The sequence below is a fragment of the Flavobacterium taihuense genome (assembly GCF_019351435.1).
GTDB classification, from domain to species: Bacteria; Bacteroidota; Bacteroidia; order Flavobacteriales; family Flavobacteriaceae; genus Flavobacterium; species Flavobacterium taihuense.
The window spans coordinates 173,015-230,685 of sequence record NZ_JAHWYN010000003.1 but is presented as its reverse complement, the minus strand read 5'-3'; the positions used below and the strand labels follow the sequence as shown (position 1 = coordinate 230,685).

The 57,671-nt window shown below is 33.6% G+C and carries 51 protein-coding genes and 3 tRNA genes (2 of these 54 running past the window's edge); 20 read left to right on the top strand and 34 right to left on the bottom strand.

What is annotated here, in order from left to right; all coding sequences use genetic code 11:
- The 3 genes in view from KZH69_RS04460 to KZH69_RS04450 are tightly spaced (at most 4 nt apart) and all read left to right on the top strand, a layout consistent with a single transcriptional unit that may run on beyond the window.
- On the top strand, positions 1–40 hold the 3' end of the coding sequence (locus tag KZH69_RS04460) for a helix-turn-helix domain-containing protein (RefSeq protein WP_219316257.1). It extends 242 nt beyond the left edge of the window; the window shows 40 of its 282 coding nt (coding positions 243–282); the start codon falls outside the window, past its left edge; it ends in the stop codon at positions 38–40.
- 4 nt (positions 41–44) lie between these two features.
- Entirely contained in the window at positions 45–356 is a 312-nt protein-coding gene (locus tag KZH69_RS04455; RefSeq protein ID WP_219316256.1) for a hypothetical protein, read from the top strand.
- A gap of 3 nt (positions 357–359) precedes the next feature.
- Positions 360–2,726, top strand: a complete 2,367-nt coding sequence (locus tag KZH69_RS04450; RefSeq protein WP_219316255.1) for a hypothetical protein — start codon at positions 360–362, stop codon at positions 2,724–2,726.
- An 881-nt stretch (positions 2,727–3,607) separates the two neighbouring features.
- Here the strand turns inward: KZH69_RS04450 and KZH69_RS04445 are convergent.
- From KZH69_RS04445 to KZH69_RS04375, 15 genes are all read right to left on the bottom strand, one after another.
- Positions 3,608–3,681, bottom strand: a tRNA-Arg gene (locus KZH69_RS04445).
- Positions 3,682–3,766: 85 nt separating this feature from the next.
- Positions 3,767–4,216: a GatB/YqeY domain-containing protein gene (locus KZH69_RS04440; protein ID WP_219316254.1), complete on the bottom strand. Its 450-nt coding sequence runs from the start codon at positions 4,214–4,216 to the stop codon at positions 3,767–3,769.
- A gap of 345 nt (positions 4,217–4,561) precedes the next feature.
- The gene (gene ftsZ, locus KZH69_RS04435; RefSeq protein ID WP_219316253.1) at positions 4,562–6,520 is read right to left on the bottom strand and encodes a cell division protein FtsZ; all 1,959 of its coding nucleotides are present in this window, start codon (positions 6,518–6,520) and stop codon (positions 4,562–4,564) included.
- A gap of 93 nt (positions 6,521–6,613) precedes the next feature.
- The gene (gene ftsA, locus KZH69_RS04430) at positions 6,614–8,005 is read right to left on the bottom strand and encodes a cell division protein FtsA (RefSeq protein ID WP_219316252.1); all 1,392 of its coding nucleotides are present in this window, start codon (positions 8,003–8,005) and stop codon (positions 6,614–6,616) included.
- A 6-nt stretch (positions 8,006–8,011) separates the two neighbouring features.
- Complete coding sequence (locus tag KZH69_RS04425) at positions 8,012–8,734, bottom strand: cell division protein FtsQ/DivIB (RefSeq protein ID WP_219316251.1); 723 nt, start codon at positions 8,732–8,734, stop codon at positions 8,012–8,014.
- Positions 8,721–10,070: a UDP-N-acetylmuramate--L-alanine ligase gene (gene murC / locus KZH69_RS04420; protein WP_219316250.1), complete on the bottom strand. Its 1,350-nt coding sequence runs from the start codon at positions 10,068–10,070 to the stop codon at positions 8,721–8,723. Before murC ends, KZH69_RS04425 begins: the two co-directional genes overlap by 14 nt.
- A 26-nt stretch (positions 10,071–10,096) precedes the next feature.
- On the bottom strand, positions 10,097–11,200 hold the full coding sequence (gene murG / locus KZH69_RS04415) for an undecaprenyldiphospho-muramoylpentapeptide beta-N-acetylglucosaminyltransferase (RefSeq protein WP_219316249.1): 1,104 nt from the start codon (positions 11,198–11,200) through the stop codon (positions 10,097–10,099).
- Positions 11,201–11,280: 80 nt separating this feature from the next.
- Complete coding sequence (locus tag KZH69_RS04410) at positions 11,281–12,600, bottom strand: FtsW/RodA/SpoVE family cell cycle protein (protein WP_219316248.1); 1,320 nt, start codon at positions 12,598–12,600, stop codon at positions 11,281–11,283.
- Positions 12,601–12,651: 51 nt separating this feature from the next.
- Positions 12,652–13,983 carry a UDP-N-acetylmuramoyl-L-alanine--D-glutamate ligase gene (gene murD / locus KZH69_RS04405; RefSeq protein ID WP_219316247.1) on the bottom strand — a complete coding sequence of 444 codons (1,332 nt, stop codon included), beginning with the start codon at positions 13,981–13,983 and terminating at the stop codon, positions 12,652–12,654.
- A 1-nt stretch (position 13,984) separates the two neighbouring features.
- Positions 13,985–15,214 (bottom strand): phospho-N-acetylmuramoyl-pentapeptide-transferase, encoded by a 1,230-nt coding sequence (gene mraY / locus KZH69_RS04400; RefSeq protein ID WP_219316246.1) that lies wholly within the window; start codon positions 15,212–15,214, stop codon positions 13,985–13,987.
- 93 nt (positions 15,215–15,307) lie between these two features.
- On the bottom strand, positions 15,308–16,771 hold the full coding sequence (locus KZH69_RS04395) for a UDP-N-acetylmuramoyl-L-alanyl-D-glutamate--2,6-diaminopimelate ligase (RefSeq protein ID WP_219316245.1): 1,464 nt from the start codon (positions 16,769–16,771) through the stop codon (positions 15,308–15,310).
- Positions 16,768–18,771 carry a PASTA domain-containing penicillin-binding protein gene (locus KZH69_RS04390; RefSeq protein WP_219316244.1) on the bottom strand — a complete coding sequence of 668 codons (2,004 nt, stop codon included), beginning with the start codon at positions 18,769–18,771 and terminating at the stop codon, positions 16,768–16,770. Before KZH69_RS04390 ends, KZH69_RS04395 begins: the two co-directional genes overlap by 4 nt.
- Complete coding sequence (locus KZH69_RS04385) at positions 18,762–19,109, bottom strand: FtsL-like putative cell division protein (protein WP_219316243.1); 348 nt, start codon at positions 19,107–19,109, stop codon at positions 18,762–18,764. The genes KZH69_RS04390 and KZH69_RS04385 overlap by 10 nt, the downstream gene beginning before the upstream one ends.
- Before the next feature lie 4 nt (positions 19,110–19,113).
- Positions 19,114–20,022, bottom strand: a complete 909-nt coding sequence (gene rsmH / locus KZH69_RS04380; RefSeq protein ID WP_219316242.1) for a 16S rRNA (cytosine(1402)-N(4))-methyltransferase RsmH — start codon at positions 20,020–20,022, stop codon at positions 19,114–19,116.
- Positions 19,997–20,470 (bottom strand): division/cell wall cluster transcriptional repressor MraZ, encoded by a 474-nt coding sequence (locus KZH69_RS04375; protein WP_100842140.1) that lies wholly within the window; start codon positions 20,468–20,470, stop codon positions 19,997–19,999. The genes rsmH and KZH69_RS04375 overlap by 26 nt, the downstream gene beginning before the upstream one ends.
- 375 nt (positions 20,471–20,845) lie before the next feature.
- On the opposite strand from KZH69_RS04375, the gene KZH69_RS04370 reads away from it, so the two are divergent.
- From KZH69_RS04370 to KZH69_RS04350, 5 genes are all read left to right on the top strand, one after another.
- The gene (locus KZH69_RS04370; protein ID WP_219316241.1) at positions 20,846–21,619 is read left to right on the top strand and encodes an alpha/beta fold hydrolase; all 774 of its coding nucleotides are present in this window, start codon (positions 20,846–20,848) and stop codon (positions 21,617–21,619) included.
- Positions 21,620–21,648: 29 nt separating this feature from the next.
- Entirely contained in the window at positions 21,649–22,269 is a 621-nt protein-coding gene (yihA, locus tag KZH69_RS04365; protein ID WP_219316240.1) for a ribosome biogenesis GTP-binding protein YihA/YsxC, read from the top strand.
- 349 nt (positions 22,270–22,618) lie between these two features.
- Positions 22,619–22,957: a hypothetical protein gene (locus tag KZH69_RS04360; RefSeq protein ID WP_219316239.1), complete on the top strand. Its 339-nt coding sequence runs from the start codon at positions 22,619–22,621 to the stop codon at positions 22,955–22,957.
- Positions 22,958–22,962: 5 nt separating this feature from the next.
- Positions 22,963–23,520 carry a hypothetical protein gene (locus KZH69_RS04355; protein ID WP_219316238.1) on the top strand — a complete coding sequence of 186 codons (558 nt, stop codon included), beginning with the start codon at positions 22,963–22,965 and terminating at the stop codon, positions 23,518–23,520.
- Between the two features lie 2 nt (positions 23,521–23,522).
- Positions 23,523–24,089 carry a hypothetical protein gene (locus KZH69_RS04350; RefSeq protein WP_219316237.1) on the top strand — a complete coding sequence of 189 codons (567 nt, stop codon included), beginning with the start codon at positions 23,523–23,525 and terminating at the stop codon, positions 24,087–24,089.
- Between the two features lie 98 nt (positions 24,090–24,187).
- Here the strand turns inward: KZH69_RS04350 and gldC are convergent, their stop codons facing one another.
- Both gldC and gldB read right to left on the bottom strand, forming a co-directional pair.
- Positions 24,188–24,523, bottom strand: coding sequence for a gliding motility protein GldC (gldC, locus tag KZH69_RS04345; protein WP_219316236.1), 336 nt, complete (start codon positions 24,521–24,523; stop codon positions 24,188–24,190).
- Positions 24,523–25,479: a gliding motility lipoprotein GldB gene (gene gldB / locus KZH69_RS04340; protein WP_219316235.1), complete on the bottom strand. Its 957-nt coding sequence runs from the start codon at positions 25,477–25,479 to the stop codon at positions 24,523–24,525. The genes gldC and gldB overlap by 1 nt, the downstream gene beginning before the upstream one ends.
- 199 nt (positions 25,480–25,678) lie before the next feature.
- On the opposite strand from gldB, the gene nadE reads away from it, so the two are divergent.
- Together nadE and KZH69_RS04330 are read left to right on the top strand one after the other, a co-directional pair.
- Entirely contained in the window at positions 25,679–26,476 is a 798-nt protein-coding gene (gene nadE, locus KZH69_RS04335) for an NAD(+) synthase (RefSeq protein ID WP_219316234.1), read from the top strand.
- An 88-nt stretch (positions 26,477–26,564) separates the two neighbouring features.
- Complete coding sequence (locus KZH69_RS04330) at positions 26,565–27,194, top strand: response regulator transcription factor (RefSeq protein WP_219316233.1); 630 nt, start codon at positions 26,565–26,567, stop codon at positions 27,192–27,194.
- On the opposite strand, the gene dnaG is transcribed toward KZH69_RS04330, so the two are convergent.
- The 5 genes from dnaG to KZH69_RS04305 all read right to left on the bottom strand — a co-directional run bounded on the left by dnaG (position 27,191) and on the right by KZH69_RS04305 (position 32,790).
- Positions 27,191–29,167 carry a DNA primase gene (dnaG, locus tag KZH69_RS04325; protein ID WP_219316232.1) on the bottom strand — a complete coding sequence of 659 codons (1,977 nt, stop codon included), beginning with the start codon at positions 29,165–29,167 and terminating at the stop codon, positions 27,191–27,193. The two genes, KZH69_RS04330 and dnaG, sit on opposite strands and share 4 nt — an antisense overlap.
- A gap of 133 nt (positions 29,168–29,300) precedes the next feature.
- Positions 29,301–30,341, bottom strand: a complete 1,041-nt coding sequence (locus KZH69_RS04320; protein WP_219316231.1) for a hypothetical protein — start codon at positions 30,339–30,341, stop codon at positions 29,301–29,303.
- Positions 30,342–30,371: 30 nt separating this feature from the next.
- Positions 30,372–31,070 (bottom strand): hypothetical protein, encoded by a 699-nt coding sequence (locus KZH69_RS04315; protein WP_219316230.1) that lies wholly within the window; start codon positions 31,068–31,070, stop codon positions 30,372–30,374.
- Between the two features lie 15 nt (positions 31,071–31,085).
- The gene (locus tag KZH69_RS04310) at positions 31,086–31,643 is read right to left on the bottom strand and encodes an RNA polymerase sigma factor (RefSeq protein WP_219316229.1); all 558 of its coding nucleotides are present in this window, start codon (positions 31,641–31,643) and stop codon (positions 31,086–31,088) included.
- A 169-nt stretch (positions 31,644–31,812) separates the two neighbouring features.
- Positions 31,813–32,790, bottom strand: a complete 978-nt coding sequence (locus KZH69_RS04305) for a polyprenyl synthetase family protein (RefSeq protein ID WP_219316228.1) — start codon at positions 32,788–32,790, stop codon at positions 31,813–31,815.
- A 347-nt stretch (positions 32,791–33,137) separates the two neighbouring features.
- On the opposite strand from KZH69_RS04305, the gene KZH69_RS04300 reads away from it, so the two are divergent.
- Positions 33,138–33,998 carry a hypothetical protein gene (locus KZH69_RS04300; protein ID WP_219316227.1) on the top strand — a complete coding sequence of 287 codons (861 nt, stop codon included), beginning with the start codon at positions 33,138–33,140 and terminating at the stop codon, positions 33,996–33,998.
- An 81-nt stretch (positions 33,999–34,079) separates the two neighbouring features.
- On the opposite strand, the gene rlmN is transcribed toward KZH69_RS04300, so the two are convergent.
- Complete coding sequence (gene rlmN / locus KZH69_RS04295) at positions 34,080–35,123, bottom strand: dual-specificity RNA methyltransferase RlmN (RefSeq protein ID WP_219316226.1); 1,044 nt, start codon at positions 35,121–35,123, stop codon at positions 34,080–34,082.
- A gap of 614 nt (positions 35,124–35,737) precedes the next feature.
- On the opposite strand from rlmN, the gene KZH69_RS04290 reads away from it, so the two are divergent.
- The 4 genes from KZH69_RS04290 to KZH69_RS04275 all read left to right on the top strand — a co-directional run bounded on the left by KZH69_RS04290 (position 35,738) and on the right by KZH69_RS04275 (position 39,116).
- Positions 35,738–36,301 carry a YceI family protein gene (locus KZH69_RS04290; protein ID WP_219316225.1) on the top strand — a complete coding sequence of 188 codons (564 nt, stop codon included), beginning with the start codon at positions 35,738–35,740 and terminating at the stop codon, positions 36,299–36,301.
- Between the two features lie 28 nt (positions 36,302–36,329).
- Positions 36,330–37,724, top strand: coding sequence for a hypothetical protein (locus KZH69_RS04285; protein WP_219316224.1), 1,395 nt, complete (start codon positions 36,330–36,332; stop codon positions 37,722–37,724).
- Positions 37,725–37,726: 2 nt separating this feature from the next.
- The gene (locus KZH69_RS04280) at positions 37,727–38,281 is read left to right on the top strand and encodes a hypothetical protein (protein ID WP_219316223.1); all 555 of its coding nucleotides are present in this window, start codon (positions 37,727–37,729) and stop codon (positions 38,279–38,281) included.
- Between the two features lie 193 nt (positions 38,282–38,474).
- A complete protein-coding gene (locus KZH69_RS04275; RefSeq protein ID WP_219316222.1) occupies positions 38,475–39,116 on the top strand; it encodes an O-methyltransferase in 642 nt (213 codons plus the stop codon).
- A 176-nt stretch (positions 39,117–39,292) separates the two neighbouring features.
- Here the strand turns inward: KZH69_RS04275 and KZH69_RS04270 are convergent, their stop codons facing one another.
- The 7 genes from KZH69_RS04270 to KZH69_RS04240 form a co-directional block, all read right to left on the bottom strand.
- The gene (locus tag KZH69_RS04270) at positions 39,293–39,862 is read right to left on the bottom strand and encodes a phosphatase PAP2 family protein (RefSeq protein WP_219316221.1); all 570 of its coding nucleotides are present in this window, start codon (positions 39,860–39,862) and stop codon (positions 39,293–39,295) included.
- A complete protein-coding gene (locus KZH69_RS04265) occupies positions 39,862–40,260 on the bottom strand; it encodes a Sec-independent protein translocase subunit TatA/TatB (RefSeq protein ID WP_219316220.1) in 399 nt (132 codons plus the stop codon). The genes KZH69_RS04270 and KZH69_RS04265 overlap by 1 nt, the downstream gene beginning before the upstream one ends.
- Positions 40,261–40,414: 154 nt before the next feature.
- On the bottom strand, positions 40,415–42,658 hold the full coding sequence (locus KZH69_RS04260; RefSeq protein WP_219316219.1) for a M1 family metallopeptidase: 2,244 nt from the start codon (positions 42,656–42,658) through the stop codon (positions 40,415–40,417).
- Between the two features lie 64 nt (positions 42,659–42,722).
- On the bottom strand, positions 42,723–43,226 hold the full coding sequence (locus tag KZH69_RS04255; protein ID WP_255557635.1) for a DUF6702 family protein: 504 nt from the start codon (positions 43,224–43,226) through the stop codon (positions 42,723–42,725).
- Complete coding sequence (bamP, locus tag KZH69_RS04250; RefSeq protein WP_219316218.1) at positions 43,223–43,981, bottom strand: BamP family beta-barrel-assembly machinery protein; 759 nt, start codon at positions 43,979–43,981, stop codon at positions 43,223–43,225. The genes KZH69_RS04255 and bamP overlap by 4 nt, the downstream gene beginning before the upstream one ends.
- Positions 43,982–44,293: 312 nt before the next feature.
- Positions 44,294–45,016: a carboxypeptidase-like regulatory domain-containing protein gene (locus KZH69_RS04245; protein WP_219316217.1), complete on the bottom strand. Its 723-nt coding sequence runs from the start codon at positions 45,014–45,016 to the stop codon at positions 44,294–44,296.
- 29 nt (positions 45,017–45,045) lie between these two features.
- Entirely contained in the window at positions 45,046–45,819 is a 774-nt protein-coding gene (locus KZH69_RS04240; RefSeq protein WP_369410632.1) for a carboxypeptidase-like regulatory domain-containing protein, read from the bottom strand.
- 270 nt (positions 45,820–46,089) lie between these two features.
- Between KZH69_RS04240 and pepE the strand changes: the two genes are divergently transcribed.
- The gene (gene pepE / locus KZH69_RS04235; protein WP_219316215.1) at positions 46,090–46,797 is read left to right on the top strand and encodes a dipeptidase PepE; all 708 of its coding nucleotides are present in this window, start codon (positions 46,090–46,092) and stop codon (positions 46,795–46,797) included.
- A gap of 132 nt (positions 46,798–46,929) precedes the next feature.
- On the opposite strand, the gene KZH69_RS04230 is transcribed toward pepE, so the two are convergent.
- Positions 46,930–47,005, bottom strand: a tRNA-Gly gene (locus KZH69_RS04230).
- Between the two features lie 47 nt (positions 47,006–47,052).
- Positions 47,053–47,125, bottom strand: a tRNA-Gly gene (locus KZH69_RS04225).
- Positions 47,126–47,540: 415 nt separating this feature from the next.
- Between KZH69_RS04225 and KZH69_RS04220 the strand changes: the two genes are divergently transcribed.
- The gene (locus KZH69_RS04220) at positions 47,541–49,118 is read left to right on the top strand and encodes a L,D-transpeptidase family protein (protein WP_219316214.1); all 1,578 of its coding nucleotides are present in this window, start codon (positions 47,541–47,543) and stop codon (positions 49,116–49,118) included.
- Here the strand turns inward: KZH69_RS04220 and KZH69_RS04215 are convergent.
- Positions 49,107–49,829 (bottom strand): murein L,D-transpeptidase catalytic domain family protein, encoded by a 723-nt coding sequence (locus KZH69_RS04215; RefSeq protein ID WP_219316213.1) that lies wholly within the window; start codon positions 49,827–49,829, stop codon positions 49,107–49,109. The two genes, KZH69_RS04220 and KZH69_RS04215, sit on opposite strands and share 12 nt — an antisense overlap.
- Before the next feature lie 186 nt (positions 49,830–50,015).
- On the opposite strand from KZH69_RS04215, the gene KZH69_RS04210 reads away from it, so the two are divergent.
- The 3 genes from KZH69_RS04210 (at position 50,016) to gpmI (ending at position 56,714) form a co-directional block, all read left to right on the top strand.
- Entirely contained in the window at positions 50,016–52,409 is a 2,394-nt protein-coding gene (locus tag KZH69_RS04210; protein WP_219316212.1) for a DUF5916 domain-containing protein, read from the top strand.
- Positions 52,410–52,532: 123 nt separating this feature from the next.
- Positions 52,533–54,950 carry a DUF5916 domain-containing protein gene (locus KZH69_RS04205; protein WP_219316211.1) on the top strand — a complete coding sequence of 806 codons (2,418 nt, stop codon included), beginning with the start codon at positions 52,533–52,535 and terminating at the stop codon, positions 54,948–54,950.
- Between the two features lie 246 nt (positions 54,951–55,196).
- Positions 55,197–56,714 carry a 2,3-bisphosphoglycerate-independent phosphoglycerate mutase gene (gene gpmI, locus KZH69_RS04200; RefSeq protein ID WP_219316210.1) on the top strand — a complete coding sequence of 506 codons (1,518 nt, stop codon included), beginning with the start codon at positions 55,197–55,199 and terminating at the stop codon, positions 56,712–56,714.
- A gap of 65 nt (positions 56,715–56,779) precedes the next feature.
- On the opposite strand, the gene KZH69_RS04195 is transcribed toward gpmI, so the two are convergent.
- Positions 56,780–57,671, bottom strand: partial view of an acetyl-CoA hydrolase/transferase family protein gene (locus tag KZH69_RS04195; RefSeq protein ID WP_219316209.1) — the 3' portion only. 383 nt of this gene lie beyond the right edge of the window; 892 of the gene's 1,275 nt are visible here — the last part of the coding sequence; its start codon lies off the right edge, out of view; its stop codon occupies positions 56,780–56,782.

Below are 57,671 nucleotides of genomic sequence, written 5' to 3'. Positions count from 1 at the left end.
AACAGACATAGAGGCGTGTTTAATCCCTTTAAATCAGTAAAGCGATGGAAAGTATTAATACTAACCACCGCCCTGATAATGATATTTCAAATAAGCAAAGCAAATATACATTACCAACTACACAGTTAAAAACCATATTTCAATACTTACAAAACCACATTGCAACCGCTTCAATGACAGCCGAAGCGACGGGAATACCTCAAAAATCGATTTGCCGTTATAAAAGGGATTTAGAAAAACGTGGTTTGCTTTGCGAAGTACGAAAAGGATTTTGTGAACTAACAAAATTTAGAGCGTGGTATTTAACTACAAACCCCGATTTATTTCCAAAGTCTAACCAATTAAAAATGTTTTAGGCAATGGAAAATAGAAACAAGACCGATGTAATGACCGAATGGAAAACGGAGTTTACAAAGCGAATGCAAACCGAAAGCAAAAGCCGTAAAGAAACATTTACTTTTTATGATGCGTGGCAAAAAGAAAAATATTACACCAAACGGGATAAAGTATTTTTGTCGGTTGTTACTTTTTTAAGAAGTGAACCGTTAAGGGACAACGATTATGTAAAGTATGTTTCCTGTTACATTAAAAAGGGAACAAAACTAAATGCAAAATACTTTAGAAACAATCTCAACAAATTAGAAAGCTATTATAAAAAAGTAGATGAGGCAAAGGCAAAAGGCGAAAGATTAAACCCCTTTAGTATGGAAGCATACAAAAGGTATGTTTTGTTTATGGTTTTAAAGTTTAGCGGTGAATATACAAGCGATTTAGACGATGCGTTTGGAGTGCAAACCGTTGGACACAGGGAATACAACCCCTTAACAAATATACCGTCTGTATTGCGTGGGGAATTGCCTTTTGAGGTAAAGGAATATGATATAAAAAGAGCGTTCCCGACTTTTATAGATATTGAACTATTAACAAACCATAGAGCCACTATTTACGAAACACTAAATAAAAAAACTTTTGCCTGTTTACTTAATTCAAACGCAACTAACAAAGGAGCAGACCGAAACGCAATCATAAAAGAACTTTCAAAGGTTTACGGTAACTATGCGGACAAAGTTTGTACCCTCGATAGGTTCAACACCAAAGGAGGTGCGTTTATGGACTTTTCTAAGTACGAAAAGGAATATATCGAAAGATTTGTAACCGAAAATAATTTAGTTCATTACGTGCGATTACACGACGGCGTTTTTGTACTTGCCGAAACCGATTGTAATTTTTTTGTTTTTGATTGGGTTGAATTTTCGATTAAGGAATGTATAAAGCCAACGATTGAAAATGAAATTATAAACTTTTACACCATTGACCAAAGCGACAAAGTTTATACTTCGCCAACGATGTACGCCGAGTTTTTTATTCAAGAAAAATTTTTGAGAATTTCGACACCAGACGACAAAATATTTTTATTGCGTGATACAAATAATGTTGTTACTTATTTCAACCACAACACCGATATAGTTTCGTTTTTGAAAGACAATATAAACGAGTTTGGTAATTCATTTGATGCAGTAGCGGACACCATAGCACGGGAAAATTTTAGCGTTATTAAACAGGGGTTTTTATTAATTCCCTCGATTGAATTAAAATACTATACTGATACAAAAAACACTTTTGGACTGCCTTTTAAAAATGGTTTCTATTGTTTCGATTTGAATGACAAAGGAGTATTAAAACGAAAAGAGTACACCGATGTAAAAGGCTTTTTTGCACCTCATGAGATACAAAGCCGAGAGTTTAAATATACCGATGAGGTTGGAATGTTTGAAAAGTTTTTAATTAGGGTATCAATAGGGTTAAAAGAAGCCAAAACACAGGACACTAAAAACATTGTAGAGAGTTTTAAGACTATGTTTGGTTATTTGTGCCACAACTATAAAGACATGACAAAAAACCCATGTATCGTTCTTACCGATATGGATGCAGACGACGAAACCCGAAACGGACGGCGGGGCAAAACTTTAATTTCAAAAGCAGTACAGGAAATACAGGAATCAATTATTAAGGGAGGCAAAGAATTTGACAGCGGTTATACTCACGTATTTGCAGACCTCGAAAAAAAGCATAATGTTTACATTATTGATGATGTACCCGCAGGGTTTAAATATGATGATTTGTACACTAATATTTTGGGTGACATTTCGTGCCAAAGAAAAGGACTAAAAGCCGAAGCGATTAAATTTAAAGATACGCCAAAGTTTGCGATTACTTCAAATTGGGTAGTTCCGTATGATGAGAAAAACGCTTCGACAAACGGGCGATTTATTGAATACAAATTCACTAATTATTACAACACAAAACACAGCCCAAAAGATGAATTTAAGTGCGCCTTTTTTCAAGACTGGAACGCCGACGAATGGAATCGATTTTATTCTTTTGTTTTTCGATGCGTGAAACTGTTTTTGCAAAAGGGAATCATAAAGACCGAATACAATAAGACAGGCGATAATTACAAGGCGTATTTTAATAACGATGCAGTTTACAGCGAATTTCACAGATGTATTGACAATTTCGTCATTGATAATACTTGCTTAGAATTTTCAGTTACAGACTTTTTAAGAAAATATAACGACATCGAAAACCCTTTGCGATTTGAAAAAATGTTTACTGCCAAAAACACCAAAAAATTTATTGATGCGTGGGTTGGTAAATTTAATATTGATAAAAACGGTTTTGGCTTGGAATATACCAGCAGGCGCAAATGGATTAAAAAATATTAAATATCTGTGTTTAACACAGATGTAACACAGTTAAAAACACGGTTGCACTTCCCGTAAACACTACAATACACAGATAACACACTTAAAACTAAAGTACGCAGGTTAATAAAAAAATGAGTTCTAAAAATAGTGTTCATTTTCTTGTATAGTTTCATTTACTTTTAATCTGTGCTATCTGTGTATGTATTGAAAATCAATAAATTAACTGTGTTTTTACCTGTGCCATATCTGTGTAGTAACACACATAAAAAAATATAAAAATTAAAAATAATATAAACGTTTCCTAATAATTTAGGCTATAAATCAAAGCAAAATGAGTATAGAAAGTTGTAAAACAGTAAGCATAACCAAACGCGCGCGTAATGTAAAGATTTTGTATAATTCATTGGTATCTGTTCGCGTGTATAAAGTTCTTTTATATCGTTCAGTTCGTTCAATTAGTTTGAAAAACTTTGATTAATCAATGCTAATTTCAAGTTTGTAAAGCATTTATTACACGTTGTTAATTTTCCGCTATCTGTTACGCGTACAGGTCAAATTATTATCAAAAGTAAAACAATACGCGCGCGCGTAATGGTAAGAAAATAAAAGCTTTGCACCTATCTGTTCGCGTGCGTAATGTTTTGATTAATCAAACTTTTTTAAAGTTTAAAACTCTTTCAATCCTTAGTATTGTAGCCCTAAAATATTAACACATAAAAAAACGGGAGTTGTTCAAGCTCCCGTTTTACGTTGTTAAACGTTGGTTTATAATTGGCATCGTAAACCATTACAAATGTAATTTTTTTTTACTGTTTTAAAAAATGTCGGGCAATGGTCGGGCAGGTTTAAAAAACGAAAAACGCAAATCACTAAATTACAGCAATTTACGTTTTTAAAAGTGACCACGGCAGGGTTCGAACCTGCAACCCTCAGAGTCGAAATCTGATATTCTATCCAGTTGAACTACGCAGTCGGTATAAACTTTAGATTTCTGATTTTAGACCCGAGCCTAAAAGACTAACTGACAAAGCAATTTAAAATCAGAAATCTGTTTAATTTTAAGTCAATAATTTCTTAACGATGGTAGAAATAGTTTTTCCTTCGGCCGTTCCACCTAATTGAGCAGCCGCCAATCCCATTACTTTACCCATTGATGCGATTCCAGATGCTCCAGTTTCGGCAATAATTTTTGCAATCACAGCTTCAACTTCAGCTTCGCTTAATTGAGCTGGCAAGAATTTTTCAATTACTACAATCTGTGCCAATTCCGGTTCAGCTAAATCCATACGGTTTTGTTCCGTAAATATTCTAGCACTTTCCTTACGGGTTTTAACTAATCTTTGAAGCAATTTAATCTCATCATCAGCCGATATTTCTTCTTTTGAACCTGACGCAGTTTGCGCTAATAAAAGTTCCGATTTTATAGCTCTTAAAGCTTCTAATGCTACTGTATCTTTGGCTCTCATGGCGGTTTTGATTTCGTCCATGATTTGTATTGATAAACTCATATTCTGTATTTTAGATTTTAGATTCTTAATTTTTAATTAGGATTCAAAATGCAAACTCAATACTGCAAACTGAATACTTTGAAAACTGCCCCAGATGCAAATGAAAAGCCTTTTTGGGAGAAACTATATTTTTTCTCGAACCAGAAAAGCGACTAAAAGGAGCTCTTTCTTGTTCTTAGAAAAAAATAGTTACGACAAAAAGCTTGCAATGCACAGCTGGATAAGGCTCGACAAATTTAGAAAAATTTACTCGCATTAACAACAACTTGTTCGATGCTTTGAACTCAAAAAATAGCCCGAAAATTCAACAAAATTTTCGGGCTATCTCAAAATGGCATGAGTTAGTTAATCCACATTGTCATGTAAATAGGAATTGTTAGAACGCAACTGTAAATCATTGTTACTATCTGTTCCAACAGATATTCTTGAATTGGAATTATTAGTTTGTGAACTACTTAAATCGATACCAAATCTTTTGTAGGCCGGTTCTCTTTCTAATTCATCCACTCTTGATACATTATCATGAAACTTATAATTAAAATCTTTAAGTTTTCTTCTTCTTTCTTCAGCTCTGAATCGCAAAGTTTCTTCGATTGTCATGTCTACAGGCGAATTGTTTGCAAGGATAGGTTCTTGAGATAATGGCTCAATCACCTGTTTCATCGTAATATTCAACTCAGGCTGGATTACTTCCTCAACAACTTTAGCTACTGGTTTGCTTTCCAGCATGTCGTTCTCAACTTCCATGTATTCTTCAAGAGAGTATTTTATAATACCATTATCCGACAATTCGGTCACTGGGACAAACTGAACAGGCTGTACCACTTTGATATCACGAGTTTCATTAGTCAATTCAAACAAGAAGTTATTTGTTTCCTCTTTGGCTTGAATAGCTTCTGCTTTTTGTAATGGCAAATCAAAAGAAAATGCTGTTTGTTCTTGATTCTCTTCAAAACGAATTGGCTCTGGCTGTACTACTCTAACTTGCTCAACAACTGGATTTGTAACAAAAAAATCAGTCTCTTTCATAGGAGAAACAATTTCGAATGTCACATCTAAATTCTTTATAAATTCAGACATCCCAATTAATTCATCTTCATTGATAGGAGCTACTACAGAAGATTGAATTACAGCTTCTGGAAAAACAACATCTTCGATTAAATCAAAAACGATTCTTTTTTCTGTATTTGAAACTGGTAGTTCACTATTCAAATTAAAACCTGCAACAGTATTTTTAGACAAATCAAACACTCCCTTTTGATCCTCTCCTAGTGTATGGATGATTTTCTTAGGCTCAACATTTACAATCTCATTCTGTTGTTCTACATCAAAACCTGTAGCAATAATAGTCACTGCAATGGCATCACCAAGAGTTTCGTCTTCACCAACCCCCATGATTATATTGGCATTCGATCCTGCTTCGTATTGAATATGCTCATTAATTTCGGCAATTTCATCGATAGTAATCTCATTAGTACCAGAAACGATAAGCAACAATACATTTTTGGCACCCGTAATTTTATTATCATTTAAAAGTGGAGAATCTAAAGCCGCAATAATTCCTTCCTTGGCTCTATTATCACCTGATGAAACAGAAGATCCCATAATAGCAGTTCCGCTATTATACAATACTGTTTTAGCATCACGTAAATCGATATTTTGAGTATAGTGATGCGTTATTACTTCGGCAATTCCTCTAGAGGCAGTTGCCAAAACTTCATCCGCTTTTGAAAATCCGGCTTTGAATCCTAGATTTCCATATACTTCTCTTAATTTATTATTATTGATAACGATTAAAGAATCGACCTGCTTGCGCAATTTTTCGATACCAATAAGCGCTTGCTCCTGACGTACTTTTCCTTCGAACAAAAATGGCAAAGTAACGATCCCTACTGTAAGTATGTCTCTTTCTTTGGCTAGCTGAGCGATTACCGGCGCAGCTCCTGTTCCAGTTCCACCACCCATTCCGGCTGTAATGAATACCATTTTAGTATTTACATCCAACATTTTCTCGATGTCAGAGATGCTTTCTATAGCAGATTGGTGTCCAATATCTGGGTTTGCTCCAGCACCTAGCCCTTCAGTTAAATTCATTCCTAACTGAATTTTGTTCGGTACGGCACTATTGTCCAATGCTTGAGAATCGGTATTGCAGACGATGAAATCAACGCCTTTAATTCCTTGTTTAAACATATGGTTTATGGCGTTACTACCGCCACCACCTACTCCAATTACTTTGATTACATTTGATTGATTTTTTGGTAAATCAAATGAAATACTTCCAAATTCTGTGTTGCTTGGCATCATATGGGGTTTTAATTTTTTATTAACTTTATCTTTCACTACTCTAGGCTTGGGGCAAAAAGGAGGTTTGATAACTTTTTTATTCTTTATTTATTATTCTGCGTTGTCCAAAAAATCTTTAATCTTGTCCACATATTTATCAAAAAACGATCTTCTTATTTTATTTTCAGTTGATTCTTCCTTGAGAGAATCTACTTGAAGCACTCTTTCAGGTTGTACATAAACCTCTTCTTTAATTTCTACTTTTTCTTCAATAATAGCCTCTCTATAATAAGTTACTTTTTCAGGAGTTACAGTCGCTTGCATTTTCACAGCACTCTGTGTTTTATTTTCGATACTATTCATGACCAATCCAACCGCTGTTGCATATAATGGGCTTGAAATCTCTTCGTCAGAATTACCTGCTAAATGCTCATTTGGATAACCAATTCTGGTATCCATCCCAGTGATGTATTCTACCAATTGCTTAATATGCTTTAATTGTGCACCACCACCTGTTAGAACAATACCTGCGATTAATTTTTTACGAGGATCCTCATGTCCATAAGCTCTTACTTCTGTAAAAACTTGTTCAATAATTTCAACAACTCTTGCATTAATTATTTTCGAAAGATTCTTTAACGAAATCTCTTTTGGCTCTCTTCCTCTTAGACCTGGAATAGAAACAATCTCATTATCTTTATTTTCACCTGGCCATGCAGAACCAAATTTCACTTTCAATAATTCGGCTTGTTTTTCTATAATAGAACAACCCTCCTTAATATCATCTGTAATCACATTTCCTCCAAAAGGAATTACTGCAGTATGACGAATGATACCATCTTTAAAAATGGCTAAATCCGTTGTTCCTCCTCCAATATCAATAAGAGCTACTCCTGCTTCTTTTTCCTCTTGACTCAAAACTGCATCCGAAGAAGCCAATGGTTCTAATGTCAATCCTGACAATTCGATACCGGAACTTTGAATACATCTGCCTACGTTTCTAATAGAAGATGCTTGTCCAACCACCACATGAAAGCTGCTTTCCAGTCTTCCACCGTACATTCCAATTGGTTCTTTAATGTCCGATTGACCATCAATTTTAAATTCTTGTGGTAATACATGAATAATCTCTTCACCTGGTAACATGGCCAATTTATGAACTTGATTGATTAACAAATCAATATCATTTCCGCCTATTACTTCTTCCGGATTACTTCTACTGATGTAATCACTATGTTGAATGCTTCGGATATGCTGCCCGGCAATACCAACAACAACATCTTTAATTTTATAACCGGAATTATTTTCCGCTTCAAGGATTGCTTGTTGAATAGATTGAATAGTTTGCGTAATATTATTAACTACACCTCTTGCCACACCTAAACTTTTAGATTTACCAACACCCAAAATTTCAAGTTTTCCATACTCATTCTTTTTGCCTATCATGGCAACAATTTTCGTCGTCCCAATATCTAGACCTACTGCAATATTCTCTTTTTCCATTTTCTATTATTTTGTGCAAACTACTTGTTCCGTAAATCTCAGATCTATTTTTTTATATTTATTCAAAGAACTATCCAAACTTACTTTTTGAAAAAAAGCTTTATAGTTTTGGAATTTTCGTTCAACATTTATCAAACTTCCAAAATCAATTTGATAATTATAATTTCTATTGAGCATTAATAAGCTACCATTAGGCATAATTTGTATGCCAATGATGTTTTTTCGCAAAAACGCATCATCATAAATTATCTTAAATAATTTAAATAAATCTTTGTTGTTTTTCTTGTTAATCTCCCCAGAAACAAGTGGAACACGAGCTGTAAAATTAGCCGACAAAGGCATGGTATTTCCCTCACTGTCAATATAAAAGGAACCCTCGTCATTAAAGACCCTAGCTATAGGTGTCTTTTGTTTTACAACTGCCTTTAGAACACCATCGATACTCACATACACATCTGCCTTATCGATCATTTCTTGAGCATTTAATACTTGCTCCAATTTATTCAAATCTAGCCTATCTTTTCTTATGGTTGAAGCGTTCCCATTATTTTCTATCAACAATTTATTAACCGTTTCACCTTTTAGAAAAAGAGCGTTTTCACCCACAAAAATAACCTCTGATTTGATTAATTTTCTTTTAGAATTTCGTTTGGATGTAAACGAAAAAAGAAAAATCACCAAAACAAACATTAATAATAATCTTATATTATTCAAATTAAAGACTTTCATATAATGCTTTTTTAATTAAAGGAACCATTTCACCCAGATCACCTGCACCAATCGTTACAATTACACGAGCGTCATTAGCTAAAATTTCCGTAATTAAATCCTCTTTACTAACTATTTTTTTATGTTCATTTGTCATTTTATTCATAAGCCATTGAGACGTAACACCTTCCATTGGCAATTCACGAGCTGGATAAATTTCCATCAAAAACACTTCATCAAAAGCCGATAAACTTTTTGCAAAATTATCCGCAAAATCTCTCGTCCTGCTAAATAAATGTGGTTGAAAAATGGCTAATACTTTTTGATCAGGATACAATTCACGAACGGCTTGATGCACTGCGTTTATTTCGGTAGGATGGTGCGCATAATCATCTATATATACTAAATTTTCTTCCTTTATCTGGTATGAAAACCGTCTTCTAATTCCTTTGAAAGAAGCCAAAGCGTTGGCAATAACATCGGTTGGGGTGCCGTATGTTACTGCCATTGCTAATGCCATTAAAGCATTCATCAAATTATGTTTTCCTGGCAATCCAAAACGCAAATCTTTCAACATTCCGCTTGGGGCTTTAACATCAAAAACATAACTACTGTTTTCTATTCTTACGTTGAAGGCTTCAAAAACTGCTTCTTCATTAACCGCACAAATAACACCTTCAATAGGTAATTCATTGGTTATAAAAAGCTTGCATTTATCTTCAACTTTATTCGCAAATTCTACAAATGAAGCTTCAATTGCGGCGCTTGTTCCATAAATATCCAAATGATCGGCATCCATAGATGTAATACAAGCAATATTAGGATGCAAATGCAAAAAAGAACGATCAAACTCATCGGCCTCAACAACCGTAACTGTTTTTCCGTTTCCAATTAAATTAGAATCATAATTCTCCACAATTCCACCAATAAAAGCAGTAACATCGGCACCACTTTCATACAAAATATGACCTAAAATACTCGAAGTTGTTGTTTTTCCGTGTGTTCCAGCTACAGCAAAACAAAAGGTATCTTGGGTAATGATTCCTAAAACTTCGGCTCTCTTTTTTACTTCATAATCACGTTCCAAAAAATAATTCCACTCAGAATGATTAACTGGCACTGCTGGGGTAATTATTATCAAAGTATTTTCAACATAAAACTCATTTGGAATTAGCCCAATATTATCTTCAAAATGAATATCAATTCCGCTTTCGATCAATTCACTAGTAAGAATTGATGGTGTTTTATCATAGCCTGAAACCTGTTTTCCAATAGCCTTGAAATAACGAGCCAAAGCACTCATTCCGATGCCTCCAATCCCAATGAAATAGACGTTTTTTATTTGATTTAAATTCATTTTGCTTTGTTTAATATTCTTCAGGTCTACTCTCTATTTTTTTCATCGATCAACTTTACAATTGCATCAACAATTTGTTCTGTTGCTTTTGGCTTAGCCAATAATTTAATATTTTCACTTAATTGATCTTGCTTTCCTTGGTCTTTGATTAACGATTCGAATACCAAAATAAAGTCCTCATCTAGCTGTGATTCTTTTAGTAAAATTGCTCCTTTCTTATTCACAATTGCCTGAGCATTTTTAGTTTGATGATCCTCTGCTACATTAGGAGAAGGAATAAAAATTACCGGTTTCCCAACGATACACAACTCCGAAACCGAAGAAGCACCCGCACGTGAAATCACTACATCTGCAGCCGCATAAACCAAATCCATTCTCTCAATAAAAGCAACTACTTGTACATTATGCTTATTATATCTTTTATAATCTTCTAAATAAAACTTTCCGCATTGCCAGATTACTTGCACATTCAAAGACAGTAATTTATCTAACTCTTTTTCGATTAGCTGGTTGATTCTTCTCGCCCCTAGACTCCCTCCCAGAACTAATAGTGTTTTTTTGCTTTTATCTAATTGGAAATATTGAACTGCTTCTTCTCTTTTACTTTGAATCTCCACCAAATCCTGACGGACTGGATTCCCCGTTAAAATCATTTTTTCTTTTGGAAAAAATCGTTCCAAATGATCATATGCCACACAAATGACATTTGCTTTCTTACTCAAAAGTTTATTAGTAATTCCTGGATACGAGTTTTGTTCTTGAATTACCGTCGGGACATTCATACTATTTGCCATTTTTAACAATGGACCACTAGCAAAACCTCCTGTTCCAATCACAACATCCGGTTTAAATTTTTTAATGATTTTTCTGGATTCCCACAAACTATTCAGTAATTTAAATGGGAACATTGCATTTTGAATTGTTAGTTTTCTTTGTAAACCAGCAATCCAAAGGCCTTTTATTTTGTAACCTGCCTGAGGCACTTTTTGCATTTCCATTTTGTCTTTGGCACCAACAAACAAAATTTCAGCATCAGGAAAACGCAACTGCAATTCATTCGCAATAGCAATTGCAGGATATATATGCCCTCCTGTACCTCCCCCACTCAAGATAAATCTATGCTTTGCCATTTTGAAAAGTTTCTAAGTTGCTTCTTTTAGTACTAAATTGTAACGAACTGTATTATTATATTAAAATCTATCAAACCCAATTATTTCAGCACCGCTTTCATTGGGTTAGTAGAATTATCCGTAATGGAATAATCACTAGTATCAAAATTGTCATTTACATTTTTAAAATCTGCTTCCTCAAGATCTGCTTCCATTTCTCTATCAATAAGCTTTTGAAGTATTTCTTCTCTTTTTTCTTTATCTAATTTTTCCTGTGCTATTTCATCTTCTTTTTTGGTTACGCTCAAAATAATTCCAAGCCCAAAGCAAGTCATCCAAATCGAACTACCACCACTACTTATCAATGGTAGTGTTTGTCCTGTAACAGGCAATAATTCAACGGCAACCGCCATATTAATCATGGCTTGAAAAATCATTGGAAAACCTAAGCCTATTACGACCAATTTCCCAAAGAGCGTATTCGCTTTATGAGAGGCAACAACAAATCGGAATAGTAATAGAAGATATAATACAAGAACACCAAATCCGCCTACAAGACCATATTCTTCAACAATAATGGCATAAATAAAATCGGACGAAGACTGTGGTAAGAAATTTTTCTGAACACTTTTACCTGGACCTAAACCATAGATTTGCCCCGAAGCAATAGCTATTTTAGCTTTTTCTATTTGATAATCATCCTCATCCGCTTTATTACTTGTAAAATTTTCAATTCGGCTTCCCCAAGTTCCTACTCGACTAAAAAATCTGGAATCCGGAAATGCTTTTGCTATTAATATAAAAAACGTCAGAAACAAAATACCAGAACCTATGATAAAAAAGATGTATTTCAAAGGATATCTGCCAATGAAAACAAGCATGATTACCATTGCAAAAATCAAAGCTGTTGTAGAGAAATTGGCCGGTAAAATAAACATCAATGTCATAAAAACCGGCAACCAAAGCTCCCACAAAGAAGACTTAAAAGTAATAGGCATCTCCCTGGTTTTTGACAAATAACGAGCCACGAATATGAATAAAATAATCGCAGCCAACGTCGATGTTTGAAACGATAATCCTATAAAAGGAATCTGAATCCATCTACTGGCATTCGCACCGGCAATCACAGTTCCTTTAATCAAAGTATAAGCTAATAAAAGCCAAACTATAGGCAATCCCGCTTTTGAAATCGCTCTAAAATAATGATACGGTATTTTGTGCACCCAATAAATAATTAAAAACCCGATACAGATATGAGCAAAGTGTTTGACCAAATACCCTAAAGTATTCCCTGTACCATGACCTAAATAAGCCAAATTACTACTAGCACTAAAAACGGGCATAAAGGAAAATAGACCCAATAAGGCCACGAATGACCAAATGCCTTTATCTCCTTTTAGCTTGTTAATTAGTTCTTTCATTTTAATTTTAGAGTTTAGAATACTGAGTTTAGATTTTTACAGAATCTATAATTATAAATTTTTTACCGCTTGTTTGAATTGTCTACCTCTATCCTCGTAACTTTCGAACAAATCAAAACTGGCACAAGCTGGCGACAATAAAACAGTATCCCCTTTTTCGGATAAACGTTGCGCCATACGAACTGCTTCATTCATACTAGTTACTTCAACCATGATATCTACCACATTTCCGAAGGCATCGATAATTTTTTTATTATCAACTCCTAAACAAATAATTGCTTTCACTTTTTCACGAACCAAAGACATTAATTCATGATAATCATTTCCTTTATCAACACCACCAACTATCCAAACAGTAGGTGTATTCATACTATCTAAAGCAAAGAATACTGAATTTACATTGGTCGCTTTTGAATCATTAATATATTGTACATTTTGAATCTTCAATACTTTTTCCAAGCGGTGCTCAACACCTTGAAAATTAGATAAACTCTCACGAATCGTTTCTTTTCTTATTTGCAAAATCTTCGCAACAGAAGTGGCCGCCATAGCATTCTTTAAATTATGTTTTCCTTCCAATGCAATGTATTCAGTTTCCATTGTAAACTCTTCGTGGTTGATCTTTACTTCCATTTTGTTATTTTTTATATAAGCTCCTTCTTTGAATTCGTCCGTTAACGAAAAAGGAATTAATTGGGCTTTAACTTTATTTTTACTCAACCATTCTAAAATGGCTTCATCATTTGCATCATAAATAAGGAAATCCTCCTCTGTTTGATTCATCGTGATACGAAACTTTGACTCGATATAATTTTGATATTTATAATCATACCGGTCTAAATGATCTGGACTGATATTCGTTATTATGGCAATGTGAGGTTTGTAATCCAAAATTCCGTCCAGTTGAAAACTGCTCAGCTCTATCACATAAAAATCATAATCGTTATCTGCAACCTGCCAAGCAAAACTTTTACCCACATTTCCGGCTAAACCAACATTTAACCCTGCCGTCTTCAAGATATGATAGGTCAACATCGTTGTTGTTGTTTTCCCGTTACTCCCTGTTATACCTACTGTAACTGCATTTGTAAAAGGAGCTGCAAATTCAATTTCAGAAATTACAGAAATACCCTTACTTTTAAGTTGCTTTACGATTGGCGATTTATCCGGTATTCCCGGGCTTTTCATTACCAAATCGGCATTCAGAATCAACTCTTCTGTGTGCTTCTCCTCTTCCCAAGCGATATCATTAATGATTAACACCTCTTTATAACTGTCTTTTATTTTTCCAAAATCGGAAACAAAAACATCATATCCTTCTTTCTTTCCAAGAATAGCAGTACCAACACCGCTTTCACCTCCTCCTAATATAACTAGCCTCATATTATCTCAATTTCAGTGTAACAATTGATAAAATGGCCAACATAATAGCTACTACCCAAAACCGCGTCACTATCTTACTTTCATGGTATCCTTTCTTTTGATAGTGGTGATGCAGTGGCGACATTAGAAAAATCCTTCGTCCTTCACCAAAACGCTTTTTGGTATATTTAAAATAACTTACTTGCAAAACAACTGAGAAGTTTTCGACCAAAAAGATTCCGCACAATAAAGGAATCAACATTTCTTTTCGAACCGCAATAGCTAGTACTGCAATAATTCCACCAATGGTTAAACTTCCTGTATCCCCCATAAATACCGAAGCCGGATAGGAGTTGTACCAAAGAAAACCTATCAGAGCACCAAGAAATGAAGCTATAAAAACAGTCATTTCACCCGAATTGGGTATATACATTATATTCAAATAATTGGAAAAAATAATATTACCAGAAACGAAAGTAAAAATCGCCAGTGCAAAAACCGAGACTGCTGAAGTTCCCGCCGCCAGACCATCAATACCATCTGTTAAATTGGCTCCGTTTGAAACTGCTGTTATAATAAAAATAACAATCGGTATAAAAACCAACCAAGCCCATTTTTCATAACCCTCACCTGTCCATGCTAACAATTCAGCATAATCAAATTCATTATTTTTAAAAAAAGGGATTGTTGTAGCAGTAGATTTTTCTTCCAATGAAGCTGGTGCAACAACGGTTTCAGTAGTTTGTTTAAAAATATCAACCTTACCCGTATCGGTTCTAACCGTAACGGCAGGACTGAAATACAAAACTGACCCTACGATTATTCCCAATCCAACTTGACCAAATACTTTAAAAATACCTTTAAGACCTTGTTTATCTTTCTTGAAAATCTTAATATAATCGTCAACAAAACCAATTGTTCCCATCCACAAGGTGGTCACTATCAATAAAACAATATAAATGTTATGCAATTTTGCAAAAAGTACCACAGGAACTAAAGTTGCAAATATGATAATAATCCCCCCCATTGTAGGTGTACCCGCTTTTTCGTTTTGTCCTGCCAATCCTAATTCTCTAACGGTTTCTCCAACTTGCTGTCTACTTAAAAATCCAATTATACGCTTCCCATAAATAGTAGACAATAACAATGATAACATCAATGCTAAGGATGATCTAAAGGTGATGTATTGAAAAACCCCCGTTCCGGGAACATCCATTACTTTGTCTAAATATTGAAATAAGTAGTATAGCATATCTCTTTGTTTATTTGGTTAATCGTTAATTTGTGTAATCGTTAGGTCTTCCAGTATCCGTTTAAACGAATAAACAAATAACCGATTAAACAATTATTTTCCTAATTGATCTAAAATTTCTTTTACATTTTTCATATCATCAAAATCATGACGAACTCCTTTGATTTCCTGATAAGTTTCGTGGCCTTTACCAGCAATCAATATAATATCGTTGGGTTGAGCCAATTGACAAGCCGTTTTGATGGCTTGAAACCTATCTGTAATCGACAGAACTTTTTTGAAATTTTGCGGTTGAACTCCTTTTTCCATTTCTTGAATAATCACCTCAGGATCTTCGTTTCTAGGATTATCTGAAGTGATAATTACTTTATCACTCAATTCGGTAGCAATATTAGCCATAATAGGGCGTTTCGCAGTATCTCTATTTCCACCGCATCCCACGACTGTTATTAATTGCTCATTATTAGTTCGCACATCGGTAATGGTGTTCAAAACATTTTCGAGTGCATCTGGCGTATGGGCATAATCTACTATAGCCGTTATATTTGTATTGGAAACAATATATTGAAATCGTCCGGAAACACTTTCCAATTCAGACATCAAACGAAGTACTTCCAAACTGTCTAATCCCAATTCTACTGCCGTTCCATATATTGCTAACAAATTGTACGCATTAAAAGTTCCGATTAATTTCACCCAAACTTCATTTCCGTTTATTTTCAACAACAAACCGGATAATTGATTTTCGAGAATTTGAGCTTTATAATCAGCGTATGTTTTTAGCGCATACGTAAGTTTCTTAGCCGATGTGTTTTGAAGCATCACCTGTCCATTTTTATCATCAATATTCGTAAGAGCAAAAGCGCTACCTGGTAATTGATCAAAAAAGGATTTCTTTACGTCTCTATATTCAGCAAACGTAGGATGGTAATCTAAATGATCATGGGATAAATTAGTGAATATTCCTCCTCTAAAATGCAATGCTTCTGTACGTTTTTGATGAATACCATGTGAACTTACTTCCATGAAACAATATTCAACTCCCGCATCAACCATTTCTTTCAGAAAATGATTAATGGTAATCGAATCTGGCGTCGTGTGGGTTGCTTTATATTCAATATCATCTACCAAAATCTTTACAGTCGAAAGTAATCCTACTTTGAAACCTGCCTTCTTAAACATTTGATACAGCAATGAGGCAATAGTCGTTTTACCATTCGTTCCTGTAATACCGACCAATTTCAATTTTTGTGATGGATTACCAAAATAATTGGCAGCCATAAATGCCAAAGCAGCATTGGTGTCTCTTACGCACACATAAGTTATACCATTTATCAAACTTACTGGAAGTGTTTCACAAATAATAGCAAAAGCACCAAGCTCAATTGCTTTTTCAATAAAATCATGACCATCTGAAATAGTACCGCGAATTGCTATAAAAGCATCATTTTTCTCTACTTTTCTAGAATCAAAATGCAATTGATTTATAGCAATCTCAGTCGAACCTGTTACAGATTCTATCGCTACTTTATATAATATATCTTTTAATATACTCATGATAATTCCAATAGAATTGATGAATTTTTTACAATACTTTGTCCAGCTTGAATGGATTGCTTTTTTACTTTCCCAACTCCAACAGCTCTAACCTTTAAACCCAAATTTTCCAATAAAGCAACTGCATCCATTCCAGCCATCCCCTTTACATTTGGAATAGAATTTTGCTTTTTTTGCATTTTAACAAAATAGGCATTGTAACTGCTCTCTTGTTTCGGATTAGGATTATCTAATTTTTTAATCACATTAGTAGAAGGAGTATCTGTAAATATTTTTTGGGCAATTCTTTTAAAAACTGGCCCGGCGACATCGGCTCCGTAATAATTATTTCCCGAAGTATTAGGTTTGTGAACTACCACAATACAAGAATACTTAGGATTATCAGCGGGAAAATAGCCAACAAATGAAGAGGCATAATACTTATCCATTCCTCCATTTTGAGCATAATTGACTGCCGCAGTCCCAGTTTTACCCGCCATAGAAAAATCTTTAGAATACAGTTTTGCCCCTGTCCCTTTTTTTACCACATTCGCCAAAACTGCCTTAACTTTTCGTAACGTTTCAGGAGAACAAATCCTTGGGTTCATTACCTCTGTATCGTATTTTTTTATGGTTTTATTCCATGCTTTGATTTCAGAAACCAATTGCGGTTTCACCATCACTCCATTATTTGCAACAGCATTATAAAACGTTAATGTTTGCAAAGGCGTAACCGAAACACCATATCCGAAAGCCATCCATGGAAGTGAAATATTTGACCAATTTTTATCACTTGGTTGCGGAATGAAAGGTTTTCCTTCACCTTGAAAAGCAAGTCCTAATTTCTTATCTAAACCATAAGAATTAATATGATTTACAAATTTCGTAGGATTGTTTTTGTAATTATTATAAACCGCTTGAACCATTACTGTATTCGACGAAACTTCAAATCCGCGGGCTAGGGATATTTTACCATAGCCGCCTTCATGAGAATCTCTTACTTTTCGTCCTGAATACGTAATTATACCACCGTGACTATCATAAACAGTACTTGTATCTGCCACTTTATCTTCTAGTATTGCCATTAAATCGACCAATTTAAAAGTCGATCCAGGCTCATGTGATTCAGCATAAGCATAATTCGTAGTTTCATAATAACTGCCATCTGTAGCTCTTCCTAAATTTGAAATGGCTTTGATATGACCAGTCTTAGTTTCCATAACCACAACACAGCCGTGATCAGCCTCATATTCTTCCAATTGTTTCAACAAAGCATGATGCGCAATATCCTGAATATAAACATCAATTGTTGATATCACATCATAACCATCTTGAGGCTCTACTTCGTTTACATCACGAATGGGTTTCCATTGTCCTTTAGCAATTTTTTGTTTTAATATTTTACCGTCTTTTCCGTTAAGGTATTTGCTATACGCCCACTCGATTCCTTTTCCGTCTGAATATCCTTCAGCCATTTTTCTTTCGTAGCCAATAGTGCGCTCCGCAATCTTTCCGATTGGATGTTCTCTTATTGTTTTTTGTTCAACAATTATTCCTCCTTTGTAAGCCCCCAAATTAAATAACGGAAACCCTTTTATTTTCATATACTCCGTAAAACTCAATCCCTGAGCTACTAAATAGTATCTATTTTTATGGACTCTTGCTCTACGCAATTCATTTTGAATCGTACTGCTTGATTTTTTAAGCAACATTCCCAATGAATCTGATAGCAATTTTACATTTTTTTCAAAAGTCTCCGTTTTTGGTGCTACCGCATCAAAACGAATTGCATAATTAGGAATTGAAGTTGCCAAAAGACTTCCATCAGCCGAATAGATATTTCCTTTATTGGCAGGAATAACAAAATTCTTAACCGTTCTTTCTTTAGCTAATTGTCTATAATGATCCCCATCAACCCATTGAATATTCGTTAACTTAACAGCAATAGCAATTGCCATCAAAAAGATGAAAAAGGCAACCAAGTAGGTTCTATAGGATATATATTTATCTTCTACTGCCATATTTTTTCTAAGAAATTTTTCTCCTGAGGTTCTTTAACTTCAATTTTAACTGGGGGAACGGTTGATGGAAAAATTTGTTTTTCTTCCATTTTGGATGAAACAGTAGATTCCATTTTGAGTTTCATCAACTCGGAACGTCTGTCTACAAATTCAGATCGCAACTCTTTTACTTTATTGGTTAATTCAACAATTTTAAATACTTTTTGTTCGTAACGTTGTGTATTGGCAATCATTATTATAGCAAGTAAAATCACAAAGACAATAAAACGCCAATTTTTGACTGCGTTATCGTCTATAAGAAACTGTGCTTTTAGTATGTTATAAATTCCACCTTTCATTGTATTACTTTTTCTCTGCAATTCTCAATTTAGCACTTCTGGCTCTATTGTTTATTTTGATTTCTTCGCTATCAGGAACAATTAATTTCCCGACGGTTTTAAAAGGAACCGAGAAATTTCCATAAAAATCGCGTTCTGGTTCTCCTTCAAACATTCCGTTTTTGATAAATCTTTTTACCAGTCGATCTTCTAATGAGTGATACGAAATCACGCTCAATCTTCCGCCTGGTTTCAAAATCTCAAGGGATTGTTCCAAAAATTCTTTCAAAACATCCATTTCTTGATTCACCTCGATACGTATCGCCTGATAGATTTGAGCCAATATTTTATTTCGCACTCTTTCCGGCAAATATTTCGCCAAGACTTCCTTCAACTCATCAGTTGTTTTAATTAATTGATGCTCTCTAGCCTCTACAATTGTTCTTGCCAAAGCTGGTGCATTTTTCAATTCTCCATAATCCAAGAACACTCTTTTTAAGTTAGTTTCATCATACTCATTTACTACTCGATACGCATTCAAATCATTTTTTTGACTCATTCTCATATCCAGTTCAGCATCAAATCGGGTTGAAAAACCTCTTTCGGGAACATCAAACTGATGAGAAGAAACTCCTAAATCTCCCAAAATTCCATCCACTTCTTTCACACCATAAAAACGCAAAAATCTTTTTATGAATCTAAAATTTTCGTTAATCAATGTAAATCTTTCGTCTGGTAAAGCATTCGCCAAAGCATCTTCATCTTGGTCAAAGGCAAACAATTTACCATTTGGCCCCAGCCTGCTCAAAATCTCTTTTGAATGACCACCTCCTCCAAAAGTTACATCCACATAAATTCCGTCCGGATTTATATTCAAGCCATCCACCGAAGCGTGAAGCAATACTGGATTATGATATTCCATTGTCGTCGTCATTTAAATTACCCATTACCTCTTCGGCTAAATCTGCAAAATCAACATCTGCACCGTCTATTGATTTCTCATACAAATCCTTATCCCAAATTTCTACAATGTTAACTGCAGAAGAAAAAACTACATCTTTAAAAATACTAGCAAAGACCACTAAATCTTTAGGAACCAATAACCTACCCAACGCATCTATTTCTACCACCTTCACTCCAGCGGTAAAACGACGGATAAAGTCATTGTTCTTTTTTACGAAACGATTAAGTTTGTTGATTTTTTTCATCATCAAATCCCACTCTTCCATAGGATACAATTCTAGACAGGGCTGAAATACAGAACGCTTCAAAACAAAACCGTTTTGAAGCGAGGAAGCCAATTGCTTTTTTAAGGGAGCAGGTAATAAAACCCGTCCTTTTGCATCGACTTTACACTCATATGTCCCTATAATTGTGTCCAAGTGAATAGTATTAATTGTATAAAGCAAAAATATATAAAATTTTACCACAATTTACCACTATATACCACTTTGTTAATAAGTTTAACCACTTTTGCCCAAAAATGCTTAGTTTATAGACAATCAGAACATTAGCCGATACACCAAGATTTTGTAAGAAAGATTCTGATTTGTTAAAAAGCCTCTAATTTTGATAATTGAAACACATTCATAAAAGCTTAAAAAATCGATTATTCATTAGTTAAAAAAATGACAAATTAAGCTCTAAAAACCATTCTTTACACTAAAGAGAATAAAAGGTTAAAAAATACCTGCTAAAATTCTTTTTAATTTTATAAACCCTATATTTGTGAAAAATTGAAAATTGTCATTTAAAACATGGAAAAATACTATAAAAAAGAAGGCAAATACGGATATTACGAAGCAGGCGAAGGAATTCCGATTGTCATCTTACATGGTTTAATGGGGGGACTTAGCAATTTTGATGCTGTAGCAAGTCACTTTTCTAACAAAGGGTACAGAATCATCATTCCAGATTTGCCTATTTACACACAAAATATATTAAAAACAAACGTAAAGAGTTTTGCTGTTTATGTAAAAAACTTCATTACGTTCAAAAAATTAGATAGAGTTATTCTTTTAGGAAATTCACTAGGTGGACACATCGCTTTATACCATACCAAAATGTTTCCAGAAAAAGTATCTGGGTTAGTAATTACTGGAAGTTCAGGATTATACGAAAGTGCTATGGGTGATAGTTACCCAAAAAGAGGCGACTACGAATACATCAAGAAAAAAGCCGAAGACGTATTTTACGATCCAAAAATAGCCACTCCAGAACTTATTGACGAAGTGTACGCTACCGTAAATGATCGTGTAAAACTGATTAAAACATTAACGATTGCCAAAAGTGCAATTCGCCACAATATGGCCAAAGATTTACCAAAAATGCACGTGCAAACCTGTATTATTTGGGGGAAAAACGACAAAGTTACTCCTCCGGATGTAGCCGAAGAATTTCATAAGTTATTGCCCAATTCCACTTTATACTGGATTGACAAATGCGGTCATGCTGCCATGATGGAACAACCAGAAGAATTTAACAAACATCTTGAAGACTGGCTTACCCACACTCATCTTAGAGAACACTAATCGAAAAGGAGAATTTTACACTCAAAAACATGAAAATTAATACCGCCGAATTCGTAATAAGCAACTCAGATGTAAGCAAATGTCCGAAGGACTTTTTGCCGGAATATGCTTTTATTGGTCGTTCCAATGTTGGGAAATCTTCGTTGATAAATATGTTGACCAATCAAAAAAAATTGGCAAAAACATCTGGAAGACCTGGAAAAACCCAACTAATCAATCACTTTTTAATCAATAACAATTGGTTTCTAGTAGATTTACCAGGTTATGGTTATGCCAAAGTTTCCAAAAAAACAAAATCCATATTTCAAGAATTCATCACCGATTATTTCGAAACAAGAGAGCAGTTGGTTTGTGCTTTTGTTTTGATTGACATTCGTCATGAAGCACAGACAATCGACATAGAATTCATGTCCTATATGGGCGAAAGTGAAATTCCATTTTGCATTATTTTCACGAAAGCCGATAAAATCAGTAAAGTAAAAATCGATTCCCATATTGCAGCATACAAAAAACAAATGTTTGCCAACAACTGGGCCGAAATGCCACATTACTTTGTGACTTCGGCAACAGAATCAACAGGAAAAGAAGAATTACTAAACTATATTGATGAAGTAAACCAAGAGGTTTTCAAGAATAATTCTGAGTTTTAAAATTTAGTTAGCATATAAAAAATATCCCAAAACTGAAAATTCGGTTTTGGGATATTTTTTTTATTGAAATCTATTATGGCTTTAGGCTAAAATATCTAAGGTTATTTTAGGAAAGTCTAAACTTTCTTAATCTATTTTTTAAGCATTAATAAAATTATAACTTTCTCGTTAAAAACAATTCCACAAACTTAATTCTTTCCTGACAACTAAAGAAAATCACTATATCTATAAGCCTGTTTGAAAGAAAAAACTTTATTAACTTTTTCTTTGTTATATTTGTAAAATAGTAAAAAGTTAAAAAATAGTTTGATTTCATGAAAACAAAGCAAAACCATGTAATGTACTGTATTTGACAATCACATCACAGATTCGTGAAGTAACAAACAATAGTTCATATAACCCACCATCAAACAGGACGTTTATTGCTAAATTCCCCGAAAACGGGAAAATGATTGTTCAAAAATCTTTAGTAGACAAAGGTACATCCATTGCTGTTCGACAAAAAACATTTGATTGGTGGGGAGAAATTTCTTTAACCGCCTCTGATTCTGGAACTGAAGCATGGAAGGTATCAGGTGGACCAGGAAATCTATTAGCCACACCATCCAATTTTACCGTACAAATTATTGGCGCGGTACACAACACTAGCGGGTGGCATGGAAGTAAATTTAATTCATATATTGAATGAATAATATGACAAAAAAAATAATTATAGGTCTACTATTTCTTTCGACTACTTTTTATGCTCAAAATAAAAAGAAGTCCAGAATTGACTTTATAAATATGACATCTCTGTCAAGTGTAAAAAACACTGAAAGTTATTTCACAAGATATAGTACAGATAAGGACAGGAGTAGTAAGGGTTTTTCTTTTGACTTAAACACCATTTACGGTATTCGATTTTATAATCGCGTAGCCATTTCAGCTGGAATAAGTTTAAACTATAATGTCGACCAAACTTTCTTTTCAACTCCTTATATAGTCGATTTAAGAGTTTTTACAAATGAAAATGGTGGCAATCGTTTTTTTGCCTATTTACAAACTGGGAAGAACATCAAATGGTCTGAATCGTTTAGTGGGGACGGTTTCTGTGCTAAAATGGGTATTGGCATTATTGTAGAATATAACCAACACCTATCATATTATGTAGATATATTAAAGAAAAGTAATGAAATTGAAATTGAAAAAAGTAAAGACAAAGGCTGGTATAAAACTACTGGCTTTGGAATTTCTTTAGGTTTAATCTTTTAAAAATGAATAAAAAAATAATCTATTTGAGTTTAGTCATATTGTTATGTCAACTTATAAATGCACAAATTGCAAGTGTAGAAAAAACCGTTTATGGAGTACAAATAGGAACATTTGGTATTTGGGGAAACGTGGAATCTAAACTTACAAATAGTATAGCATTACGAAGTGAGATAGGTCTCGATAGCGGGATTTGGGGCGGAAGTTTTTATCCTGAAACTGGCTACATAATAACTCCTGTATTAACCTTAGAACCAAGATTTTATTATAATCTTAATGCAAGAATTAAAAAATCAAGAAATATCAGCAACAACAGTGGTAATTTTATTTCCTTAAAAACAAGCTATCATCCTAATTGGTTTGCCATTTCAAATTACGACAATGTACAAATAGTACCTGATCTCTCAATTATTCCCACTTGGGGTATTAGACGATCGATAGGTAAACACTTTAATTATGAAGCTGGTATTGGAATTGGATATATATATTATTTTGCAAAAAGTTCTGGTTATTCATCTAACTCCAGTGATGCTACGATTAATTTAGATTTACGAATAGGTTATACTTTTTAAAGAAGAGTAATCACAATTTTAAACCATACAATTAGAAGCAAAAACCCAAAACTTAACTTCATATTAGTTTTGGGTTTTTTATACACATCATTAAAAACCTATTTCTTCAGCTCTAATTTTTCAGCGAAATAATCACAGAAGTCCAACATTGTATCTGACATCTTTTCATCATTTGTAGCTCTTTTGAAAGTATCCGCCATAGCCACTAAGGTTTGATGGAAGAAAATTTTCATTTCATCAACAGGCATTTCTTTAGTCCACAAATCGATGCGCATGCTTTCCTTGGCTTTACTATCCCAAACATTAAGCATGATTGCTTTTGATTCTGAAAGCTCCACTCCACCATCTTTTGCTGTCCAAAACAATTTTTCCGGAACACGATTTTCGTCCAATTCGACTAAAAATTTAATTTCTGAGGTACTTTTATTTGCCATTATTTCTTGGGTTTGTATTTTGATTTTTCGAAAATTTCTTTGGCATCCGTTTTTAATAATTGGTCTACCGTAACATCATTATTAACCATAAAAGACCTAACTATCTGCCAGCCTATCCAAGACCCTACCTGCCCTGGAGAATCATTATCTATTTCTAAATAAAATTTAGAAAAAGGAGCTGGATCAATAAAGCGAGACGTCAACTTTTGCTCGTCGCTAAAAAGCATTTCTCTTTCTATAAAATAACGCCATATATAACTTTCATTTTCTTGGCACCAAACAATTTGCTCTGGTGTGTAGCCCATTTTCTCGGCATCAGTATAGTCAGGCAATAAAATATCTTTCAAATAAAGTTCTTTCCCAAAATAAATCATCTGTGACAACAAATTCTTATCAGTTTGAGCAGCAATTTTAGAGGCAGCAAAACTCTTTACCACATCTGGCATCATTTCTCTTTCTTCAAAATTTTGCTTTAAGTATTTTGGAAATTGATAAAATTTATGCTCTTTCCCCAAATACAATTCCAACGAAATTATAACTAGTGAATCGGCGTAAATGGCTTTATTCGTATAATCCATGTCTGAAATCAATGTAATCACTTTGGGTGTTTTGGTCCTTGGGAAATAATACTTAATGTGTTGAACCAAAGCTTCTACATTATTTTGAATTCCTTCCGTTGTCGGATACTTTTTTTGAACTTCGGTATACACTTCTCTCCAAATAGGCGCCGACATTTTATTCAACCAAACTGTGTCATTAATCTGCGGCGAGAAAAAATAAGGGTATTGTTTTTTTAATTTTGCCAAATCTTTTGGTGGTGTTTCGAAAAACTGTTTATCAAAACGTTCTACCTTTATATCTACTGGCGTTTCCTCAATAGTTTTTTCCACTTTACTTTTTTGATCACAAGACCAAAAAAGAAAACTACAAACTATGGATAAGAGAAATAATTTCATGTATATTTTATTTATTTATCAGTTCCCTGATATGTTTTAAGAATAATTCGTAAATCTTCATCAGTTTTTTCAACCAATATCAAACATGCTCTATTCAATTGTATTATTTTATTTAAATTTGTTTCCAATGAAATTCCGAAAACATTGAACTTATATTTTTTGCAAATATACATTCCTGCTTTTTAAAACTTAAACTATTATGACTAAAAAAAGAACCCTTCAAATCGAAAAAGTAAATACTCATATTGTAGAATGGCTAAAAAGTTATGCTGAAAACTCAAAAGTCAATGGATTTGTTATCGGAATTTCTGGCGGAGTTGATTCTGCAGTAACCTCAACCCTCTGCGCCCAAACAGGTTTAAAAGTACTATGTGTGGAAATGCCAATTCATCAGGCGCATAGCCATGTTACTCGCGGACGCGAACACATTGAACAGTTAAAAAAGCAATTTCCAAACGTCAGTAGTATTGAAGCTGACCTAACATCGGTTTTTGAAGACTTCAAAAAACAAGTTCCAGAAACAAGTGATTTACACAAACTACATTTATCCCTTGCAAACACCCGTTCCCGACTAAGAATGACCACTTTGTATTATTTTGCAGGAATACATGGTCTATTGGTAGCAGGAACTGGAAATAAAGTTGAAGATTTTGGAGTGGGCTTTTATACTAAATATGGTGATGGTGGTGTAGATTTAAGTCCAATTGCCGATTTAATGAAATCCGAAGTCTACGAACTAGGCGCCTATCTAAAAATTCCAAATTCTATTTTAACAGCAGCTCCTACCGATGGATTATTTGGAGATGAACGAACAGATGAAGACCAAATAGGAGCCAGTTATGATGAATTGGAATGGGCAATGTACCTAACTGACTCAGAAACAAACACAAATACATTCACAGAACGCGAAAAAGAAGTTTTAAAAATCTATAAAAAACTCAATCAAAACAACCAACACAAGATGAATCCGATACCAGTTTGCACTATAAACTGTTAAAAAAAAATATTTTGTCCGAAAAATTAGACTTATATCAAAATATTTTTTTAATTTTATATCTTCAAAAACAATCCTAAAACTAAATACCATGATTAAAGTTTGTTTAGCAGATAACTATCCTGTAGTACATTTTGGAATAAAATCGTACTTCAAAGACCATTCCGAAATCTCCATCGTTGCTAACGTTGGTAATTTTGCAATGGTAAAAGACATCCTTCTTACCAAAGAAATAGATGTTCTTGTTTTGGACCTAGAACTTGAAGGTTTAGCAAGTATTTTCGAAATCAAATCGATTTTGAAAAATTTTCCAAAAACAAAAATTATTTTTTACAGCGGGCTTTCAGAACAAATTTACGCTCCAAATGCTATTAAAGCAGGAGTTTCCGGATTTGTCCACAAAACGGAGAAGCTTGAAACTTTGGGTCAGTCGATCATCAAAGTGAACCAAGGAAAAATAATCATGAATGAAACCGTCATGAAAAACATTGCTTTAATTGCAAAGCAAAGCAAAAGCGAACGTTTGTACAGAAAGCTTTCCAATCGTGAAGTAGAAGTATTGCGTTATTTAAGCGATGGTAAGAAAAACCACGAAATCGCTGAGATTTTATCACTCAACGAAAAAACAATCAGTACTTATAAATTACGATTGTTAACTAAATTAAACGTTACGAATCTAGTAGATTTAGTAAATAAAGCTAAAACTTTAGAAATCGTTTAACTGTAGCGAGACATTACTCTTCCTAGTTTTTTTGAAAATGAATTAATTAGTTTGTAGTAATCCATCGCCATTGACATAGACTCTGTATTATCTGAACCTGGTTCATTTGATACAGAGTTTTTTAATTCATCTATAATTTTATCTACCAAATACCAACGCATTGTCAAAATAGTTTCGGAAACGTATTGACTAATAGTTTCGTTTTTGGTTTTAGGAATGATATTTTGCCCTTCCCAATTATGCAACACTAATCTTTCGTCTTCCATTAATATATCCGTCACCTCTTGGGCAAAATCGGAATTCAAATGCATCAAATATTTTTCGAATTCCAATTTCTCATTTTGAAGAAAATACTGAATCAAGTCATTAAAAATATCGCGAAACAACGGATTGGCCAATTCAACCTCATCTTCCTGTAAACTCAAATAAATTCTTTGGTATACTTTGTATTCTTTCTTTTCGATTATAGTTTCGATTTCGCCTTCCCCATTAGTTCTCAAAAAGACATCCTCAAACTCTTCTGTTTTATTTCCATACAACAAAAGGATCTCTATTATTTTGCGTTCCAAACGATACAACACATCGACTTTCGAAGCTTGAACAGGACTTTCATTTTTTACAATTTCAAAAGCTTTTTGTTCTTGTTTTGCTTTTTTGCCAACTTCGGTAATATCTTTTTGAACCAACTGCGCCAAAGTACTGGTCAAAACCTGCTCGGAAATATCCATTATTCTGGAACATTCCTGAATATAGATTTCACGCTGAATTCTATCCGGTATTTTAGATATACTGGTCACCATATCCCTGATTAAATCAGCTTTCTTAACAGGGTCGTTTTTAGCTTCATTCATCAAAAGAGATGCTTTGAACTGAATAAAATCCTTGGCATTGGTCTCCAAATAAGCAACCAAATCTTCATAAGACGTTTTTCTGGCAAAACTATCCGGATCATCTCCATCAGGGAAAGTACAAACTTTTACATTCATCCCCTCTTCAAGAATCAAATCTATTCCACGAACAGAGGCACGAAGTCCAGCTGCATCACCATCAAACAGTACCGTTATATTTTTGGTCAACCTATTGATTAATCGGATTTGATCTGGTGTAAGAGCTGTTCCCGAAGAAGCAACTACGTTCTCAATACCCGCTTGATTGAACTGAATAACATCGGTATATCCTTCGACCAAAAAGCAATTGTTTAATTTGGCTATAGACTGCTTGGCTTGAAAAATACCATACAGTACTTTACTTTTGTGGTAAATTTCACTCTCCGGGGAATTCAAATATTTAGCCGCTTTTTTATCATTAGTCAAAATCCGACCTCCAAAACCAAGTACTCGTCCCGACATACTTTGTATAGGAAACATTACTCTGCTTTTGAATCGGTCAAAAGGACGATCTTCTCTGGCGATGGTTAATCCTGTACTTTCCAGAAATTCCATTTTATAGCCTTTACCTAAGGCTTCCTTAGTAAAAGCATCCCAAGTTTCCGGAGAATATCCCAAAGAAAATTTCTTGATCGTTTCATTGGTAAAACCACGTTCTTTAAAATAAGAAAGTCCAATTGCTTTTCCTTCTTCCGAGTTTAAAAGTGTGTTATGAAAATAAGTTTTGGCAAATTCAGATACCAAATACATACTTTCGCGAACGTCAGTATTTAATTTTTCTTCATCTGACTGTTCCGTTTCTTCAATCTCAATATTGTATTTTTTGGCCAAAAACCGAATGGCTTCAGGATACGTAAAATGCGAATGTTCCATCAAGAAAGCAACGGAGTTTCCACCTTTGCCAGAGCTAAAATCTTTCCAAATTCCTTTTGCCGGAGAAACCATAAATGAAGGAGAACGCTCATCCGAGAATGGACTCAGCCCTTTAAAATTACTACCTGCTCTTTTTAATTGAACAAAATCCCCAATAACCTCCTCTACTCGAGCAGTTTCAAAAACAGTATCAATGGTTGCTTGTGATATCAAAACGTATGAAAATATTTAGTTGTAAAATGCTCAAAAATTCGAACGAATACAAAAATACACAAATCAAACTTTATAATTCAAAATAAAAAAAGTGCTTCATCGCTGAAACACTTTTTAACATTAAACAACTTAACTAATTAAAATCGAAACGAAGCCCTAATGAAATATTATTTTGTTCAATAGGATTGTTTTCAAACAACGGTTGCAAATCATATTTTAAGTACAAGCTTGTTGCTTTATATCCCACATAGGTACTCAATCCATAATTAAAATCATTTACATGATAACCGCCCTTGGTTTTTTGTTCCACATCATTCCCGTTAGCATCATCAAAGCAAAGGATTTGCTTCGATTTTACCCTAAATCCAGCGTAGCCACCTAAACCAACTCTCACACTTTCATGAGTTCTAAAATAATTGGCGTCATCACGTATTTCTTTCTTCGTGAAATCAAATTCTAAATGCAGAGGCACCGTGATATACACATTTCTAAATCGCGATTCATCCAAGTGTACTGGACTAACTACCAAATCGGTTTGCCCTCCATTTTTTTCAAAGTAACGATTATCCGTTGGCCGCAAATTATTATACATTAGTGACATTCCGTACTTAAAATGCAATAGATTGTCCTCTTTTAAAATCCTTGTGTTGTATGTAAATCCCCATTCGTAGAAGTGAGATTTCCAATATTTAAAATCCGAATGAGCCACTTGTTTGTTGCTTACTAAATTATTTACCCCAAATGCAAACACAAACTGAGAAGTGGTTCTTTTTTCTCCACTACTACACTTATCGTGGTGAGAGAAATAATCTTTACTAAAATGAATCGTAATCGTTTTGGAAGTATCTATGTCTTTTATTTTTCCGTCCACTTTATCCTGAACTAACGTGTGCAGTTCGTCTTCAACTTTTGCTACTTTCTCTTCTATTGTTTTCGCACGGGCCTCCGCCAAAGCTTTCTTTTTCTCATCAGCTTCTTCATTCGTTAGTTTACCTTTTGCTAACTGTTCATTAACTGCTTCTACTTCTACTTTCAATTCATTTTTTTCTTCTTTTACAATGGTTTCTATACGTGAAGCAATGTCTTTTGCCTTGCCTTCAAATGATTCTTGAGCTCTCATTTTGCTTCCGAAAAGGCATACGAATACTAATAAGTAAATTTTAAAATTCCTCATGTTTGTTTGTTTTTAAATGTGATTGATGATTTATTCTGAATTTCGATTGCTCAAAGCTAATTTTACTGCTTTAAAATTTTGATTGACCGTTTTAATCGCTTTCTCTCTAAAAGTAAGATCTAGTTCACCATCGACTTGAGTAAGCAATTCATTCGAATTAACTTTTACATTGGATTTGGCTACTATAGAACTCTTTTTTGGAGAGGCATTATCTACCGATGCTAATAGTTCGTCAACATTAACATACTTTGGCTTTGTCGGAACTATTTTCTGTTCCGCTTTTTGATTGATGATTGGTAATTGTTGTTCTTGAATAATTTCTTTTTCTGCAACTTGAATTACTGTGTTTGATAAAACACTATCAGAACCAACTTTTGATTTTATTTCTGTTGACGCTAATTGCTTTTCAATAATTTTTGTTGCCTCAACTATTTTGAACAAATTTATTTTTTCTGGCACAGTTTTTATTTCAGGAATAACTTTAGGTTCATTAGCTACAATCGTATCCTTATTAATAACGGTCTCATTTTTCTTTTGATTAAAATATAAAGTACCTATTAGTAAAAAACCTAGAATACTTGCAGCAATATACATCCAATTAAAGTTACGCTTTGGCTTTTCGGCAATAGTAAGCATCGCATCTAACCTATCCCAAGAAGCTTTTGAGGGGGTAATCTCCCTTGCATTAATCTTTTCTTTAAATTGATTTTCTATAACACTCTTTTTCATCATATTATTTTTTACTCAAGAATACTTCTCTTTATTTTTCAAAATATTTATTTGATTTTTCAAAATTCTTCGGGCATGTGCAAATTGGGATTTGGAAGTTCCTTCATTAATTCCCAACATACTTGCAATTTCTTTGTGCTTATACCCTTCAATAACAAATAAATTAAAGATGATTTTGTAACCATCCGGCAAACTGTCTATCAAACTTTGAATATCTTCTATAGAAAACTGAATATCGGTTTCACTATCCACTTCCTCACAACCAAATGTATCTTCTATAAAATGGACCTTTTTTTGGACTCTAATAAATGAAATACACTCATTAATCATCGTTCTCCTAATCCAGCCTTCAAAACTGCCTTTGTTTTCAAATCGTCCCAAATTGACAAATACTTTCATGAAAGCGGTAATCATTACATCTTCAGCTAATTGAATATCTTTTATGTATTGTCTGCAAACACTTAACATTTTTGGCGCATATTTGGAATAAATACATTGTTGAGCCTGCCGGTTGTTTTTAACAGCCAATGCAATTATTTCATTTTCTTCCTGATGTAAATTAATTACTTTCAAAGTCTTTAAAAAAGTGTTTCTATAACTATAGACGAGAACTATGGCAAAAAGGTTGCATGGATTCAAAAAAAAGTTAAAATAAAAGTACAATTCACCACAACAAACACCACAAGTAGCTATTTATCAAGAATTTAAAATATAAAAAAAGATTTTTTTAAAGAATTGAAATTTACTTCTTTCTTTCTATAACATAGTTAACCATGAGAATAAGCGCCGCTTTATATTCGGATTCAGGATAATCATTCAACAATAGTAAAGCTTCTTGTTGAAATTCAACCATTTTATTTTCGGCATAAGCCAAGCCTTGATTGTCTTTTACAAAAGCAATTACTTCCTTAACCCTTTTTTTATCCTTATTGTGGTTTTTTATTGAATTAATAAGCCAACTTTTTTCTTTTGAAGTACAATTATTCAGAACATGAATTAGTGGCAAAGTCATTTTTTGTTCTTTGATATCAATCCCAGTAGGTTTTCCAATGGCTTCTTCAGAATAATCGAATAAATCATCTTTAATTTGAAAAGCCATTCCGATGAGTTCACCAAATTTTCTCATGTTCTCTACTTGAATTTCATCTTCTATAACCGATCTAGCACCAAGAGCGCAACAGGCAGCTATAAGAGTAGCAGTCTTTTTTCGAATGATTTCATAATAAATAACTTCCGTAATATCGAGTCTTCTGGCTTTTTCTATTTGAAGCAACTCACCTTCACTCATTTCCCGCACGGCCACTGAAATAATTTTAAGTAAATCAAAATCGCCATGATCAATAGAAAGTAACAATCCTTTAGATAACAAATAATCACCAACTAAAACGGCAATTTTATTTTTCCAAAGTGCATTTATAGAGAAAAACCCTCTACGTCTGTTGCTATCATCAACAACATCGTCATGAACAAGGGTTGCTGTATGAATTAATTCGATTACACAAGCACCTCGATACGTTCGCTCGTTGACAACACCTTTGGAAACCATTTTGGCCATTAGAAAAACAAACATAGGTCGCATTTGTTTTCCTTTTCTATTGACAATGTAATAGGTGATGCGATTTAAAAGCGCCACTTTGGAAGTCATCGATTCGTAGAACTTTTTTTCAAAAAGTTCCATTTCGTAAACTATAGGCTGTTTTATTTGTGTAGTAATATTCATTTAGATGCCAAATATACTATTTTAAATAAAAAAACGTTAATCATAATATGTTAAGTGTAATTAATTATTGAGTGATTTTATATCAACAATTGTATTCATTTATCTTTTTAAGCTATAAAAATACCCTAGCAAAACGGTTTTATGTATGATTATAACTTTATAAAAATAGTGTTTTACAGTATACTCCCTTACTAAAACACAAAAAATTCTGCTCAAAAAAAACCTAAAAATCATTGATTTTACTAAAAAGCATTTTCTTTCAAATCCTATCTGAAAGAAAATCAAATTTTTACAATTAAACCTTTTAAACTTATTTACGTCACATAATAAACCTTAAATCAAAAATTATGAAAACTAAATTTTTATTGATTGCCACTTTTATGGCAATAGCCTTTTTTATCAGTTGTGATTCGACAGACAAAACTACTGATGCTACAACAACAGCTTCTTCAACCGACCAAGTTACTTTGGACTCTAAAATTGATGCTTCAATTGATGATGTTTCTAATATCGTTGAAGACCAATTTTCTATGAAACAAAGCGCAACAGGAAAATCATCAGAAAAGATGACAAGTATGTTACCCGCATGTGCAGTTGTAACATGGACCTATACAGATGGAACATTCACAGGAACAATTGATTTTGGAACTGAAGGCTGTACACTACAAAACGGGAATGTAGTAAAAGGAAAAATCACCCTAACTTTTTCAGGAAATTTCACCACTCCCGAACAAACGATTACCTATAGTTTTGATCAATTTTACCATAATGACAAAAAAGTTCAAGGCAGCAAAACCATTACAAGAGCTCTTAAAAGTACCGAATTACTTGCTGCTGTTCATCCTGTATTCACATGTACCGTTGACATGACCGTAACTATTGAAGATGCATCTGTTTATACAAGAACAGGAAATAGAGTAAAAGAAATGGTAGAAGGATATGATACTATTGGCAGTTGGGAAGACAATGTTTTCCTTGTTACCGGAACCGGAACTACAACCAAGCCAAATGGCGATACATGGTCAAGCACTATTAAAACGCCATTGCATTATGTGATGGCTTGCAAAAAACCATTCCCTGTTTCTGGTACTGTTTTAAAAGTTAAAAATGGTGTAGAAACATTGGTCGATTATGGAAATGGAGAGTGTGATAATCTCGCTTCTGTAACTACTGGAGGTGTAACCACCACAATAGAATTAAAAAAATAAACTAATTTTATAAAAGCAAAAAGCATTAAAAGGAACTTAATTGTTCTTTTTAATGCTTTTTTTATTTCTTCCATTCTGTGTTTAAGCTTCTTTATTGGCCAATTGACCGCAAGCTGCATCAATATCTTTACCGCGACTTCTTCTTACTTTAACCACAATTCCGGTGTTTTCCAATGCTTTAATATAGGCATTTATAGATTCTTCGGAAGCTTGTTGAAATTCACCATCATCAATTGGGTTGTACTCAATCAGATTTACTTTGCAGGGAACATATTTACAAAATTTCACCAACGCATCTATGGAAGCTTTATCATCATTAATTCCTTTCCAAACCACATATTCATAGGAAACCTTGCATTTTGTTTTTCGATACCAATATTCTAAAGATTCTCTTAGCTCTGCCAAAGGAAAGTTTTCACTAAACGGCATGATTCGAGAACGGATTTCGTCAATAGCAGAGTGCAACGAAACCGCTAATTTGAACTTCACCTCATCATCAGCCAATTTCTTTATCATTTTGGGAATACCGGAAGTCGAAACCAAAATACGTTTTGGAGACATTCCCAATCCTTCCGGCGAGGTAATCATTTCAATTGCCTTCAAAACATTATTGTAATTCATAAGGGGTTCACCCATACCCATAAAAACAATGTTCGACAACGGATGATTGTGATACAATCTGCTTTCTCTATCAATCGCTATTACTTGGTCGTAAATTTCTGCTGGTTCTAGGTTACGCATGCGTTTCAATCGAGCTGTAGCACAAAAATTACAGTCTAAACTACACCCCACTTGGCTTGATACACATGCCGTTGTTCTTGTTTGGGTGGGAATCAAAACACTTTCGACCACTAACCCATCATGCAAACGAACTGCGTTTTTAACCGTTCCGTCTTCACTGCGCTGCATCGTGTCCACTTTAATGTGATTAATTACAAAATGGGTTTCCAGCATGGCACGAGTACTTTTGGCTACATTGGTCATATCCTCAAAACTATGAGCTCCTTTACTCCACAACCATTCATAGACTTGATTTCCTCGAAAAGCCTTATCACCATTGGAAACAAAAAAATCTCTCAGTTGATCTTTTGATAGTGCTCGTATGTCTTTTTTATCGATTTGCATGGCGCAAATTTAATGACAATTTATTGAATTGTTGTTTTGATAGCTAAATTTTAAACTATGATGTTCCAATAATATTTATTCTGATTACTTTAGTAAGCAAACTGCATCGACAAGCACTGTGTTTTTAAGTAATTAACAAGTTTCTTTATCAATAATTTGGTAAGAAATTTAAATGTCCCAAAATTGTTTTAGTGTTAAAAAATATTTTATTTTTACATTATATAAAAAATTTACAAGAAATACGTTACAATTTAAATATTTGTCGAAGAAAAAATCATAAAAAATAAAAAATAAAAAACAAAACCATATAAAAGAGTCTTTTTTCCTACACCACATACTCTTAAGTCTTATTTACAAAGGCATTGCATAAGATTTTTATTTTTAATGAATCTAAAGAAAGACAATAAAAAACGTTATCGAAAGCATACTTAAACTATCATTGATTAAAATACATTTTTTATATTTTTATTAACATGATTTATATCATATTCTTATTTTGGTTTCCATTTTACATTTGTACCAATCAATACCACAATTACGATTTAAAAAAGGAAATTGAATTAAAATTTTAGTGCTATCACAATTTCTTAATCACAATTAATTTAAAAAAAGTTATGAAAACAATTCTTAAAACAATTACCACAGCATTGACATTCTTTGCAATTGTGTTTACTGCAAATGCACAAAAAAGCTACACATTAGACGCAAAAACAAATTTCTCTGTATTTGGAACCTCCACACTCCATGATTGGGAAATGAAATCTGCTTCAAGAACTGGAACAGCCAATCTTACGGTAACCGACTCAAAATTAACAGACATTAATAACATCGATATTACCCTTCCGGCCGAAACGATAAAAAGCGAAAAAAAGAGCATGGACAAGGTTGCTTATGAAACTTTAAAAACAGACAAATTTAAAAACATTAAATATGTTTTACAAACTGCCGAAAAAGTAAACGAAACCACATGGAACCTTAGCGGAACTTATACCATAGCAGGGGTAAGCAAAGCTCTAAAGACACAAGTTAAAGCTACTGTTGCCAATGGAATAGTTACATTACAAGGATCAAACAAAATCACTTTCAAAGAATTCGGCATGAAATCTCCAACTGCTATGTTTGGTACTATTAAAACAGGAGAAGATTTAACGATAAAATTTAATCTAAATTTCAAATAAAAACAATAACTAAATAAAAACAATAATCATGAGAAAAACTTATCTCTTAGCAGCAGCCTTACTATCTATGGCCGCTGTAAATGCTCAAGTTTCATTTGGGCACATACAAAACAGAATCGCTAGAGACAAAAATGGTATAAATGTTTTTGACGTAGTAAAAGACTCTGTTCAATACGAAGGCCTTAGCGTTGAAATAGGTGCAGCATTCAATATGGATTTCCAAGCAATAAATTCGTTCAATGATCAACCAGTAAATTTTCCTGCACCTTCAAAAATTACCGGATATCGAGTGATGAATACCGAAAATAATTTTGTCCTTCCAGCAGCAGATATGACTATTGGAGCCCAATTGTTTGATGGTGTAAGAGTAAATCTAGATATTTATTTAGCTTCAAGACACCACAATGACACTTATGCAAGAGGTGGATATTTACAAATTGACAAGCTAGACTTCATCAAAAAAGACTTTTTGGCTGATGTAATGAAATACGCTACAATCAAAATCGGACAAATGGAGAACAACTTTGGTGATGCTCACTTTAGAAGTTCTGACAACGGTGCCACGCTTAGAAATGCATTTGTTGGAAATAACATCATGAATGCATTCACTACTGAGATGGGTATAGAACTATATTACAACAGAAACGGATGGGTAAGTATGTTAGGTGCTACAAATGGAAATTTAAATCAAGGTACTCAAGAAGTAACTTTTCCTACTCTTTCTCCTGCTACTCCAGATGCAAATACGTCAGTTAGTCCAACAATCTTGGCTAAACTTGGTTATGACAAACAAATAGACAAAGATTTGAGAGTAAGACTTACAGGTTCTTACTACCATAATGCAAACTTGGGTAACTCAAACTTATATTCTTCTTCTAGATCTGGCTTTGGTTTTTGGGGTGTATTGAACAATAGCGCTTATAAAAATAACGGTGTTGATGTTCCCAGTAATTATAATTCAACTTCCACACCAGAGGCAACCTTCAACCCTGGCTTCAAAAACTGGGCTACTTCGTACATGATTAACCCATTTGTAAAATACAAAGGTATTGAGTTCTTTGGAACTGCCGAATTAGCTTCAGGAGGAGATAAAGCGGGTGTTGACGACAAACGTACTGCTGACCAATATGCTGGAGAGCTTATTTATAGATTTGGAAAAACAGAACAATTCTATATCGCCGGAAAATACAATACTGTATCGGGAAAACTGTCTAATGCAGATGCACAAAAAGTTACTGTAGACAGAATTGAATCAAGCATTGGTTGGTTCATGACTAAAAACATTGTAGCTAAATTAGATTATGTTAATCAAAACTATAGAGATTATGCACAATTTACAGGAAATCCAGCTACTGCAAATGCTAATAATTTTTATGGCGGTAAATTCAACGGCCTAGTATTTGAAGCCGCAATTTCATTCTAAATATGAAACAAAGAATAATATTTACAGTTATGGGTTTAGTACTTTTCCTTTTATTGGGAAGTGCTAAACCCATTTCTTTTTTAATTGACCCAAATACCATAATTATTGACAAACTGGAAATAGAAATTTTAGGCAATTCAACAGTAGGCAAATACACTTGCGCCAATTCACTTACCTATAGAGACACCATTTATTTAAACTCTAACACCAAAAATAGTTTGAAATCGGAAATCTCTATGAGTAATTTTGAGTGCGGGAACCGAATTATGAACAAAGACCTTAAAACCACAGTTAAAGCAACCAAATTCCCAAAAAGCACGGTTACTATTACCAACATAAAACCTTTTGGAACCAATTATAAATGCAGTCTTAATTTTCATATAACAGACAAAACCCTTTCCTATCAAAACTTAGTTTTAAGAAACACCAAAGAATCCCTTGAAGGTGTTGTTGCGGTAACTTTTTCAGAAATTAGTCTTGAACCACCAACAAAAATGGGTGGTATAATAAAAGTAAAAGATGAATTCGTGATTCATTTCAACTTGCATAAATTATAAATTACCTCATTACCTCATCCCTTTATCCTAAGAACAAAAGTTCTTCTAGGATTTTTTTGCTTTATAAAAGGTTCCAAAATTTCACAATACCCTTATTTAAAACAAAACCTCAATCCTAACAATAGTACTCCCAACTACTTCTTTATAAATGTTAAATGAATAACTTTGTAGCAAATTTCAACAAAACACAAAAATGCATTTCATTTCACAAGATTTAGAAGATTATATTGAGCAACATTCTGAAAAAGAACCAGCATTACTGGCAGCTCTAAACAAAGAAACGTATCAAAAAATATTGCTGCCCAGAATGCTGAGCGGGCATTTTCAGGGACGTGTTTTGAGTATGTTGGCCAAATTAATTCGCCCTGTTAATATTTTGGAAATTGGAACTTATACAGGCTACTCGGCTTTGTGTTTGTGCGAAGGCATGCAGGAAAACGGACAATTGCACACCATTGATATCAAAGAAGAATTGGTTGATTTTCAGCGTAAGCATTTTGACAAATCACCTTGGGGAAATCAAATTATACAACATTTAGGAGAAGCTGTCGTTATTATCCCAAATCTTGACTTGAAATTTGATTTGGTTTTCATCGATGCCGATAAAGAAAATTACCTTAACTATTTTGAAATGATTCTACCTAAAATGAATAAAGGCGGTATTATTCTATCTGATAATGTATTGTGGAGCGGTAAAGTACTGGAACCGATACACCCTAACGACATCAGCACCAAAATACTGGTAGAATACAATCAATTACTAAAAAATGATACAAGAGTAGAAACTGTATTATTACCTATTCGTGATGGGTTAACAGTGAGCCGGGTGATTTAAGAATTTAAATTTCTTTCTTGATACATAAATTGAAAATAATCCTATCGCAACTTTAACCCCTATTCCTTAGCCCTGATTGCTTCGCTCGTCTATAGTGAAATCCTTATTGTTTTTTCTTTAAAAACAATAATATATAACAGATGGCAGGATTAGCTCCTTATACAATTTCTGATTAATTAGGTTTGTTTCGGAAAATTCTTTCTAAGCGTCCATTGGTAGGCTTTATACATAACAAAACCGGTAATAAGTCCACATAAATAACCGGTAAGTATATCCAACGGATAATGCAAACCCAAATAAATACGACTGTAAGCAAAGATTAATGGCCATAGAAACAGCAAGCCAAAATACTTGATTTGCTTCTTAAAGATAAGATATAAAAAGGTGGCAACTGCCATGGTATTGGCCGCATGTCCCGAGAAAAAGCTAAACGAAGTACGCACTTGAACGACTCTTATAAAAGTGTTTATTTCTGGGTTATTACATGGTCTTGCCCGTTGTATTGTATATTTGAAAAGATTCGTAATTTGATCAGTAACCAATAATAAAACAGCAATAAAAAGCAACAAATATCCCGTTTGTTTTATTCCTAATTTTTTGTAAATAAAATAAAATAAAATCAGAAAAAATGGAATCCAATTGACTTGCTTAGTAATAACAAGCCAAAGTCCATCATAGGTTTCAGACCCTAAGCCATTAAGATAAATAAACAATTGGGTATCTAGAGAGAGTATTTTTTCCAGCATTATATTTGGCGTTTTACAGGTCCTGACAGGTCATCTAAAAGCGTTGTCCCATCTGGATTTGTTGTACCACTTAATACACTGTCTTTGGTTTTATTTACTTCAGAAGTGAATGTATCCGTAATTCCAGTTAATGTATTGGATGTTCCGCCCAAAAGATTAGTTTTGACTTTATTGATTTCAGAATTGATACCTCCAGTTAAGTCGTTCAAGGTCTTTTGATCAAAACCATTGGCTTCGGCTCCCTTTTGAATTTCACTTTTAATATCGTTGGTCGCGTTTTTAAGCTGTGCCATAGCTTTACCCATAGTCCTTGCTATTTCAGGCACTTTATCCGAGCCAAAAAGCATTAATACGATAAACATGATAAAAACTAATTCGCCTCCTCCTATTCCAAACATAATTTTTGTATTTAATAAGCAAAGATATTAAAATTTAAAACTTTGTCTTTTAAAATTGTCTTAAAAAAGAACTGAGTTACTAAGACCGCAAAGCTTTATTTCGCTTTTTAAAATCTTAGTAACTCAGCATCTTAGTAACTTAGCCTCTTCTTAATTAATCAAATTTTGATTTTGTCTCTATTTTTGGCCATGAATTGTTGTTCAAATCAATATCGGCAGTTTCTAATTTTGGATCAATTTGAATTTGCTTAATGGCTTTATTAGTAGCATATACTTTCTTGGCCGTTTCATTATTTTGTCTCCAAATTTGAGCTGGATATTTGTAATTATCTACTGTTCCGTCTTCATAAGTAATTTGCACAATAATTGGCATTGGCATTCCTCCTGGTTTATTATACTCTACTTCATAAAAGTATTTTGGTTTTTTTAAAGTAGCACGTTCTTCCGTAGAAAGCTTTTGATTTACATATTCTGAAAGAGAACTAATTTCTGAAATTTCCAAAGCTTTCATAGAAGCTGGGCTCAATTCTGGGTTATCACCAGCAATTAAATATACAAAAGGTCCTTTTTCTAGACCAAAACGTCCTTTTCTGACTTTAGCATCTTTCAAAGCCACCGTTGGAGTTTCGGAAACATAATATTGTTTTACATCGTTAATCCCAATATCTACAAAGTCTGTAGAATAGAACCAACCTCTAAAAAACCAATCTAAATCGACTGCCGAAGCATCTTCCATAGTACGGAAAAAGTCCTCTGGAGTTGGGTGTTTGAATTTCCACCTGTTAGCGTACATCTTAAAAGCATAATCGAACAACTCACGTCCCATAATGGTTTCTCGCAATATATTAAGTCCCGCAGCAGGTTTTCCGTAAGCATTATTTCCAAACTGAATGATATTTTCAGAGTTAGACATAATCGGTTCCAAGAATTTTTGATCACCACTCATATAAGGTACAATATTCTTAGCTGGTCCACGTCTAGAAGGAAAGTTCGGATTTAACTCTTGTTCGGCCATATACTCCATAAAAGAGTTTAAACCTTCATCCATCCAAGTCCATTGACGTTCATCTGAATTAACAATCATCGGAAAAAAGTTATGTCCTACTTCGTGAACCACAACCCCAATCATTCCGTTTTTTATTTGTTCGCTTGTTATTCCCTTTTCATCTGGACGGCCAAAATTCCAACAAATCATTGGATATTCCATCCCTTGATCTTCTGCCGAAACAGACACTGCTTTTGGGTAAGGGTAATCAAAAGTATGAGAAGAATAACTTTTTAAAGTATGTGCGACAGTCATTGTTGAAGTTTCACCCCAGAGCGGATTGGCTTCTTTTGGGTAAACCGATTCGGCCATAACCACTTTTCCGCTCAACTGAACCGCCATAGCATCATAAATAAATTTTCGTGAAGAAGCAATTCCAAAATCTCTAACATTTTTAGCACTAAATTTCCATGTTTTCTTTTTATCTGAAAAACCTTTTTCAGCAGCTTCGGCTTCGGCTTGTGTTACGATAACCACTGGTTTGTCAAATGTTTTTTGAGCCAATACATATCTTTTGACCTGTTCAGGTGTAAACACTTCATTTCTGTTCATTAATTCTCCTGTAGCATCAACAACATGATCTGCAGGAACAGTAATATTTACATCAAAATTACCGAACGGCAAAGCAAATTCACCACCGCCCCAAAACTGCATATTTTGCCAGCCTTCCACATCATTATATACTGCCATTCTTGGATAAAACTGCGCTATTACATACAATCTGTTTCCTTCTTTTTCAAACAACTCATATCCCGAACGACCTCCGTCTTGTTGGTAGTTATTGATATTATACCACCATTTTATCGAAAATGACATACTCGTTCCAGGTTTCATTGGCGTTGCCAAATTGATGCGCATCATCGTTTGATTGACAGTGTAAGACAATGGATTTCCTTTGGCATCTTTTACATATTCAATATTAAAACCGCGATCAAAATTTTGTTTCAAATATTCATTGGAAAATTTTGCAACAGGCAAAACGGCTTCTATTTTTTCGTTTTCAACTAATGGAGACTGAGAGTTTTTGGCCGCTTGGTTTTGATCCAATTGTACCCACAAATACTCTAAATTATCTGGAGAATTGTTATAATACGTAATGGTTTCCGAACCGCTTAATTTTGCGTTTTTGTCATCAAGTTCAACATCAATCTTATAATCAGCTTGTTGTTGATAATACGCTGGCCCTGGTGCTCCAGAAGCAGTACGAAACATATTGGGTGTTGCCAATAAATCATACATTTGACTGAATTTGTTGGTATCGTATTTACCAAGCTGTTTTACAGTTGGTGTAACTACTTTTTCTTGTGCCAATAAAATAGTTGGAAGAATAAATAATAGTGAAAATTTTTTCATAAACTAAAGCTGGAGTTTTTTAGGCGGTGAAAATAACATTTTTAAATAGAATTGTTATTAATCATCAATATTTTAACACTTGTTTAGTAGAACTCTCTGTAAAAAGAAAACTTTTCTTAGTGTCGAACACAGTTACATGTACAATGTTTTGCTGTTCCGCAAAACAATCAAGTAGTACCGAATTATAAATTTCGAGGGTCTTTATTTTTGAAACATCCTTGATATTTAAATAACAAACTAGCACATCACCATCCATTTCTTTACTCAAAAAATTCATACCCTTGGATTGACCATTAACTTTTAGAGTAAAATTTTCGGATAGGTATTTTTTTAGTAAATATAACGATTCGGCTGATTCCTTATCGGTTCCCAAAAAGAACTTTTTGTTGTGTTTTTTTTCTAAAGTTTTATTTATATCATCTATAAAAATACGGGAAGTAATTTGCAGCATTTTCTTTTCGGGAGCATAGTTGATTTGGTAAATGGCCATGTAAAATTTATGCACACCAAAACTGCTCATCGCTAACGTAAAAAACAACAAAAGAGTAACGGCTATTCCTTTTTTCATTTTTCAAAAGTAGCAATATTTTTGAACTCATTGTTTTTTGTAATTAAAAAATCCATGACTTCAAATTGCTGATTGATTTTGACAAAAGTTTTAGATTTCGGGTCGTTCTCACAAAACAAAAGAAAAAGACCTACTTCATCTTCTTTGAGTTTTAATTTATCTGTAAAAAAAGAATAACTAACACTTTGCATAGCAATGGTTGTAAAACTTACATCCGAAACCAAATCAGTTTTGTTTGGATTATTTTTAAATAAATTTTTAAAAATCTTATTATAAACCCTGATAACATCCAAATTGTTCGGATCACCAGTCCCTGAAGGCATCATCAAAATATTATCCGGTGAGGATTGTTGGTCATCATAATATTGAGTGTCTACAAGTTTTTGTGTATTACCAAATTCTGGATGTGGACCATTTTTTGCATAAACAACCACTGCTAACAATTGATTGGCAACCGCATTTAGTTTTATTCTGTAAAAGGAAGAAGTAATATCTGTTTGTGAAAGCACCACTTTTTTACTTTTAAAACCTAAACTTGTAAAAACCAAGGTGTCTTTTACTTTAGCCAAAATACTGAAATAACCTTTGTTATCAATCACCGCACCAGTTTTTGCATTTAAATTGAACACCAACCCATTTTCTATAGCGATAGAATCATTCACCACTTTTCCATGTACCGTTTTTCGAGTCAACACCTGACCGAAACAAAGTTGACAACTCAAAAACAAAACCAAGATCCCTATTACACTTTTCATTTGTGATCACTTAAATATTAATAACTCGAAAAAAGTAATTTTGAAGATCAAAACAATACTTCTTCACTTATTAAAATTACAACTTTATTTTAATCTTAATGGCAGGAATTCCTGTTATTTTTTTTATAATCGGAAATAAAATTTAGTATTTTAAAAGTATAACAACATATTATAGGAACATTATTTGTCTACCAAAAAAAATAAATTGTTGATTTTTTTTTTTTAAGATTTAGAATCATACTTTATATAAATAATTGAAACAGCATCAAACAATATTTCATCTTCACTTAACACAAAATTATTCTATTTAAATTATTCTTCACTAACTCTTTTTCGATTGTAAACAGAAGCTAAATTCGTCATTAGAAACATACTCATTGTTTTGTTTTTAAGACTTAAAGACTCTACAAATTCAGTATCTTCCACACAATAATACTGAAATCCTTTGATGAGTTCTTCGGGTATTTTTAAGGTTTTGGTATAATATTTATTTCCAAAAAGATATTCTATTTTTTTTAATAATAATTCTTTCTTTTCTATTTCAACATTCATTTTCAGAACCTCTTTATCTCCTGAAATAGAACTGAATAAACCTTGAATACCACCAGAATTAGAATATAATCTTCGCTCTTGTGGCGTAAATTTAACTTGTCCCCGAGGAATTATCCCTAAGTTTTCAGCCGATATATTGGCCACTTTATTAATAATCACCTCATCCAATTCAACAGCGTTAAAAACCATATCTACCTCCATAGTTCCCGAATTGTATTCGTGTCTATACACGTATTTTTTCAAATACTTATAATCAATTCCAGAAAAGTTCAAAATATCCCCTTCTTTTGCCTGTATAGAAAAGCAGCCATCTTTATCGGTTACCGCCATCATTTTATTCATGCAATTGATAACACTAATCCCCTCCAATTTTTTGGCATCAGATATGACAGTCCCTGTTATGATTTTTTCAACATTCGTTTGTGCAGTCAATAATTGATTTTGGCCTAATAAAACAAGTAATACAATTATACTATTTTTCATTTATAACAAATAAAATTCAACATTTTAGGCTAATGATTTTCGACAGCACTTTGTCTGTTTTTATTAAAACTGGAAGCCAAACCACCAATTAAAAACATACTCATCGTCTTGTTTTTATCTTTTAAAGACCTAACAAAATCTTGGTCTTCTATACAATAATATTGGAAACCCTTGATGTACTCTTCGGGTATTTTTAGAGTTTCTATATAATATTTTTCTTCAAATAGACCCTCCATTTTTGCCATCAAAAACTCTTTTTTCTCTACTGTAACAGCTTTTTTGAGCATTGCAGTCCTGCCATTTATGGCATTCAAAATGGGATCAACTGCCAACATCCCACCCAATAACCCCAATAAATGTATTGGTTTGAAATCACCTGCTGTTTGAAGTTTTCGTTCTTGAGATGTTAATTTGACTTGATCACGAGGAATTATCCCAAGATTTTCAGCACTTATCTCCGAGTGCTCATTAATAATCACTTCATTCAATTCGATACTTTTCGGTGTTAAATCGACAACAATATTGCCCATTTTAAATTCTTGAATCTTAATATATTTCCTTAATTCCTCATAATTAACGGCCGAAAAATTCAAAATGTCACCCACTTTTACAAGAATAGAAAAAGCACCATATTGATCTGACACCACCATTATTTTGGTTGAGGCATTCGTAATATTGATTCCTTCCAACGGAACTCCATTCGAGCTTACTTGACCCTTTATCCATTTTTCGACACCCACTTGTGCTATCGCAAACTGAACTATAAAAAAGAAAATAAATAAAAAAGTAAAATTATTCTTCACGCGCAATTTTGGAATTGATTAAAAAAACTAATTATTCTTTAAACCTAAATATTGAAATAAACAGTTCCTATTTGGCGAATAAAACCGATTTCATCTTTTTAAGTTGAAAAAATCTTCACCGCAACTTATTTGCAAAATGTAAAAGTATCCCAATCCCATCCAAATTAATTACTAATAAGTTGGTAAAAGTTTGTTAATTAAAATCGTTCCTCCATACATTAAAAAACAATCATTTAATACCTTTACAGCGAATTTTACACAGCATATAAAATGAAAAACTGCATTATAGCAAGTACTTCAACCTTGCACGAAGGACAATACTTAGAGTATTTATTGCCCGAATTACAATCGCATTTTAAGGATTGCAAAACGATCCTTTTTATACCCTTTGCAAGACCAGGCGGGATTACACATGACGAATACACGATAAAAGTAGCTTCGGCTTTCGCCAAAATAAACATAACTGCAAAAGGAATACATGAATTTGAGAAGCCAAAAGAAGCCATACAAAAGGCAGAAGGGATTTTTACAGGAGGAGGCAACACTTTCTTACTGGTCACCCAATTATACAAAAACGATCTCATGAATATTCTTGCTGATACATTAAAAAAGGGAACTCCATACTTGGGAACTAGTGCAGGAAGTAATATTTGTGGATTAACGATGCAAACAACCAATGATATGCCCATTATTTATCCGCCTAGTTTTCAAACTTTAGGAATAATCCCTTTTAATTTGAATCCGCATTATTTAGATCCAGACGATCAGTCCAAACACATGGGCGAAACCAGAGAAACGAGAATAAAAGAGTTTCATGCGTTCAATTCTTTACCAGTATTAGGATTACGAGAAGGAAGCTGGCTTGATGTAAAAGGACATCAAATCATACTTAAAGGAAATCTACAAGCTCGACTCTTTAGACAAAACCAAGTACCCGAAGAATTGGAAAGCGGAAGTGATTTAAGCAATCTGAATTAAAACAATAAAACCATTAAGAAATCAAGAGCTTTGAAGTTTTAAACTTTACGAGACTTAATTTCTTACTGGTTTTAAAAAAATATTATTTTTAATTTAACGCATAAAAAAACCCCAAATTTTCATTTGAGGTTTTGGAGCGAAAGACGAGGCTCGAACTCGCGACAACCAGCTTGGAAGGCTGGAGCTCTACCAACTGAGCTACTTTCGCATTAATCATTAAATTTACCCTTATAAATCAAAAAAAATTGATTTTAGAGCGAAAGACGAGGCTCGAACTCGCGACAACCAGCTTGGAAGGCTGGAGCTCTACCAACTGAGCTACTTTCGCATTATTGAGGTGCAAAGATAAATAATAAAAACAGTTATTTGCAAATTTTTTTTAAAAAATAAATCGACATTTATCATTCCGATTCACAATCATTTTAAAACTAAAATGTTATAGAATTATTTTTTTTTATTCCCAATGCAAAACATCAAAAAAGCAGCCCCTTTATAGACCTTCCCGTCAAGATATCTAGTGTCACAAAAAGCAAAACCAATCGATACCTATCAATTTAAGTGGGATATCATACCCACAACGCACCATTTTCAGTTATTATCAAAACAATAAATTAAAAGGAATTATATCAAATTTAAAAATAATAACAGCATCTTTGTATCCAATAATCAATATCAAATTCGAGGAATGGCTTTAGAAATCAAAGATGGTAGTAAACATTACTTAACAGTAAAAAACATAAGAAATGAATAAACTTATCTTTTTTATTGCCTTTGTTACCCTTATCAGTTGCAAAAAAGATCCAATTAGAATCATTGAATCTTTTAAAACATCGAAAGCCTCCGATAAAGAAGGAGAAATTATAGACATTGACACCGCATTGATTGTCCCATTTAAAAGTAAATCACTACTTGATTTTTATAACTCCAGAGAGAATCAGACCGTGTGGCAATCTGAAAAAAATAGAAAAATCATTCTTGAAACCATCAAAAATTGCGAAGCAGAGGGATTGAACCCTCCTGATTATAATATTTCGAAATTAGTCGATCTCGAAAAAAACTTCAACAAACTAGACGAGGATGAACAAATAAATTATGATCTATTACTTACTTATAATTTTCAAAAATACCTCACCCATCTGCACAATGGAAAACTTAATCCCAGAAAACTATACAACAACTGGGATTTACACATTGATGAGTTAGACACCAAATCCATTTTGAATAATGCCTTAACAAAAGATTCTTTAACAGACGCAATAAAAAAATGCCAACCAAAAGCACTGACTTACACAAAATTAATAACCGCATTAGAAATTATTAATAAGTTACCAGAAGACAAAACAGACTCTATTATTACTGAAGACAAAATAAAACACAACAGAACCTATCCTGCCATAATCAATATCAAAAAAAAATTATTGTATTGGAAAGATTTAGAAAGCAACGACATTATCACTTCTGCCTATGACGATAAAACGTTTAAAGCCGTCAAAAAATTTCAAACCAGACATGGCTTAACACCAGATGGCATAATTGGCAAAAGCACAATAAAAGCACTTAATTTCACCAAAGAAGAAAGAAAACATCAAATTATAGCCAACTTGGAACGCTGGAGATGGTTTGCCAAATCATTCACCGAAAATTACGTTTTGATTAATATTGCAAATTACAGCTTGAATGTGGTCCAAGACCAAAACATTACCATGAGCAAGCGCATTGTAGTGGGGAAAACTAAAAGAAGAACTCCTGTACTAACCTCAGTTTTACAAACAATTGTTTTCAACCCTACATGGACCGTACCTCCAACAATTTTAAAAGAAGACATCATTCCCGAATTAATCAAAAACAGGAACTACCTAAAAAACAAGGGAATTGGAATTTATGACTCGGATAGCAATGAAGTCGATCCATTAAAATGGAATCAAAACCGACCTAGAGGTTATCGTTATGTCCAAAAACCGGGTTATTACAATGCTCTGGGTGTTGTCAAAATCAATTTTCCAAACAGATACAGCGTCTATCTACACGATACCAATCATCGCGATTTGTTTGAACGAAATAATAGGTCATTAAGTTCAGGATGTGTTCGCATCGAAGAACCTTTAGAATTAGTTCGGCTTTTATTGGACGACCCAAAGAAATATTCAAAGGAAAAAATGGATTCCATTATTGCGACCAAAAAAACTCTTTTTATAGGACTAACAAAACGTTTTGCCATTTACCAATGGTACTGGACAGCGTGGAGTGAAAATGACGAATTGATTTTTAGAGACGATATCTATAATCTCGATGCCGATTTATATACCAAACTACGAAACTAGTTTAGACAGCCTTGAATTACTCATGGAAGGATGATAAATATACAAACAAGATTGTCCTTTTATCATCGTAATAATTTCTGACGCAAATTCTACAGGAACGGCTGGACACCCTTGACTTCTACCTAATCTTTTATGGTATTTAATAAACGATTCTGAAACATAATCGGCACCATGAATAACAACCGCTCTTTCGCGTGCATGATCATTCAAACCTCTTTCCAAACCATCCAGTTTTAAGGAAATACCATGTTTACCGTTGTAAACTTCGCCAGTAACATAAAAACCTAAACTACTTTTAAAAGATTCAGCTACATTAGAAAAATTAGTTGCAAATTCTTCCCCAGTATTTCTTCCGTGGGCTACTAAAGACTGAAACAATACTTCATTGGTAGACAAATCAATAACCCAAAGACGCTTTTCATTCGAAGACAAACTAAAATCAACCAGAGTCAATATATCTCTTTTAATCAATCCTTTTTCCTTCAAAGAGTAAAACCCTTTCAAAGCTTCAACAAAACATTCTTGTTTAGGCAATTGAAAACGATTGGATTGTAAAGCACTATAAACCATTTCAACTTTGACATCCTCATTGGATTTCAAAACTGAAGCAGTGATTTTATTTGTAGTAATTTTATGATTATTTGTTACTTCTCCACTAAAGGCGAATGAAAAAGCAATGAAGACAGACGCAAGAAACATTTTATAATTCATTGTATACCTATTAGTTACACATATTTTAAGAGCGACAAATATACAAATAATACCAACTTGGTAAAATGAAAATGCACTTAATCGATAAATTTTAACATTTCATCGGTTTTTATTCTTCAAAAAAATATCTCTCAAAAGATTTTTTTTAAAATTTTATATTACTTTTGTTACAAATCACAGCTTTTTATGACCAATATTAAAAATATTCTTGTTTTTTTCATAATTCTATGTTCAAGCATACTATATGGTCAAAAAAAAACACTTAATACGAAGTCTATTACATCTAAGATTTCAATAGATGGAAAAATAACGGAAGACATCTGGAATTCGACTGAAATTGCGTCCGATTTTGTTATGTACCAACCGGATAACGGCAAGCCGATTAGCGAAAATAAAAAAACAGAGGTGAAAATAATCTATGATAATGATGCAATTTATATAGCGGCCATTATGCACGATGAAGATCCGAGCAAAATAAAAAAAGAAATTACAAATAGAGATAAATTTGGCGTAACCGATTATTTTTCGGTATTCATCAATGGTTTTAATGATGGTCAACAAGATTTCAGATTTTATGTTACTGCTGCCGGCGTACAAATTGATTGTATTTCAACCGAAGGGTATAATGATTTTTCTTGGGATGCTATTTGGGATAGCAAAACAACCCTGACAGATCAAGGATGGGTGGTCGAAATGAAAATTCCGTATGCAGCCATTCGATTTCCAAATTCTAAAAAGCAAACTTGGGGTATCAATTTTCTTAGAAATATAGAACGCGATGTGCAAGTTTATTCTTGGAACCGAATTGACACTAAAATCGGTGCCGAACTTACACAAAATGGAATATTAGAAGGAATAGAAAATATTAAAACCCCCACCCGATTATTCTTTATTCCTTATGCTTCTTTTTACAATCAAAAAGATGACTTCCAGTCAGACAATACTTTCAAAGGAGGTATGGATATCAAATACGGAATCAATGACGCCTTTACATTGGATGCCATTTTGGTACCCGATTTTGGTCAAACTAAATTTGATAATGCCATTTTAAACCTAGAACCATTCGAGCAACAATTAAACGAAAACAGACCCTTTTTTACTGAGGGAACTGAATTGTTTTCTAAGGGGAACCTATTTTATTCCAGAAGAATAGGAGGATTTCCAAGCGGAGATCCCATTGTTGGAGAGAACGAAGAAATTACAAATTATCCCAGTAATGTAGATTTACTGAATGCTATCAAGATATCGGGTCGCACCAAAAAAGGATTGGGTATCGGTCTTTTGAATGCCATAACCGAAAAAACATATGCAACTATAAAAGACACTGTCACTTTGACAACAAGAAAAGAAGTCATCGAACCGCTGGCAAACTACAACATATTAGTGCTCGACCAACGATTCAATAAAAATTCGTCGGTGACTTTTATCAATACCAATACAACTCGAAATGGTGATTTTAGAGATGCCAACGTAACGGGACTTTTGTTTGATTTAAACACTAAAAAAAACAGCTATAACTTAAATGGTGATTTCAAATACAGCACGATAAATACTGCCGAAGATTATAATGGATATAAAACTTCACTGGGTTTCAAAAAAACAAGTGGAAAAATTCGATACGAAGTATCTGGAAAATACATCTCAGAAGATTATGATGTCAATGACTTAGGCATCATATTTTACACCAACTACCATGCTGCCTATGCCAATGTAAGTTATAGAATCTTAAATCCAACTTCGATTTTCAATACCTTTAAAATAATTGAAGAAGCCAATCTAGAAATTCAAAACACAACGGGCAAAATTCAAGAAGACTACCTTAAAACAACTATAGGAGCCAAATCAAAAAAGAACACCTATTACGAATTTTCCTTATTATATGCACCAAAAGAAACTTTCGATTTTTATCAACCCTTAGAATATGGGCGCTATGTTTATGTTCCAAAAAGAATATCTTCCTATTTTGGTTTTGAATTAAACCAAAATCATGATTTTACTGTAGATGCAACTGTTTCGACTGCACAATATGACGAAGAAAACAGACAAACCTATGGCATTTATATCAATCCAAAATACAGGTTCAACAATCAATTCTCACTGGAATATGCTTTTGAATATTTAACCAAAAGAAATGACAGAGGCAGAATAGGTTATGACACAAATGGCATTGTGTTTGCAGAAAGAAATCGAGAAACACTTCAAAATACACTAACCGGAAAATTTGCATTAACCAATAGAATGGCACTAAATTTGGACGTACGTTATTACTGGTCCTATTCCGAAAACCATGAATTTTTCACGCTTCAGGATGATGGCTATCTTTCTCCATATCCCTCATACAACCTTAATCGAAATAGAAATTACAATTCTTGGAATTTTGACTTATCTTACTCTTGGTGGTTTGCTCCAGGAAGTCAAATTTACATTTTGTACCGGAATTATGGTTTAGAAGATACTCGTTTAGTAGAAAAAGACCTATCCACGAACTTGAAAAATATTTTTGACAGCAACTTAACCAATATTTTTTCGATAAGCATTCGCTATTATATTGATTACAATGTAGTAAAAAATAAATTTTAAACTTTTACTCCCTAACTGTAACATTAGAACAATTCGATAGTCTATTCATTTAACATATTTTTAATTCTTGCATTTGCAAAAAATTAAGAATTAAAAAACTTCGATTATACAAACTATCGTTTCATGAAAAAACAGCATTTCCTTTATTTTCTTTTATTTTTTGCATTAGGGTATGGACAGAAAAAAACTTTACAAACAAAATTCATATCTGAAAAAATAACCTTAGACGGCAAACTTGATGAAACTATTTGGCAAACAGTTCCTATTGCAACCGATTTTGTTATGTTTCAACCGGACAATGGCAAAGTAGTTCCCCAAAACAAAAGAACCGAAGTTCGTGTTTTATATGACAACGAAGCTATTTATATCGGAGCGTTGATGTATGACGACGAACCTAACAAAATCTTAAGAGAAATAAACAAAAGAGACGAATTTGGTACAGCCGACTTTTTCGGAGTTTTCATTAATGGTTATAATGATGGACAACAAAATTTTCAGTTTTTTGTAAACGCCGCAGATGGTCAAGCCGATTGTTTGGCAACAGACAACAATGGAGAAGACTATTCCTGGGATGCCGTTTGGGACAGTAAAGCAGTTATTACCGATTTTGGCTGGGTTGTAGAAATGCGTATTCCATATGCTGCTTTGCGTTTTTCAAGTGAAAGTAAACAAACTTGGGGTGTAAACTTTTTTAGGGAAATACGAAGAGATCGTCAGAAATATTCATGGAATTTAATTGATACCAAAATTGGAACATTTACGCAACAAAATGGCACTATCGATGGTATAGAAAACATAAAAACACCCACGCGACTTTTCTTTTTGCCCTATGCCTCTTTTTATACTTATGCTAATGCAAATCAGAAAACCTACGGAGAATTAAAAGGCGGCTTGGATATCAAATACGGAATTAATGATGCCTTTACATTAGATGCCATGCTTATTCCAGATTTTGGGCAAACCAAATACGATGATCGAATTCTAAATCTAAGTCCTTTCGAACAGCAATTCAATGAAAACAGAGGTTTTTTTACAGAAGGAACTGATTTATTCAGCAAAGGAAATCTTTTCTATTCCCGAAGAATTGGTGGACCGCCTTCGTATCATCCAGAAACGCAAGCAAATGAGGAGATAATAGAAAACCCAACGACCGTAGATCTTTATAATGCTACCAAAATATCAGGCCGAACCAAGAGCGGGTTGGGAATTGGTTATCTGAATGCGGTTACCCAAAAGACATATGCAACTATAAAAGACACTATTACCCAACAAACAAGACGTGTTTTAGTAGAGCCACTAACCAATTACAATGTCCTGGTTTTTGACCAACGTTTTCATAAAAACTCATCTGTAACCTTAATAAATACCAACGTAACCAGAAACGGTTCTTTCAGAGACGGAAATGTTTCGGCTTTGGTTTGGGATTTAAACACAGCCAAAAACACATATAACTTATCTGGAAACTTTAAATATAGTTATATAAACGAAATTGAAGACAAAAAGAGTGGAATAAATTCCTTACTGAGTTTTTCCAAAACGAGCGGTAAATATCGCTATTATGGGGAGACTAATATGATTACAAAGGGTTTTGACAACAACGATTTGGGAATTAATTTTGAAACCAATTATTATAGTTTTTATGGCAATACCAGCTATCGCATTCTTAATCCAACTAAAATCTTTAATTCTTTCAACACTAATATTAATGCCTATACTCAATTCCAAAAAGAAACAGGCAAATTACAATCGGACCAAATCAATCTGAATATTAATTCCACTACAAAAAAGAACCATTATATTGGTTTTGGTTTAGAGTATCGCCCAGTTGAAACCTACAATTACTACGAACCCAGAACCGAAGGCCGTTATAGCATCGACCCTACCCGTTTTGGAAGCTGGTTTTCGCTTTCAACTAATTACAACAACAAATTCGCCATTGACTTTAACCCCACAATTGCTTTCTTAAATGAATCAAAAAGGACCTCGTATGGGATTTTCTTAAGCCCAAGATACCGTTTCAATGACCATTTAGCATTAAACTATGCATTCAACTTTTTCCGTCAAAATAACAACAAAGGCTATGTAGACAGTGGTTCCAACAATGACGATTTACCTCCGGACACGATAATTTATGCCAATAGAAATGTAATCAATTACACCAACAGCCTCAACGGAAAATACTCAATTAACAGCAAAATGAATTTTAATCTTTCGGCTCGTTATTATTGGTCTTACACTGAGAACAAAAGCTTTTATGAGTTAGAAAACAATGGAAGACTGACTCCCTACGACAATTATACCGATAACAAAAATCAAAATCTGATTACATGGAATTTGGACGTATCTTACAATTGGTGGTTTGCACCGGGAAGTCAATTAACTATTTTATACCGAAGCAATGCCGCAAAATATGACAATTTAATCAATAAAGATTTTGGAAACAATTATACCAGTTTACTTAATAATGAAGATTTAAGCCATGTTTTATCCATTAGCTTAAAATATTTTATAGACTACAATCAGGTTAAAAATGTGTTTTAAAACTATTTGTTAAAGACAAATATGACTCTTTAAAGAATTATCTTTTTATAAGATAAAAATATCTTCAAAAACCTAGTTATTCCTACATGGTTTTCGAAGATTTTTTTTTACGTTTTTTAAAGAAAAAACGGCTTTTTACAACACATTTTTAAGTATTTGTTGCACTTCTCTTTTATATGTATAATAGTAGTTTTGACGCCTTTATATTTTTTGCGAAAGCCTTATATTTACAAAAAATTTGATGCTATGAACAAAAAAGTAATTTTAATGATTTTAGACGGTTGGGGAAAATCTCCTGACCCGAAAGTTTCTGCAATTGATAATGCAAATGTTCCGTTTATAAATAGTCTTTATACAAAATACCCTAGTGCACAACTTCGAACCGATGGTTTACATGTTGGTCTTCCTGAAGGACAAATGGGAAACAGCGAAGTAGGACACATGAACCTAGGAGCTGGAAGAATTGTTTACCAAGATTTGGCCAAAATCAATCTTGCCGTAGAACACAAAACTTTGGTAAAAGAACAAGTTTTACTTGACGCTTTCGAGTATGCCAAAAGTAACAACAAAAAAATACACTTTCTGGGATTGCTTTCTGATGGTGGAGTTCACTCACACACTTCACACTTGCGCGGGTTAATCGATGCCACTCAAGATTATGGGTTAGACAATGTATTTGTACATGCTTTCACAGACGGTCGTGATGTGGATCCAAAATCAGGTAAAAAATACGTACAGGATTTAGAAAACTATATTGCCAACACTACTGTAAAATTAGCTTCTATCACAGGCCGTTATTATGCAATGGATAGAGACAAACGTTGGGAAAGAGTAAAACTAGCTTATGATGCGGTTGTTAATGGCGAAGGAAATCACTCAACCGATGCTGTTGCCAGCGTAAAAGAAAGCTACAAAAACAATGTAACTGATGAGTTTATTCACCCCATAATCATGGTGAATGACAAAGACCAACCTCTTGCTACTATCAAAGAAGATGACGTTGTTATTTTCTTCAACTTCAGAACAGACAGAGGACGTGAATTGACCGAAGCACTTTCGCAAAAAGATTTCCACGAGCAAAACATGCACAAATTACAATTGTACTATGTGACTCTTACCAATTATGATGAAACCTACGAAAATGTAAAAGTGGTGTACAACAAAGATAACATCACAGAAACATTGGGTGAAGTTTTGGAAAAAGCCAACAAAAAACAAATTCGTATTGCCGAAACAGAGAAATACCCACACGTGACTTTCTTCTTCTCGGGTGGACAGGAAATTCCTTTTCATGGTGAATCTAGAATATTGAGAAATTCTCCAAAAGTAGCCACTTACGATTTACAGCCAGAAATGAGCGCTTACGAATTGAAAGATGCTTTGGTTCCAGAATTGAACAAAGGTGAAGTTGATTTTGTATGTTTGAATTTTGCCAATGGTGACATGGTAGGACATACAGGAGTTATGAGTGCAGCAATAAAAGCTTGCGAAGCTGTGGATGCCTGCGTAAAAGAAGTGGTTGAAGCGGCTCTAGCCAATGACTACACTACTATCATCATTGCCGATCACGGTAATTGTGAAACGATGATTAATCCTGACGGTTCTCCAAACACAGCGCATACAACTAATCCTGTGCCAATTATTTTGGTGGATAAAGACTTAAAAACCATTCACGATGGAGTTTTAGGTGACATTGCCCCTACTATTCTTGAATTAATGGGAATAGAACAACCAGCTGCAATGACTTGTCATTCTTTATTATAAATCATCAATTGATGCATTTTTAACAAACAAAATGGGTGTGAATTTAATTTTCGCACCCATTTTCTTTACATTTTATCCAATAAATAAAAATACTCTTTTTCGATACTTTCTTGATGATTGGGATGAGCAATCCGAACCAATTCACCAGCTCGTTGCTTTAATGTTTTTCCATACAAATCGGCAATACCGTTTTCTGTAATAACATAATGAATATGTCCTCTAGTGGTAACCACTCCCGCTCCTTGCTTCAAAAAAGGCACAATTCGACTTTGCCCATTCTTGGTGGTTGATGGCAAGGCAATAATTGCTTTTCCACCATCACTTAAGGATGCTCCACGAATAAAATCCATTTGTCCGCCTACACCAGAATACATTCTAGGCCCAATAGAATCGGCACAGACTTGTCCAGTTAAATCGACTTCAATAGCTGAGTTAATAGCGATCATCTTTGGATTTTTCCGAATTCGTGCCGTATCATTTACAAAAGAAGATTCCCGTAATTCAATAAAAGGATTGTCATTGACAAAATCATACAACCGTTTGGAACCTAATACAAAAGTTGACAACACTTTTCCTCTTAGTGATCCTTTATAATTGCAATTAATCACATTGCTTTCAATCAAATCGATTACACCATCCGAAAACATTTCGGTGTGTAATCCTAAATCTTTGTGATTCCCCAATTTACTCAAAGCAGCGTTAGGAATTGATCCAATTCCCATTTGGAGTGTACTCCTATCTTCAATCAAAGAGGCGATATAATTTCCTATTTTATCTTCTTCAACTGTAAATGGCTCCACTTCATGCGAATAAATAGGCACATCAACTGCCACCAAATAATTTATTTCTGAAATATGAAGAATCCCATCGCCAAAAGTTCTAGGCATTTGTGGATTTACTTGCGCAATAACAATTTTTGCATTCTCAATCGCAGCAACCGAAGCCTCAACAGAAACG

Excerpts from the sequence above, each read along its gene's own strand:
- gldB (WP_219316235.1), bottom strand. The coding sequence starts at position 25,479 with ATGAAATTATTTCTCTTATCCATAGTTTGTAGTTTTCTTTTTTGGTCT.
- KZH69_RS04285 (WP_219316224.1), top strand. The coding sequence starts at position 36,330 with ATGAGAAAAACTTATCTCTTAGCAGCAGCCTTACTATCTATGGCCGCT.
- KZH69_RS04450 (WP_219316255.1), top strand. The coding sequence starts at position 360 with ATGGAAAATAGAAACAAGACCGATGTAATGACCGAATGGAAAACGGAG.
- KZH69_RS04280 (WP_219316223.1), top strand. The coding sequence starts at position 37,727 with ATGAAACAAAGAATAATATTTACAGTTATGGGTTTAGTACTTTTCCTT.
- KZH69_RS04330 (WP_219316233.1), top strand. The coding sequence starts at position 26,565 with ATGATTAAAGTTTGTTTAGCAGATAACTATCCTGTAGTACATTTTGGA.
- KZH69_RS04355 (WP_219316238.1), top strand. The coding sequence starts at position 22,963 with ATGACAAAAAAAATAATTATAGGTCTACTATTTCTTTCGACTACTTTT.
- ftsZ (WP_219316253.1), bottom strand. The coding sequence starts at position 6,520 with ATGCCAAGCAACACAGAATTTGGAAGTATTTCATTTGATTTACCAAAA.
- KZH69_RS04385 (WP_219316243.1), bottom strand. The coding sequence starts at position 19,109 with ATGAAAGGTGGAATTTATAACATACTAAAAGCACAGTTTCTTATAGAC.
- gldC (WP_219316236.1), bottom strand. The coding sequence starts at position 24,523 with ATGGCAAATAAAAGTACCTCAGAAATTAAATTTTTAGTCGAATTGGAC.
- mraY (WP_219316246.1), bottom strand. The coding sequence starts at position 15,214 with ATGCTATACTACTTATTTCAATATTTAGACAAAGTAATGGATGTTCCC.
- KZH69_RS04410 (WP_219316248.1), bottom strand. The coding sequence starts at position 12,600 with ATGAAAGAACTAATTAACAAGCTAAAAGGAGATAAAGGCATTTGGTCA.
- KZH69_RS04395 (WP_219316245.1), bottom strand. The coding sequence starts at position 16,771 with ATGAGTATATTAAAAGATATATTATATAAAGTAGCGATAGAATCTGTA.
- KZH69_RS04350 (WP_219316237.1), top strand. The coding sequence starts at position 23,523 with ATGAATAAAAAAATAATCTATTTGAGTTTAGTCATATTGTTATGTCAA.
- KZH69_RS04260 (WP_219316219.1), bottom strand. The coding sequence starts at position 42,658 with ATGAAAAAATTTTCACTATTATTTATTCTTCCAACTATTTTATTGGCA.
- KZH69_RS04220 (WP_219316214.1), top strand. The coding sequence starts at position 47,541 with ATGAATAAACTTATCTTTTTTATTGCCTTTGTTACCCTTATCAGTTGC.
- KZH69_RS04210 (WP_219316212.1), top strand. The coding sequence starts at position 50,016 with ATGACCAATATTAAAAATATTCTTGTTTTTTTCATAATTCTATGTTCA.
- gpmI (WP_219316210.1), top strand. The coding sequence starts at position 55,197 with ATGAACAAAAAAGTAATTTTAATGATTTTAGACGGTTGGGGAAAATCT.
- KZH69_RS04275 (WP_219316222.1), top strand. The coding sequence starts at position 38,475 with ATGCATTTCATTTCACAAGATTTAGAAGATTATATTGAGCAACATTCT.
- rsmH (WP_219316242.1), bottom strand. The coding sequence starts at position 20,022 with ATGACGACGACAATGGAATATCATAATCCAGTATTGCTTCACGCTTCG.
- KZH69_RS04255 (WP_255557635.1), bottom strand. The coding sequence starts at position 43,226 with ATGAAAAAAGGAATAGCCGTTACTCTTTTGTTGTTTTTTACGTTAGCG.
- rlmN (WP_219316226.1), bottom strand. The coding sequence starts at position 35,123 with ATGCAAATCGATAAAAAAGACATACGAGCACTATCAAAAGATCAACTG.
- KZH69_RS04425 (WP_219316251.1), bottom strand. The coding sequence starts at position 8,734 with ATGAAAGTCTTTAATTTGAATAATATAAGATTATTATTAATGTTTGTT.
- KZH69_RS04215 (WP_219316213.1), bottom strand. The coding sequence starts at position 49,829 with ATGAATTATAAAATGTTTCTTGCGTCTGTCTTCATTGCTTTTTCATTC.
- KZH69_RS04455 (WP_219316256.1), top strand. The coding sequence starts at position 45 with ATGGAAAGTATTAATACTAACCACCGCCCTGATAATGATATTTCAAAT.
- bamP (WP_219316218.1), bottom strand. The coding sequence starts at position 43,981 with ATGAAAAGTGTAATAGGGATCTTGGTTTTGTTTTTGAGTTGTCAACTT.
- KZH69_RS04370 (WP_219316241.1), top strand. The coding sequence starts at position 20,846 with ATGGAAAAATACTATAAAAAAGAAGGCAAATACGGATATTACGAAGCA.
- KZH69_RS04205 (WP_219316211.1), top strand. The coding sequence starts at position 52,533 with ATGAAAAAACAGCATTTCCTTTATTTTCTTTTATTTTTTGCATTAGGG.
- KZH69_RS04290 (WP_219316225.1), top strand. The coding sequence starts at position 35,738 with ATGAAAACAATTCTTAAAACAATTACCACAGCATTGACATTCTTTGCA.
- ftsA (WP_219316252.1), bottom strand. The coding sequence starts at position 8,005 with ATGGAAAAAGAGAATATTGCAGTAGGTCTAGATATTGGGACGACGAAA.
- KZH69_RS04270 (WP_219316221.1), bottom strand. The coding sequence starts at position 39,862 with ATGCTGGAAAAAATACTCTCTCTAGATACCCAATTGTTTATTTATCTT.
- murC (WP_219316250.1), bottom strand. The coding sequence starts at position 10,070 with ATGAATTTAAATCAAATAAAAAACGTCTATTTCATTGGGATTGGAGGC.
- pepE (WP_219316215.1), top strand. The coding sequence starts at position 46,090 with ATGAAAAACTGCATTATAGCAAGTACTTCAACCTTGCACGAAGGACAA.
- KZH69_RS04315 (WP_219316230.1), bottom strand. The coding sequence starts at position 31,070 with ATGAAAAAGAGTGTTATAGAAAATCAATTTAAAGAAAAGATTAATGCA.
- murD (WP_219316247.1), bottom strand. The coding sequence starts at position 13,983 with ATGAGGCTAGTTATATTAGGAGGAGGTGAAAGCGGTGTTGGTACTGCT.
- yihA (WP_219316240.1), top strand. The coding sequence starts at position 21,649 with ATGAAAATTAATACCGCCGAATTCGTAATAAGCAACTCAGATGTAAGC.
- KZH69_RS04390 (WP_219316244.1), bottom strand. The coding sequence starts at position 18,771 with ATGGCAGTAGAAGATAAATATATATCCTATAGAACCTACTTGGTTGCC.
- murG (WP_219316249.1), bottom strand. The coding sequence starts at position 11,200 with ATGGCAAAGCATAGATTTATCTTGAGTGGGGGAGGTACAGGAGGGCAT.
- KZH69_RS04300 (WP_219316227.1), top strand. The coding sequence starts at position 33,138 with ATGAAAACTAAATTTTTATTGATTGCCACTTTTATGGCAATAGCCTTT.
- KZH69_RS04440 (WP_219316254.1), bottom strand. The coding sequence starts at position 4,216 with ATGAGTTTATCAATACAAATCATGGACGAAATCAAAACCGCCATGAGA.
- KZH69_RS04265 (WP_219316220.1), bottom strand. The coding sequence starts at position 40,260 with ATGTTTGGAATAGGAGGAGGCGAATTAGTTTTTATCATGTTTATCGTA.
- KZH69_RS04245 (WP_219316217.1), bottom strand. The coding sequence starts at position 45,016 with ATGAAAAATAGTATAATTGTATTACTTGTTTTATTAGGCCAAAATCAA.
- nadE (WP_219316234.1), top strand. The coding sequence starts at position 25,679 with ATGACTAAAAAAAGAACCCTTCAAATCGAAAAAGTAAATACTCATATT.
- KZH69_RS04320 (WP_219316231.1), bottom strand. The coding sequence starts at position 30,341 with ATGAGGAATTTTAAAATTTACTTATTAGTATTCGTATGCCTTTTCGGA.
- KZH69_RS04305 (WP_219316228.1), bottom strand. The coding sequence starts at position 32,790 with ATGAATATTACTACACAAATAAAACAGCCTATAGTTTACGAAATGGAA.